We start from the raw sequence: 42,457 nt of genomic DNA, 5'->3' as shown, positions 1-42,457 counted from the left end.
CTGAAGGCCTTTTATTAAGATCAATTTACTCAAAGAATATGTAAGATTTAAAATCTGGTTCAAACGTACTATGTTAAACCTGAAAGCGGATGCCATTGGCGTATCAAGAGTATATCGTTCTCATGTCAAGGATAGGTTCAATCACAAGAATGGCTATGGAAAAATAAAGCCATTCTTGCTTGAACAAGGGGTCACAATTTATTATTTAGACTGAACTGCCCGGCGATCACAGTTGCGTGGCACTAAGCTAACGCCCTAACGAAAACTGCCTGAGTGGGCTAAACTGCGGCTGCTGCGGAAAAACAGCAGATTGTAGATCAGATTGTCTTTGAACTATAGAACTTGATAAACAGCATTTACAATAAAATTTAACCTATATATCTCAGAGGCGCCCGGTGCAGGTATCAGAACAGGATCTGGAATTATTTCCTGATCTTTATTTTCCTTTAAATTCGCTGGTAGAAGCCAGCAACACATCGAAATGTTACCTTCTGTATGAACCTTGATCAGCGCTGATGTGACCGGAAATAAACTTTGAGCGGGTTTATATATAGGTTTACTGATGCTACCGACTGCAATCACAGGTTAGTTTGGTTAGGTGATGTTTTTCTATGCTAGGAAGTCAGCGTGTCTTTGGTGTTCTGTTCAGATGCCGATTTCAAGGCTTTTGACTTTAGCACGGATTCTTTATTTCAGCTTTACACCTAATGAAATCCCAACTTGATAAGGTCTTGATTTCCAGGTTTGCTGTGCTACCTGTCGCTGCGTAAAGCTGTATTGAAGGTAGGGGCCAACATCAAGCCGGATCCCACTAGCCCCATAGATATTTTTATAAAACCCGATATTTCCCCAAACCAAATCCTGCTCTTTGCGCATCAACCGGGTATAGTCTATGCCCAAATCGACGCTATAATTTTTAAGTACATGCTTAGGCACCTGAAACCTTTGGCGTATGCCTATACCAAGTAAGTGCGAGCGCTCGTCCTCAAAATGCTTTTCACCGATGATAGTCATATCATACTGCTGATGGCCGACCCGGGTGGCTATTACCTGATTTGTTCCTATTTCATATTCATTCCAGTTTCTCAAATATGTATAGCTTAAAAGCGCTTGTGTATTTCTCTTCTCAATACCAGCTGTCAGTTTGTAAGACAAAGACTTTGAAGATAACAATGGAACAAACTGCAGGTTCTGAACCCGGTCTTCCGCGGAAGGACTCAGGCTGACCAGCTGAAAGGTTTGCATGATAGAGGCTGAGAAAACGCCTTTAAGACCAGATTTCATTGCCGGCTTTTTAACCGGCTCTTTTGTAGCGTTTAAAGTAGGTGGTATCGTCAGCAGACCAAATGAAACAGAAATGTTTACAGAGCCAATCGGGGATAAAGAATCCAGCTCTGAAGAATTACGGCTGGTATTGACAGGCCGTTTATGAGCGGTGTTCATGTATGTGTGGCCCGGGCCAGTTTTTTCTGTTTGAGCCAAAGGGGCTTTCGTAAGACCAACTATTGCCGCCGAATGCTCTAATGATGGTGGAGTGATATCTGCGTTTTCTGTCTTGCCAGCTATTTTGATGCCTGGTTTTTGAGTAGTTCGTTTATTTTTGAATGAGGTGAGATTGTTTTTCAAAGCTGGCTGTGCATATTTCAGCTGTAGATCATCGTTGTGACCCGGATTCGGCTGTGTTTCTAAGTCTGGTTTAGCCTGCTTTTTAGCGGGATTGTTCGTCTTGTTTTTGTTTAAAACTGAGGAGCCTTTTTTATCGAAACCAGTTGGCAGTTTTGTCAAATCAAAAAGGAAGAACACGGCTATCAGCAACAGTCCGCTTATCACAGCTGTCCGGTAAAGTCCGAAGCTTGATTGGCCCAGAGCTGCAAAAATAGGCGCTCGCGCGCGGTCTTCTCCAGGCACTTTATAACCTTCGAACTTTTCCCTGAGTCTTTTCCCAAGCTCGCTATCAGCTTCTTCTTCCGGTGACTTCATAAGATTCAATTCCTAATTCCTGTAATTTCCTAATTAATAATGCGCGTCCACGGTTCATCTGAGATTTGGATGTTCCCTCAGAAATAGAAAGTATCTGAGCAATTTCCGCATGTGTGTATTGATCAATCAAATACATATTGATTATCGTCTGGTAGCCATCCGGAAGGCTCCTGATTACGGATAGCAAAAGCTCAGTATCCAATTGTTCAATGATCCTGTACGAATTGCTTACGTCGATCGCACTTTCTAAAATTTCGATGGATGAATGTAATAGCTCTTTTTTCGTGGTTCGATGATAATAATTAATAGCAGTCCTAATCACAACTGATTTCACCCACTTTCCGACTAGTTCAGGTTCTTTAACCTGGCAGATATTTTCAAAAATCTTTATAAAAGCTTCCTGCATAATGTCATCGGCTTCAGCGTCTGTTTTTGTATACCTAGCACATACCACTCTCATGCTGTCCCTGTACCGATCATAAAATGCACTTTGGGCCCGCCGCTCTTGCCGCTGGCAACCTTCAACCAGTTGGGTTAAAGTATTGTAAACTCGCCATTTAAATAATCTCATCAAGGGGTACATTCAATAGGTTGGCCAATAGGCCAACCTTTCGATTAATTTTAAAGCTTATCTGTAAAGAGAGAAGAATTCACGATATAGCGGCTTTTTATCTTTATCAAAGAAGACTAACCAAACATCCAGTCCATCGGTGTTGCCAAGTTTTTTTTGACCTCTTACTTCATAAGTCGTTATGCCATCCTGTTCATTTTTTGTGATGCTGTTAATTCCTATGTCAAAATCAAAATCCTTATAATCCTGCTCAGTCGAAAGTAAATTTTTAATCTCAGAGGGCAGTGCATTTACATTTTCCAGGTAAACCGGCTGGTCTGAACCAGCCAGCAGTCTACTATCCTGGTCGAACAGGAGTTGAAAATCAATACCATTTTTGTGAAGATAGAGCTGGTAGATTTTCTTCGCTTCGGAGCCTGTCAAAACCATGGCCAGCGAAAAACGGTACCCCTTAGCTTGAATATATTGTTGCAAAGCTTCGGGCAAGTCATTGGCGCCCGTCACGCGAAACTTCTGGCTGACCGGTGCCATTTCAAGGGTATACATCGTCGGGATAAAATCAGATGTTGTCACGCGCCATTTCAATAAGTAAGGGGCGCCCTTCCATTCATATTCAGCCAGGAAAGCGGATTCGAAACTTGCCCTTTCATATGCATATTCTTCTTCCCGGAAGTTGGAGAACGTACCTCCCGCTACAAAGCTTGGGTTCATCAGGGTTTTCAGGTTGTCGGGTACATCGGCCCCCGCGAGCCTGGAGGATGAGAGCACATTTGTCTGGGTTAACACGCTATTGTACTTTTTTGCCTTCGACTCAAGGTCTACATTCCATATCTTATCTTTCAACAGTTCGGTAAAAACAATTTTCTCCGGATTGTCGTATGTTTTTTCCACCAGTTGCATCACTTCTGAAGGGATCTGCGGGCCGTTTGGTGTAGGGTCTGTAACTCGGTTACAACTCCATAAGGTTGCTGTTGCTACCAGCAGGGTAAGTAAGTTTCTCATTATTGAATATGGTTTGAGTTAATATGATCTGCGCTGATTTTTCTGGTACCGGCTGTTTGACACAGGAAACACAATAGGGGGTTGCATGAACTTAAAAATATTTTTATGCCGCATCTATGTGCAGGCTCCAAATTCAATCATGCACCCTAAGTAACGGATCATGTGTAAGAATTAAATGATAAAAGAATCAAGGATTTTTAATCTTGCAATTAGTACCTAGTACTCTGATAAAAACGAGGCGGGTGCAGAATTACCTGGTTTACATTTTCTTTTTATTCTTCTGATACCGTTTCTAGGCATGTTTTCACACATCACCCATATTTCGCAGCGGTAGACAAAGCATAAGTATGAAAATCAGGGCGCGCCTCTGTGGCGAGTATTGTATCGGGCAGAGTATAGTAGTTTGGCTTATATGTAGGACTCTATCAAAATTACACATATGGCGGGCCTGTCTGTGTATTGCTGTGCTGGCTGCACAGACAACTGTGGTGATCGCTTTGTCAGCCATCAGTTCCCAAGCATAAAGGCAGCACGGATAAGCCCGGTCAAATCGTTGGAGATAGAATAAGGCAGCCATATCGGGGACTGATGTTACCTTTCTGTAACGCTTCCCGCCGCGTAGTATAATTGTGCGATGGTTTTCTGGTAGCCGGTAATCATCTCAGCGAGTTTTATTTTCATATCAATCAGTTTGGTTTCACGGCTGTTGATCAGAAAAAGAGTGCTTTCTCCCAGATCGAATTTGGCCAGCTCGCCAGTAAGCAAAACCTGCTGATTCTCGATGCTTGTGGTCTGAACCTGGATCTGCGACACGTAGGCGACCAGTTCATTGAAGGCGTTAAGAATATTGGTGTTAATCTCCCGGCCCGTCTGGGCGGCATCATACCGGATGGCGAGTTGTTTGGCTTTGACTTCATTGAGCTTGCCACGCTGCTCCCTTAGAAAAAGCGGGAAGGCAAAGTCGACACCAAGTTTGTAATTACTCCACCCCAGATCGTAATAATCGGGTACAAATGAGGAAAAGTCGGTACGGCTGGTGATCAGAAAGGCTGTTACACTCAGCTTGGGTTTGAGCATTTCCAGCCGGTAGTTTCTCTCCAGCTGAAGCTGCAGATCCTTGTTTTTTAACATCAGTAGCTCAGGGTGCGAGGCCTGCGCGGTCCCCATCAGCGACTGCAGTTTGCTTTTGTAGAAGTCTGAATCAACCGGGCGAGTGTTTTCAGGATACAGACTGTCTGAAAGTTCCAATGGCTGCTCGCTTTGATCCCAGATATGGTTGGATAACAGTAGGCGCGAATTATTTAGTGCCACTTTCGCTTTCTGAAACTGGATACTGCGCTCCTGAAAAGTGATAGCGACTTCTACTGAATCAATAGTGGGTTTATCACCGAGCAGTGCCTGGTTTTTTACTGCCAGAAATCTTTGGAAAGCAAGATCAGCACCCTCGCGAATCAATTCATATTGCCGGTGGGCATTATACCAACTCCAGTAATCTTTCATCGCTGAAAGCCAGACCTGGTTGATCTGTTTGATCTTTTCTGCTTCAGCATAATTTACCATTACCCTGGCCTGCCGAAGCACATTTCTGCGAGCATCGATCACAAGCCCTTGTCCTATGGGTATGCTTAGTCCGATCCCTGTCAGTCCCGGCGTGCCCGTGCGGGTTTCGGGGTTGGTGTACTCGCCCACAAAGCGGTCATACCCAATTTTTAGATCTGCGCCTGCTATCCATAGCGGCACTTTGAGCTCATTTGACCAGTTGTTATAATATTCTGTGTCTCCAAAAGTTTTTCTTCCGAAATGACTTTTGATATTGGGATCAAAAGCGCCCCAGGCCTGCTGAAGCTGTGCCCGGGCCTGTTCACTGAGAAGACCCGCCTGTTTGACGATCGGGTGGTTGCTCAAAACGATCCGCTCAAAATCCTGAAGTGCGAATATTTTGCCGCTAACCTGGTTTGAATCAGCTTGCCCGTAGCTGACCGTTACGCCAGATATAGCACAAAGAAGACATACTACAGCGAAATGAAAGATATTAAAGTGTATGCTCGAGGGCATAACGTCAAAATTTGAAGTGTTTATTTAGCACCCACCTGCACGGCCGGCTCGGCCTCCAGACTCGGGGGGAATCCGTTCAGTTGCCGCCATATCTCATACCATACCATACCGGAACGGACCGCAGAATCACGCGTCCATATACACCAGATCCCTGCCGGAGCTGTTTGGGCCAGGGTTGATCCTTTGAAGGCACAGGATCTGTAGGCGTGACAAGTAGACGGTATTTGCCACCGCTACTGCTGACCAGGTCTATCACTGAAACCTTTCCGGCAAAAGTACCCACAGCGACTGAGGGCCAGCCGGAAAACTGAACAGAGGGCCATCCTTCAAACTGAAGCCTGACGTCACTGTTCATCAGGATCAGCGGAACATCCATCGCATCCACATAGATTTCAGCAGCGATCAAAGGTGCTTCTGGCTGAAGAGTAGCAATTGACTCACCTTCTTTGATGTTCTCTCCAATTCCCGCTTTCAGGGTTTTGACAACAAAGCCCGTCTGCGGAGCGCGCACCACGTACAGCCCGCGCCTTATATCTGTGTTAGAGATTTCATTTCTGAGTTTGGCAATCTCTCCCTGAGCGGTTACTTTACGGGACAGTGCCGAGCTCATCTCTGATTGTGCTTTTGCAAGCGACTGGTCATATTCGGCCCTGATATTATCAAGTTCTATACGCGCGTTGAGCAGCGACTGAACCGAATTGTTGAGCTTATTTTGCTGGCTGACCACTTTGGCATTGTCCTCCTGTAGTTTCAGCCGGCGCGACTCGATATCGGTTAGTGAAAAAAGCCCGTTCACATATCCGGCTTCATAGCGCACGAGCCTGGCCTTGCTGATCTCAAAAAACCGTGTTACTGCCACCAGATCGGCGCTGTCGATGCTGACGACGTTTTCTGCCTGTTTAACTTTATTTTTTGCTGCCGTCAGCTGGATACTGAGCCCTTTGGTCAAAGCCCGCATCTGGGCCGCAGTGGCCTGCATTTTCTGAGATGCTGCGCCCTCATTGCCTTCTTTGGCAGTAAGCTGCTCTCTGAGCCGCAGGGGAAGTTCGGGGTCAAAGTAGGATTGGCTTGTCTCGGAGATAATCAGTATAGTATCACCTTTTTCTACCTTCTCGCCCTCGCGTACCGCCCAGTGCTCTATACGTCCGCCTATCTGATTCTGTACTGTCTGTGGCCGGTCCTCGGGTCTGAGCGCTGTCACTGTTCCCCTTCCAGGTATAGTCTGTCTCCAGGGCAAAAAAAGAATAATGATGAATACCCCCAGCAATGCGAGCATTACTTTGCCAAGCATTTTGACACCTCTGGTAACCAGGATCTGCTGTTTGGATAGCACACCGATGTGCTGCCATTTTGGTTTATCTGCCGTTTTATTAGCCATTATTTGCCTCACTTTCTTCAAGTTGCAGATCTGTGACTGCTGCTATTTTCTCACTACCTGTCACCATATCGAAAATGGTGCTCAAACTGGTCATGAATTTTTCCACTGCGTAGCTGATCTGAACAATGATTACTTCTGCTGCCACAAATTGCCCCAGCGTCATCTGGCGATCTATAACATAGTAGGAGCCTACCATCAATAGTCCGCCCATCAGCAGTGTACGCAGTACGACAGAACTTGTATAAAATTTTCTCAGGATTTTAAAATGGCTGTTTCTGGCCTGAAGGTATTTTGCAGTGATCCTGTCTGTGTCTGAAAGCACTTTATCGAGCATGTGTCTATTGCTTCGGTAGTCATCCAGGTTTTCTGCTACCTTTTCAAGGTAAGCAACCACCTCGTACTTATATTCAGATTCCTCTATGCTTGTGCTGACACCTCTCTTGTGGAAAAGAGTGAGCATCATAAAGATCACCAGCACAGTAAGAAATCCGAAGGCAATGTAGACAGGATGATAGAAGGAAAGAAGAATGGCAGCGAAGGTAGTCTGCACTGCTGATGCGACCACATCTACAAGCAGTTTAGTCAACCCCTTTTGTATGGTGAGTACATCAAAAAAGCGGTTAACCAGCTCGGGAGGATACTCACCGGATAGTTCCTGCTTTTTTATACGGGGAAAGCGGTAAGCAAATTCAACAGTTGCCCTGGCGAAAATTTTCTGCTCCACCAGCTCGACAAGTGTAAGCTGACCGATCAGAAGCAGCCCGCCAACAGCGATTCCGATCAGTACGATACCTATTAATATGTACGTTGAGCTATATAATACGCCGTTTGAAAGGAAGTTAAAGACCGCTGTTGTTCCCAAAGGCAGTGTAAGGCCTAAAAGACCTATCAGAATTGCATAAAGAAATATGTAGTTGATCGTCTTTCTTTCTACATACAGCATGCCCAGGAGCCTATTCCAGGGAGTAGGCGCTTGGGCAGAGTATTCTTTCTTCATTGATTGGTTCGTTAAGATTTAATACAATATGTGTTTGCATGTACACGCTCAGTCCATGTTGGTAAACATCTACTGCCGCCCCGGAGCTTTTGTACTACCCGTCAATCAAGCATCGGTTAGGTGTCCTGATATCTTCGTATTCTCCAACCCATAACCAGAACCATTTACCTTTTATATTACAGGCTTACAGATCAGCTTCAGGTTTCTAGCTTTCACTTTGTGGTGTCACAGGGTTTATTTTCCAGCGCTTCATAATGATTTTTGACGAGTACCTTTTTAGATGATACTGCTCGGGTTCGCCTATCAGAAAACCAAATGCTTTCATCGACGGAACTGCATCGAAGACAACTTTTAAAACCGCCATGATGGGTATAGCAAGTATAAGTCCTGCAAGTCCGAAAAGCATACCTCCTAACAGAAGCCCCACCAATGCCATCAGTGGATTGATGCTCACTTTCCCGCCCACAATATTGGGCGTCAGAAAATTGCCTTCCAGAAACTGGACGATCTGAAACCATCCGATCACGCCTGCTGCGTACCAGGCGCTGTCCTTGGTTGCCAGCGCGAAAACTGCAGGCAGAATTGATCCGATTGCAATACCGATATAAGGAAGCAGCATCAGAAGCGATGCAAGTATGCCAAAGAACCATACATACTCAATGCCCATTACCAGAAGCCCTACCGTGTTTAGTATCGCAACAATTCCCATCACAGTCACAAGCCCCACAAGATAACTCTGCACGACATAGTAAATCCTGTCAAGGACTTCGCTGACAATTTCTTTGGGTGTAGAGGTAAATGCATGAAAGAAAAACTCCCTGAAAAAATCGCGATAGTACAAAAGAAAGAAGGTGAAAAGCGGCACAATTACAACGCCGGCCAATATACTTCCCACAGAACCAAGTGCTGCGCTGACAATGACGCCAGCATTGGAAACAGCCCTGTTGGTAAATGTGGTGATCTGCTCTGTGATTTGTCCCTGCTCAATTCCGAAGCGGACAGTTACCCAGTTTTGAATCGTTTGTATAATATGAATAAAGCTCGACTGCCACTCACTGCCGCCTGAGCCTATGATAACTACCTGGTGAATAATTAGCCAAATCAGAGCGCCGATCAGAATTATAGCTATCAGCACTGATAAGAGCTAGGCTGTAACTCTGCTGAATTTGAACTTTTCGATAAAGCGTGTGACAGGATAAAGAGAAATGGCCAGCAGTATTGAAAACATCAGCGGCACTACTACGCTTTGTAGCGTATAAAGAAGGCCGATGATAAGCACCAGTGAGAGCAAAGAAGCGGCCAGCCCTATGGTTTTTTGATTTTGATAAAGTTTATGCATATGTAAGTTGATGATAAGGCGGGAGCTATTGACAGCGAGCAACCCAAATACAAATGCAACAATTAAAATATCACGCCTTGATTCCACAGATTTTGATCTTACCCGAATAGATAGGTCACTAGTGACCCAAAGGCTTGTTTCAGTCATCAGAACACTGCCCATTTGGCTGTAGGTCTGTGCACTTAAATGGATGGTGAGATCAGCCTGGAAGGAGTGGAGTTGAGCACATGTAAATTTTCTTTATTTGTTCTATCTGGTTCACAGTTAATGTGATAGCGTTGATTTGGGAGTGGAACATGCAGTGGCTGTGTGTAGGCGTGGGCTGATCATGTATGCTTGATGTGTTGCAATTAAAAAGGAGTGGCAAATAAGGGTTTCACTGAAAGTTTCCGCCCGTAGAGCGTTCACAACTGTGTAATGTAGCCCGTTGCCTTGCGTGTAGAATAATCCCCAACGATTGCTGGGTAATCATATGTGTCCTATTTCAAATTCAGGCTTAATATTGTTGCATTGAGCTGACTTGTAGCGGGGTAGGGCTTATTGGGTGGCCTAGGCGTTGGAATCTGAATCTGGCAACAATACTTGAATCAAATGGGAATTGTAACCAGAATACTGTATTCACAGGCCAACTTGGCACATTAGCCAAGGATGAATGGCCAAACGGCCAATGTATTGGTTATAGCTGACTCTAGCCATGATCACTTTGATAACGGATGCGTCTATTTGAAAGATGGCTCCGAGAAGATACCGCGGTTCTAGCGGATGTCACAGAGAAGGTCCTTCTCGAAAGGCTTTCACTACGATCAGCATTTTCTGCTCGGCTGTGAACAGTGGTCTTGCTTTGCGAGGAATGTCTTACGGTCGCCCGAGCGAATATAGTTCTGCAGAGTTACATTTTTTTCCTAGTTTTCCATAGCACCGCAGTTCACATTTAGAGGGAAGAAGACAATCGCACTTTTCAGCCGCTGATGTCCACTTTTTACGGATGACTCCACCGTAAGAGTAGCTTGGAGTAACAGTTAGGGGGAAATGGTCTGATTAATCAAGATTAGGCACTCTGAGGTAAACATCAACAATTGTCCCCTCAAATTGAACACTATCCAGGTTAAGCAACCCGCCATGGCCTTTAACGATGATGTCATAACTAAGCGAAAGTCCTAATCCAGTGCCCTGTCCTGTCGGTTTAGTCGTAAAAAATGGCTGCATCACTTTTGCTTTAATTGCGTCAGCGATCCCACTCCCATTGTCTTTGATGCTGATCTTTATAAAATCATCCTGAATCTCTGTCGAAAGCTCTACGGTAGGAGTATAGCCATCATCGGATTGCCTGGCCCTTTGCTCAACGGCATCGAAGGCATTACCAATCAGGTTTAGCATGACCCGGCCGATGTCCTGGGCAAAAACCTCCAAAGGTGGCAGCTCTGCAGTCAGCCTTGTAACAAGCTTGCACTGAAACTCTTTGTTCTTTGCATGATGGCCGTGATAAGCCAGTCGGAGGTATTCTTCAACCAGCTTATTAATGTCGACTACCGACTTCTCCCCAGAACCGGCTCTGGAATGTTCCAACATGCTTTTGACTATATTATCTGCCCGCTTTCCATGCAGGTTAATCTTATCCAGATTATGTTTTAGATCTGAGGCAATTAACCTGGCTTCTTCGATCGATCCGTCATTGAGCTCCTGGCTCAATTCATCAATGAGTTCTACTCCCAATTCTGAAAAATTGTTCACAAAATTCAGTGGGTTTTTGATCTCGTGGGCAATCCCAGCGGTTAGTTCGCCCAGCGAGGCCATTTTTTCGGAGTGGATCAGCTGCTGCTGTGCAGACCTCAGATCGTCGAGCGAGGCCTGTAGCTGCTGGGTCCGCTGTATTACCTGGGCTTCTAGCTTGTCATTCTGTTCGGCAAGCAACTGCTGCTTTTCGTGCGCATGCAACAAATTTTCAGCAGACAATTTTTCAACCTGCAACAGCTTCTGCCGAAGTAGGTTGCTATCCAGGGCAAATTCGCGAGCCAGATAAAGAGATATACCCAGGGCAGGTGCAAGATAGGTCAATCCAACCGTGGCCTGGCTAATTAGCAAACTCATTTCGATCCCAAGCAAACTATGGCTTTCGGAAATCACCACAAAGAATATAGACGCAAAAAAGCCGGTGGCGATAATAGCCGCCCCTCGTTTTCTGGTGCGGAGCGCCCGAACAGCGATCCAGATATTAATTAGCTGGAAAACGCCATAGGCAATAAAAAAAGGTATTCGGAGTGGATAAAAGATCATCATTGCGGAGCTCAAAATATAAAGCGCCCACATTAGTATCATCAGCTCACGCGAACTGTATTCAAAAAGGAAACACAGTGCCCTGGCCGTCCAGATTCCGCTCATCAGAGCAATCATGAAAGCCGGCGTATAGACCAGAGGATACATCCGGGCGTCTTCGATATGGCCCTGCAGGTTTACAATCAGAAAAGCAACTGTCGATAAAATTGCATACACAGCAAAGTAAAGGTTTGCGCGCTGTGTCGGATCATAACGATAGAAAGACAGGTGCAGCATTGAAATCAGGAAAAAGACCGCCAGCAGGACCGTGAATGTTTCGTTAGACAAGTTAACCTCTTTCATAAGTTGCTGATATGATAAAAAGTCCGTAAGCGTCAGCCAGAAAAAATACCCGTTATTTCTTAAATGAAAGCCATTCTCCCAGATTGCAAACCTTACCGCCAAAACATGCTCTTTGCCAGGAACCAGAACTACAGGCTGCGCAAGCTGCCCCATACCAATCGGAACCACCCGTTCGGGAACCGAACTAATTACTCCGTAACGCCTGATCAGCTTGCCATCCAGATAAATTTCTGATGCACAATTTTGCCAGACATCAAGTGCCAGGCCTTTATCTTTGAGTGCGGAGCCAATTTTCAAATGCAGTCGCAGCCAACCGATACGCACTGGTTTCAATTCAGGAAGTTCATGCAACATCTTTTCTGTCGCAATCTGCTTCCATGCGGAATCGTCAAAGTTAGGATTGGCGAATTGTATACTGTCATTGGGGTTGAAACGCCATCCCTGAACTAGACTAATGCCCTCTTGCGGAATTTCAGTATAGGTCACAACAGCCGGATTTTGAGAGAGAACCTTTAAGCTTAATTGTAACAGGAAGAAGAACAGTGGTAAACGTCTGATCATTCGAAGGATCTATTAGGTACTATTTTTTACAAGCTAGAAAGAAGTATCGAGCAATCATCTACCTATAAATCACTGGTAAACAGTCGATAAATCTAGGTGGATGGTGAGGGCTATTTCCCGAAAATAAATTCTCTAAAATCACGGCAAACACAAAGATGCCACCACCCTGAATTTACATTACATGGCGGCCGTAATAGTATTTTTCGCAAGATCCGACCACTTTTGATTTTCACAGAAAACTTTCAGGCCACAATTCTAGCATAAGACCAATCGAGAAGGGGGCTGCTTTTGGGGATACAATTTCAAATCTACCTTCTGGTTCGACTCCGGTTGTTGAAACTAAGTGCGGCTATGCAGAAAATCTGGGAAACTCGTTCTAATATGCGATCGGTGTAAGAAGTTACTGAAGCAAAGCGAAGGTAGGACAAACAACCATTGTTCTGCCAAATCCAAGGGTGTATAGCTGTAAAAGTTGCGAATACCAGTAAAATAGAAGTACGGAATATAAAGATGGTGCAGCAAAAGAATCCTTAATGTCCCATAGATGACTGGGGTGTGCTCAGAAATTTCTTAGAAGGCACATTAGGGACCAATCAATGGCACCATTGTGGCGGTAGCGCCTTCGATCTCTGATTTAGCCCTGAATCAAATTAAAATACAGCCAAAGTCTGTATCCAAATGAATTATCTGCTTTTTTCTGCCTACGAGCGATAACCTGCACCAACAAAAACAAAAAGCCAACCATCCATGTAGAAAATAATCCTTGTCAAGGTTCGACTATTTATTGGTGGTGAGCTGTGCTGTTACTGACCGGGGCAATCAGATCTGACCTATCTAGCTGACAGACCCATTTAGAATTTGTAAGGGTTATGGTTTGCAGGGAACCGCAGTCTATATTTGAACTCGTTGCAGGCGCTTTGCCTTTGGCAAAGTGCAGTGATCAGGGGACATCTGGTTGCTAGGATTGATCTGAAAGTCAAGCGCAGATCCGCGTCTGATAGCAGAATACCTACCGCACAGTTGTCACTGAAATCTGGCAGTTTTCGGCAGGTTCACAGCCGGCGTAGTCACGGACCAAACTTGTGATGTAGCCTGGTTACAGATAATAAAGGAAAACTACGGGTCTGCAGAGTGATTATTCGGGAAAATACTAAACTGTGAAGAATATGGTAGTCACAATTGATTACGTCAATAGCTTTAAGAGAGCCTTGGTATATAACGAAAGAAAGGTAAGCAGCGGTCAGGCTGCTTTGCTTGATGCCGGAGGATTTTTGAAGGAGGTCAAGGATCTGTCCATGAAAGAAAAAATCGACCGTTTTCAGATGAGAGCGGACATGAATATCCTAGCAAAGAGGCATTGTGTTCATATGTCACTTAATTTCTCGCCAAACGATCAGCTAACGGACCGGAAACTAAAAGCAATCGCAGCTACTTATTTAAAACTGATTGGATTCAGGTATCAGCCGTATCTTTTATACCGGCATGAGGATGCGGGCCATCCGCATCTTCATTTGATCACTTCAAATATCAGGTCCGATGGCACGCAGATCAGCTTGTATTACAAGGCAAATAGCGTATTAAATCCAGCAAGACAGAAGATAGAAAAGGATTTCAGGTTGATCAGGGCGGAAGGAAGAAAACTGGTGTTGACGTCTATATCTTCTACTGCCGCGAATTACGGAAAAATACCCACGAATCAGGCGATACAAAACGTTTTGAATCAGACTTTGGACAGCTACAGTTATACCTCAGTACAGGAGCTGAACGCGGTTTTGATTTCTTACAATGTAAAGGTATATGTAAAACATCGTCCGGAGCATCAGGATAAAGTGTTGGGACTGTGGTACTATATTCTTGACAAAGAGGGCAGGTGGCGCAGTGCTCCCATATCATCGAACGATCTGGCTGAAAACGCAAGGTGGCAGTATTTGTGCCAGCGGTTTGAAGCTAACTTGATCAACAGGAATAAAGGACAGGCAAGAATCAAAAATGAAATAGATTTTTTATTGAGCACACAGACGAATACAGTTGGACAGTTTATTTGCCAGCTTGAGGAAAAAGGTATTCGGGCTGTTTTTCAAAGGAATCAGATCCGGCGCGTATATTCGCTTACGTATGTCGATTTTCAGACCAAATATGTTTTTGATGCAAAGGTTCTGGGCCCGCATTACTCGGCTGGCTATATCGCTTCTTGCTGCAGTCTGCAGACTGCAGCTGACCTAGATTTGAAAGCTTTTCAAAAGCAGGAGCAGCATTCAGCTGGAGGTGATTTTGAGAGTGTTTCAATAGCACTCAGTGGGAGTTCAGACAGGCCTAGGGACGGGAATGCAAAGAGAGAAGCTGATTTTTTATTTAATCTGTTTAACAAGGTTCATGGTTATTCAAATAATGGTTTAGTTAAGAAGAAAAAGAGCAGAAAACGCAGGAAAGTTTCTTAGCAACTCTTACTTACCATAGAATTAAGGCATTTTTAATTGCTGACTTTCCTGATTACCTCATTTTGTACGTGGATGTTAACTACTTTGATTAAAAATGAAAAGAAAAAATCAAGTAAGTGTTTACTTTAATGATCAAGATTATGCAATCATAAGCGAACAGTTCACCCAGAGCACGCACAGGAAACTATCCGGATTTCTCAGAGAAAAAGCCCTGGAAAAATCCGTTGTGGAAAGGGTTCACAACGCTTCGCTTGACAGGGTGTATGATACCCTTGCTGAGATCAAGACGGATCTGCAACTGGCCTGTGATAGCTTTGAGCGGTGCGCGAGTGAGATTAAGGAATATGTTGGCAGTGCAAAAATTGAAACCGAGCTAATGGATCTGGAGCTGAATAGAAGAAAACTGGTCGTGCAGCTGCAAAAAGCTTTTGACAGGATATCCAAACTTGCAGACCAGTGAACTGCGGGCGGACTCTGTGACCGTTTTAAGTTGCTGTGTGGCAAGGCCAGCTTCAGGCCCTTCAATAAATATATCGTGTTAGATGGTTCGGCAGCGGACGCCCGCAGCCCTGAATTGATCCAAGTTTGCTTTTACCGTCTACAACAGTAAGAATCAATATACATAGCTCACTTTTACTATGCAGAACTCTGAAAATCAGCAGGCTCTGTCAAGGATTCTTGATATGAGCCGCATGATCTCTATTGCCCTTATATTTTTACACTTTTATTACTATTGTTATGCTGCTTTCGCAGACTGGCAGTTGGTTTCGGCTTTTTCAGACAAGGTTCTGACAAACATTGAAAAGGCTGGGCTGTTTGCTTATTTCAATAAGTCCAAGTTTATAGCCCTCGGTTTCCTTTTAATATCACTAATCGGAGTTAAAGGAAAGAAGACCGAAAATCTAAGACCCAGAAAAGGGGCGATCATTTTAATGTGGGGCTTGGCTGGGTATTTCTTGCCTATAGTCATTTTTAGTCTTGGTTTTGTATCAACACTTGCTGTTTGCTGCTATATAGCTTTTGTTAGTATTGGGTTTTCGCTCGTTCTTTCAGGCGGAACACTTCTTTCCAGAGTCATTTACCAAAAATTGAACGGCGGTGATATCTTCAACAAAGAAAATGAGACTTTCCCTCAGGAGCAGAGGCTGTTGACAAACGAATACTCGGTGAATCTTCCGGCCCGTTTCCGTCTGAAAGACAAGGTGCATGGTAGCTGGATTAACATTATCAATCCTTTCCGGGGAACTTTGGTATGCGGATCTCCGGGCTCAGGTAAATCCTATTTTGTAATCCGGCACATCATATCCCAGCACATCTCAAAAGGTTTCTGCGCTTTCATCTATGATTTTAAGTTCGATGATCTATCGTTAATTGCCTACAACTGCTGGCTTGAAAATCAATCCAGCTACGCGGTAGCCCCCAAATTCTACACAATCAATTTTGATGATCTAAATAAATCCCACCGCTGCAATCCACTTGATGCGGCCAGCATGTTTGATATCACTGACGCGGGTGAATCAGCGCGCACAATTCTGTTGGGACTCAACAGAGAATGGATCAGAAAACAAGGTGACTTTTTTGTCGAATCTCCGATCAACTTTCTGACTGCTGTGATCTGGTTTCTGCGGCGTTACAATGATGGAGAGTTCTGCACGCTTCCACATGTGATTGAGCTCATGCAGCTGGATTACGAAAAGCTTTTCACGATTCTGAGAACAGAAAAACAGATTGAGGTACTGATCAATCCATTTATTACCGCTTATTTGAATGATGCCATGGAGCAGCTTGAAGGTCAGATTGCATCTGCAAAGATCGCTTTAGCCCGACTCTCATCTCCGCAGCTTTACTATGTTCTTTCCGGAAATGATTTCTCACTGGATATCAATAATCCCAAAGAGCCCAAGATTGTCTGCGTGGGAAACAACCCGCAAAAGATTCAGATCTATGGCGCGGTTCTCTCATTGTATGTAAACCGGCTTGTCAAGATTGTAAACAAGAAGGGGAAGATTAAAAGTAGCCTTGTATTCGATGAGTTTCCCACTATTTATCTCAGCGGCATTGATAGCCTTATTGCAACGGCGAGATCTAACAAGGTGGCCACCACACTAGGCATACAGGATTTTTCTCAGCTTAGAAAAGACTACGGAAAAGAGCAGGCCGATGTCATTGTTAACATTACAGGTAACATCATCAGCGGACAGGTCACAGGTGATACCGCGCGTCAGCTCTCTGAGCGTTTCGGAAAGATTATGCAGGACCGGACCAGTTTGTCTATCAACCGGACAGATACCTCTATAAGTAAATCCAAACAGCTTGATCTTGCCATTCCTGCATCTAAAATTGCCGGGTTGAGCTCAGGAGAGTTCGTAGGCATGATGGCAGATAATCCAGATCAAAAAATCGACTTAAAGACCTTTCACTGCGAAATCATTAATGATCACAAGGCTATCCAGAGCCAGCAAGACAAATACCGGCCAATTCCCCAAGTCAGAGAGATTAACGAGTCAATCGTTACGGCTAACTTTCTTCAGATCAAAGAGGAAGTCCAACTTCTAGCAGACAGCGAAATCGAAAAAATACTGGCAGATCCAGCCAGAAGACATTTGATGGTAAGAAAGAAAGCCAAATAAGAATCCCTGCACTACCAATATGTATTCTGTAATCATCAGCGCGGGTCTGAAGCAATATCCTGTGTCCTTAATTCTCTGAGGATATCGAAGCATGCGACGACAAGTTTGCTGAATGAGTTAAAAACGAAAAGTGTATCGTGACAGTAACCTGCATCCACGGGGTTATCCTTACACAGAGCAAAGAAAGTGATATGTTTGATCGTCTCTTGCCACCGCTTTAGAGGTTGGTGCTCGAAGAAATCGGCGATGTCGTTATAGCTACCGGTCTGGGTTTGGAGATTGGTGATCTTGGATTTGTTCGCGCTGGGGTTAAAAAGAGTATTCCGGCAGATCATATGAGCTGCGGTTACCAGATCAGAGAGTTTTTCCATTGTGAAAAGAACGTCTGAGGGGCTGCTTTGCCGGTAGTAATCATTTGCTGAATAGGCCTGCAGGATTATAGAAAGTTTACCAGAGAACTCAGCGGGCGTGTGTGAGTCAAAGAATTCTGAAAGCTTGTCAGCAAGCCTTCCGTTATCTGTTTTTAGTGGTGAGGCTCGAAGCAATACGTTCGAATGCGCGGGACCAAGATGCGACCAGAGAGGTTTGAAGGATTGGTTGTTTTGCAGTTTCATGAGCTACATGGGTTAGTTAAGAGATGATACTAATATCTGATTTGTAGGTTTTCTAAGATATTCTCTGTTGGAATATCTTAGGCGTAAAACTTCTTTCTAATGTGGTTTTTTAAGCTTTAAATGGCTATATTTGATTTAGGAACAAACTTTTTTCTGATGAGCACAGCCATACACCACGGTAGAAATATTAAACGATTTAGGGACATGCTCGGAATAAAGCAGGAGGGCTTAGCGTTTGAACTAGGTGAGGAGTGGAGTCAGAAGCGTGTCTCGTTGCTAGAGCAGAAGGAAGAGATTGAGCAGGATATTTTAGAACAAGTTGCACGTATTTTGAAGGTACCAGTAGACGCGATTCGAAATTTTGATGAGGATCATGCGATACATAATATCCAAAATAATTATGACAGTTCAGTTATAAATGGGGGGCCGACAGTTAATGTAAAATGCTCTTTTAATCCCATTGACAAATGGATAGAATCTTTGGAAGAAAATAAACAACTTTACGAGCGCTTACTTCAATCTGAAAAAGAAAAGGTCGAGTTGCTGCAAAAAATGTTAGAGAGGATTTGAGAAAGCATGAATCCAAAGTACTTACAGACGAACTTGAATAGGTGAGAAGCATGATGTAATAAATCAAAAACGGCATGAGAGATAAACTTTCATGCCGTTTTTGATTTATTGAGCTTGTAACTGCCGATGCTGCCTGTTCAGATAATCCTGATGGAACTGTCTCAACTTCTGATCCAGCTGATAACCTACACGGTAACGCTCACCGATACGGTAGCCACGGCTGTAGGTATATTCCCAGCGGAACTCGTCGGTAGTGCGTAAGCGCGCATGTTTGCCCTGAGCGATTTTTCCCGGTGGAATCGGTACTGCAAAATTGAATCCGAGCGTAGAGCCATTCTGGGTTTTGGTAGCATACACACCCAGTTCTATATTGGTAAACTGGCGAACGAATTCAATTCTTGCTCCTTTATCCGCCCATAGGAACTGCCCTCCTGTTAACTTCAATGTCAGATCCGGGCCTTTGAAACGGTAGGAAACGTCTGCGAGCAAAAGCAGCTGATCAGGATCTTCGTAATAAATTCCTCCCTTGGGATAATAGTAAAAACCCGTCAATCCCGCTTCCAATCCGAATGACCAGGGTTTGGAAAGATCTGCTTTGCGGTACTGAACATTTACACCATACTGGTCATTCTGGAAAAAACCGAGAGATGCACTCAGGAAGTGATTTCCCTTGTTGTAAAACTGGTTCAGGAAAGTAGGAGCGAGGCGGATATTTTTCGGCCTGCCGTCCATATCATTCACAATAGGGAAGAGGACTCCGGTTTGCAGCGTTAGCCCTGGCAGGATATAAAGCTGTGTTTGCAAAGCCACACTGGTGTTACTTTCTACAGGCTTATCAAAATTCCCGAATATGGCAGCGAAATACGGCTGTATCCAAAAATCGGCTTTGTATTTTTTATGTAGCAGAAAACCATTTGCTTTCAGATAGTCTTTTCTTTCTGCATCTGTGAGCGGAGAGTACTTTACATTTTCACCGACCTGGTATTTACCCATAGGAAAGCCGTTAAAATGCGGCGCATAACTTTGCCCATTTTCAGCTACTTTCTGTATTTCATACAATCCTATAAACGGATTGCGGTACATTCTCTGCTCATAAAAAACAGTACTGTCCTGCCATTGAATATTTTCAAAACTCGCTTTGAGTTTCTCCGGTGTGTATTTATCACTCTTCTGCTGAGCATGCACCAAGGTTACACTTCCCCACAGCAGCAGCCCGATTATCAGATTAATTTTTTTCATCAGCTTGCTGTTTAAGGCGACGGGAAGGTTTAAGCAGATTGATAGCCACAGAAGTGCCAGCCGTAAGCTGTTTACCATCAAGCAATCCCGCTTGTATGGTCCAGACTTTGAATAACCGCGCATAAGCACCCACATTCACATGTTTAGAATCCCACTCTGCCATCACACCACCTAAGTTTTTGTAGTGTAATACAGCTCCACCGAATGGGCCTTGCAGGTAGTGGTTTTTGTAGCGGTCTTCACTTTTCTTTTTCCATTTAAAGTTGGAAAGCATATTAGAATTGGTCAGGTTGCTCTCGTCCCGATACAGGTAATAGGGGCTTCCATATCCAACACTTGCTTCCAGCTTTAAGTCTTTGCCAACCTCAAAGTTTTTAGTTGCTACCAAAGCATGGGTAAGCATGGCACCATCAATGGTGAATGGTGTAGTAATTATTACTGCCAATGATGGAAATTTTGATTTTTCTTTGAGGATAAGGTAGCGCAGATCAAGCTGACGGTCTCCGATGCCTTCCTTTACCTTGTTCTGATCTGTACTGATCATTTGAAGAAGATTGGCATTAATTTCCAGACGTTTGAAAATAGTGATGTTGGCATAAATCACACGCTCAGGATTTACACCTCTTTTGCGTAGAGAATAATGTTGTGGTACATAGTTGTAGCCAAAACGAAAAAGACCTTCCTGTGTTTCTACAGCGCTGGGTGTAAATATAATACCCGGCTTGCCGGAGTTGTTGACTTGTGCTGCGGCACCCAGTGCCCAGAACAGCAAAAAGAAGGACAGCGAAATGCTGCCCTTCTTTGGATTCATTTGTTTTTTCAAAATCCAGAGATTTAGCGGTTGGGAAAAGGGGCACGGGGGGGACGGGGTGAGGACAAGTCCTCTGACTCAATACCCTCTTGCCCCCTAGTCCTGTGCGCTTACAAATTAGTTTCCGCCTCCCTGGTTGTGGCAGCTTTGGATCAATGCAGTTCTTGCCACGTTAGCAGCAGCCAATGCAGTAGCATAAGCAGCTTGTGAAGCAGCAAGGTTCGCATCTCTCGCAGCTGTAGCAGCTGCTAAGCGTTGCGTGTTAGCAGCAGTACAAGCAGCAATCTCAGCAGCTTGTACTGTATTCAAACCTGCATACGCATTCAAAGCTTGAATGTTAATAAGCGTTTTCAATACAGGGTACAAGTCACCCAATACAGCCTGAGCAGCATCAACATCTGCCAACGCCTGGTTTACTTGGGCATCCACCGCTGCACGAAGCGCAGCATATTTTGCAGTCAAAGGATCAGTACAAGCACCTACGGCCGGTACAGCCTGTACTGCAGTATTATAAGCAGTAGTAGCAGCAGCATCATTGGTTGCTTTTGTCGCGTCTAAGGCAGCTTTCTTGGTATTGTACACACCATCAGCAGCAGCGATACATGCATCAGATGCTTCCTGAATAGCTTCGATTGCATCAGAAACAGCAGCGTTAGCAGTTGTTGTAGCTACACCAGCAGGAGCAGCCACACGGCCTGTAATTGTTACGCCACCTACAGTAGGTAAAGTGAATTTAGGCAGGTAAGCCTGTACTGCAGGATTTGCAGCTGCTTTGTCCAATGCTGCCTTTACGTCTGCAGGGATAGCACCACCTGCTTTCACCGCTTCGATTGTTGCAGGAGTTACCGCGCTCAAAGTAGCAAGGTCTGCCGCTGGAACAGCAGCGGATACAGCCGCAGCTGCTTCCGATACAGATGCAGGTACGGTTCCTGAGGCAGCGATACCACCCAGTGCACCGTTTACCTCAGTCGCTTTTGCAGAAACTTCAACTGAAGCCTCAGTAGTTGCTACAGTAGCAGGAGGAGTGATGGTCACAGGAGCAATTTCGATCTTGTTCAGGTCATCTACCTTTCCCTGATCTGGCTCCGTCGGAAGCGGATCGTCCTTCTTACAGTTGTACATCACCAGTGATAGTACCAGCAAGCACAACATCATTGTGATTGATAATTTTCTCGTGTTCTTCATTTTAAGCATGTTTAGTAAGCGTTTATTCTATGTTTGATTGGGTATTGAGTAGGCTTTAATAATTGTTAGTTATTAGTGGTTAATTGTTAACGAGAGGAGCTGAATTAACTATGAGAGATTGATAATGATCAATAATGTTTTGTTTCCTAAAATGTCTTTGACAGCTAATGACAGTCGAGGTCCACCCTTGTACATTCCTCATTAACCCTTAACCCTTGATCATTAACCATTGATCATCATCTTCCTCTTCCCAGCACCATCACTTGCACTGTTTGGAAAATAAGGGCTACGTCGGTAACAAGACTGTATTTGCGGATGTATTGCAGATCGTAACGCAGGCGTTCTACGTTTTCGGCTACAGTGGAAGCGTATCCTACCTTGATCTGGCCGATAGAGGTGATACCTGGCTTAATGGTTAACAATTTGCGGAATTCATGAGGCGCTTCAGCCATCAACATATCCACGTCATACTTGTACAATGGGCGAGGGCCTACAATAGACATTTCACCTTTCAGTACATTGAAGAATTGTGGCAACTCATCCAGACGGCTACGGCGAAGGATACGACCGATAGGCGTGATCCTTGGGTCATGATCTCCCTGAGAATGCTGCATATTGAACTTCTCCGAATCCGCATACATGGTGCGGAATTTGATCACTTTAAAGATCTTACCCCATTGTCCTGAACGTTCCTGTAAAAAGAAGATCGGTCCTTTGGAAGATAAGCGTACAATTCCCATCAAAAGTAGGAATAGGGGAGCCCCCAGTATCATCACAATGGCTGAGAAGGTAACGTCAAATACACGCTTCACAGTGGCTTCTTCAGTGCTGGAGAATGGCTTAGTATTGACCTGGATCACCGGATACATGTCGTGGTATTCGATCGTCGCCAGATTGGTCATGAAGCCCCGGAAGTCAGGTACCAGGCGCACTTGTGTTTTCTGACGCTGTGCCACACGGATTACACGTTTCACCATGGTATCGTCCATTTCCGATAGGCAGCAGTAGATATAATCAGGCTGGTTGTCTTCCAGGAAAAGTTCAAGTCTTTCCGTTTCGTCCACATTCTCGCGGGCCTCAAAAGATCCAGATTTTTTAAAACCCAGTTCCTTACGGTCTGCATAGAAAGAGTCAATCATTCCGGCTAACTCACCTTTTCCTACCACAGCGTAGGTTTTGAAATTGTAACCCGCTTCACGGTAAAGCTGTATTGAATAGAGCATCACCACTCGCGCTAAAATCGCACTGATGGCAAAGAGCGCGTAGGTATAAGAAAATTGCTGGCGGGAATAACTTTCTCCCTGCTGCGTAAAATACATAAAGGCCAGCATCATACCCCCGTGGATCACGATGGCTTTAAGCACATTCAACGTCTGGCGATTAATGCTGTAAGAAAAGCGGTCGAAAGTGTACGTTTTGAAAATGTTACTGCATAGCAACCATAGGAGATTACTGACCAGAAGTAAATTGACATACCTGTTGTCAGGCATATCCGAAACGGCATCAAAACGTAAAAAGTAGGCTAACAGATAAGATGCATTGAGCAGGAGCACATCGGCCCACAAATGCACCTTCGGAAGGACTCCTGAAAGGCGATTTTTCATAAAAAATAACGTTGAGTAATTTTAGTATTAGGGTAAAAACGTTGAGTAAAGTAAATTCTTATATATGTACTGATTTAGTGAAAAATGCTGTCAATATTAAAAATGTCATTAAACTCGGATAAATGAAATCGAACAATTTCTACAACAACATTACGAAAATTATTGTAAATAAACCATACCAGTAAATTTGAATATTTTTTAATTATCTGTAAATCAGAATGATATATGTAATTCAATTTGAAAAATTATAATAATTCCTTAAAATTTCACAGTGAGAAATTCTTTGTAGAATTTTATTTGGTCAAATAAGTGATAAATTATGCTGCTTTTATTTAATTATCAGCGAGTTACTTTACGGTTTCCAATTTTGATCCAAATTACATGTCCGTAGAAGTGTGTAATCACATCTATTAAAAAATTCCAATCCTCATCACCCTTCAAGACTCCCTGACCACAAATGACCACCTCTGACTAAAAAACTACTAGTCAAAGCAAAGTGATCTAACTTCCTAACTTCTCGCGATCCATTCCTGACCACAAATGACCACCCCTGACTAAAAAACCTAATAGTCCAATCGGAGCCATCTAACTCCTTAACTTCAATAACTTCCTCTAACTCCTTTTACCAATTCTTCCATCCTCCCCTCCACCTTCCTCAAAATCTGCTCTTTCCCCAAATGCTCCACCGCATATTTTCTCGCATTCTCCCGCAGCAGCTGAGCACCCTCACCCAATCCAGTTTGAATAGCAGCTACAAGCGCGCTTGAAGACTCAGGTTCAGCCAGGATCCCCATGTTGTATTTATTGATTACATCGTACAAGGTAGTGCCTGGTAAAGCAGTAACTATGGCGCATCCACCAGAAGCAAGGATACCGGTCAATTTAGAGGGTAAGACAAGATCCGATGCCGATTTTTTTTGCAGCACCAAATGTACATCTGCCATGGCCAACAGGGCTGAAAGCTTTTCATAAGGTTGCAGAGGATGGAACTGTACATTGGTTAACCCGGCATCCTGTGCAAGGCGAACCAGCCTTTCTTTTCCGCCCCCCGTTCCGCTTATGAAAAAATGGACATCAGGCTGACTTTGAAATGTTTTGGCAGCATCGATGATGACCTCCAAACCCTGCTTTTCTCCCAAGTTACCGGAGTAGAGCACCACCTTGTCTGCATCTGTAAAACCGAACTCAGAACGTAGGGATTGTGCTTTTGATAATGGCTTGATCGTTTGCTCATCTACCCAGTTGGGAAACTGCCAGATCTTAGCCGGATTGATATCCTTCATTTCAATCTTGCGTTGCATTCCATCGCTGATGGTGGAGACAACCGTACTGTTTTTCAGGATAAAAGACTCCATACCAAACATGATATTCAGGAAGTTCTCATTTTTGATCATGCCCAGGTCTTTTGCCGCATCCACCTGCAAATCCTGTATATGGCTGATCACCTTGCTGCGATTTAGTTTGGAGAAGAGCAGCGGTAGCAATCCTAAATGAAACGGTGGATTAATAGTGAAAGTGATATCAAACTTCTTTCTGAAAAGTAACAAAAACCAGATGGGCAGGGTAGAAGCAAGGAAGGTAAATTCATGGATAATCCGTTTCAGTGAAGTCACTTCCTGAGGGACATAGAGCGGACAACGGTATACTTCTACACCCTCCATCACTTCCCTGTGCCACATTTTGCCCCGATAGTTTGGGTGCACCTGCCACTCAGGATAGTAGGGTAGAGCTGTGATCACCGTTACCTCATGTCCCTGCTTGGCCAGCCAGGCACACATTTCACCCGTGTATTTACCTATTCCGGTGAGTTCCGGGCTATAGTTGATCCCGTATACAAGTATGCGCATTGAAGTGAATTTTGCTGAAAACTTATCTCTGGTCAAAGAGTTTATGGTTGAGATGTTTTACATCTGCTTGTAATAGTTTTTGAAATTATTGCTATTGTCATTCCGGAAATCGCACCCACCATACCCCATACAATGTCCCAAAGATCAAAATGTCGTTTAGGTAAAAGTAGTTGTCCGAGTTCTGCTACAGTGACGAGTACTAAGGAGCCCGGGAATATGCGTCTCCAATGCTTCGATTCTTTATCAATCGTAATACCTAAAAACGTGGTTGCTAGAAAAAATGGAACAGCTGTTCTGAGATTACCGTAGTGATTGATCCATTTGCCTAGCCAGTGAGGAAAGATAGGTAATGACCCTATATCCGGATGAGGTAGCCAGCTGAAAAATAAGACCGAAAGTCCGAGTACAGCGACTGTTAGAATGGTCAATATACGAGACATCTAATTGCTACGATTCTTCAAAAGCTCCTTTGTTTTGAGCACAATGAAATATTCATAAATAGATTGTAGCGTTGCATAGGTGATCCCTGCTTTTCCATCTAAAAAGGCACGGCGTCCTAGGACCATGTATAGCCACTTAATCAACGGACGACCCGGAAGTTTATAGAATAGTCCTTTCTGGTGATATCTCTTTTCGGTAAAGTCTTTGCTGAACAAAGCTTTACCAAGAGAAAATTCCGTTCCTTTTCCCATATCTTCAAGACGCATAGCCGCTTCCATGTCAGCGTAACCGAGATGTCTGCTTATCCAATAGCGAAACCCTTTACTGAAAGGGTAATGATCCAAAAAGCCAGAAATTCGGCCTACGGTGCCGTCCGGAATAGAAACGGGATTAACCAATCTCTCGTAATGCATTTTGTCCGGTTTGAATAACCGTAAGTAGTAAGGAGACATCTGCGCATACTTTAACCACGTACCATCCCAGGCGAAATCACGTCTTTGAATTTCATAAGCAACATTATTACTGTTTGTAAAATCATATGATTTTATTGCCGCCAGCAGGCTTTCTGACACTCTTTCATCTGCATCTATGTAAAGAACCCAGGAATATTTAAATGGTATATTCACCAGCCCCCAATTTTGATGAGCAGACCAGTTTTCAAATTTACGTTGCGTAATTTTCGCTCCGAAGGATTCTGCAATCTGCAAAGTATTGTCATCACTAAACGAATCATACACATGAATATCGTCACACCATTGGTGAACTGATTCAAGGCATCCAGGAAGATCTTGTTGTTCGTTTTTTGTGAGTATAAGGACTGAGATCATAACGTATTCTTATCTTAGAGTATAATAGATATTGAGGGCGTTTTATTGTCATCCATAACTCGGGGTTTCAGGGGTTTGCATGGATGCCCAGCACACACCATCCAAGCTGGCATATCTTTTGTTACTACAGAGCGTGCACCAACCACACATCCCTCTCCAATTGTCACGCCTGGATGAACGAATGCTTCCGCAGCTACCCACGCCTGTGCGCCGATGTTGATCGGCATAGTCACTAACGGATGACCAGATTTTGTGTAATCGTGAGTACCAGCACATATATGTGCACCTTGGGATACAATAGCTCTGTAGCCAATAGTAATTTTTCCCTGAGAATATAGAATAGCTTCGTTGGCTACCCCACATTCATCGTGGAGTTCCAAATTCCAGGGTGCCCAAATTTTTGCATCGGGATAAACATGAACGCCTTTTCCTATTTTTGCTCCAAAGCAGCGGAGTATAAATGAGCGCCAAGAGTGGAGAGGCCTAGGAGAAATCCGAAAGGCCAGGATGTAGACAACTCCCCAAACTATTCTGCCCAATCTGTTACGTAGAGAGAAGGATGCTCCTGTATAAGTATCTTGATTATGCATATCGCGTTTCTTTGAGTAACACATCTTTTAACCTCTGAGCTGCTTGCTCTACAGCGAAATGTTTACGGTAAACAGCATAAGCATTGTCTGACATGCTTATTTTGTCTTCGTCAGTTTTATTAAACCACGCAGCGAGTAATCTCTCTATACCGTCCAAGGTGTCACTATCCACTATCCCTGCGCCACCATAGCTGATCTCTTTCCAAATATTAACTTGATCTGTGATGAGTACGGGCCTGCTACATGCTAGTGCCTCTGCGACAGATATTCCGAAGTTTTCTTGGTGACTAGGCAGTACAAAGGCTTGGCAGCCGTAAAAAGCTCCCCATTTTGCATCGCCTTGAAGCATACCCACAAAATGGATGTTCTTTGCCTTACGAGCTGAAGATCTCAGGATGTTTGCATATTCTCCTTCTACTGGACCTGCTACCACTAAGTCTGGAAAATCTTCCGTGTCTAGTCCTAATTTGATATACGAGTTTATCAATAAATCTAATCCCTTTTTTGGATGTAAACGGCTTAGGAATAATATGTAAGGTTTATCCCCTAATTTATCTGCTCTCATTCGAAATGCAGCCTTCATTTCTTGGCTAAACGAAGGGGGGGGTTGGATCCCATATCCAACGTTCAGTTCCATTCTGGGATTATAACCTGTGAAAGTTTCTCTAGCAAGTAACAATTCCTGCTCGCATGTGAACAAAAGACCATTTACACTATTTACAACCTTTTTTTCAATTAAATGCCAATAGACTTCATTGCGAAGGGCTTTTAGCTTTCTGGTTTTATCCCGTTGGAACCATGGATCCAACATTCCGTGAGGCATTATGTATACTGGAGGTATTCTTTTATTTTTTTGCTTTAGCTTCCTTAATATCTTAACTGCCATATAACTGTGATATAGCCAAAGCCCATGTACAATCACAAGGTCATATTTTTCGACATTTTGTATCAACCACTCATCAAAGGAGGAATTATACTTCCACGATCCCTTACTGGCACCTAGCGCGTGTATTTTGAACAAATCATGTTTTAGGTAGCTCTCTGAAGAATTATCGAAGCAAACAACTTCATTGGAAATGCCTATTCTCTGTAATTCAGGAATGGTGTTCCTTATCCCTTGGCAAGGTCCACCATTATCGGGGTTCATACTAGGTATAATTCTTAATATAACCATTTGAATATGATCTATTTTTAGGAAATTATTTGACTTTGAAGGTATCCGAATGTCATTATTGCTTCTCAATTTGATACCAAGGAGCTGTAGGCTTATCTACCATTAAACCTTTATCTAGAAAATCGATAATTTTTAAGAAGTACGATGCCATGGGTTTTCCAGAAATATGAGAAATTGCCCATGCTCGGTTCGCCCTTCGCTCAGTTACTCTCACCTTACCTTTTTCGATCATTACTCTTATACTCTGAGCTAGTTTTTCTACATCAAGTGAATTGATGACTTTTCCAATTTGATTATCAGTTATTAAGGAACTCGACCCGCAGTATTTACTTACTAATACTGGAGTCCCTTCCATTATACTTTCGGAAACTACCGCTCCCCAGCCGTCATGTCGACTCGGTAAAATAAAGAGATCATAGGTATTTAATTTTCGTCTAAGAGTAGCATTAGGTAAAAAATTGTGGAAATTTATGCTGCCGGATACCTGGTTGACTGTCTCAGCGCTCTTACTACTATTTATCTGGTCGGGCCTTAAACAGTAAAGGTCAGCCTTAAATGGCAAGTCAATTTTTTCGAGAGCCTTTATTAAAATGTCGTATCCCTTCCGCGGGATAAGCGAACCTGCGAACGCTATCATGTATTCACCGCTTAAAGGCGAGATATCCCCAATAATATCGCAATTGGAATTCTCAACAGTATAAGCCCACTCGAATACCTTTCGTGAATCATATCCCCATAATTTAAACTGATCGACTCCGTTTTTACCAGTTGCGAGAACAAATTCGATGTTCGAAGAATACAAATACCTGTGGTAGAACCCTCTAATTGTTCGGAACTTGCCTTTGACTCCTCTAAAATCTAAAGGTTCTGTAAAAATTCCAATTCTACACCCCTTTTTGATTGCATATAGAAATGCTTTTTGAATCACAGGAAAGGCGTTAATTCCTGAAAATATATGTACACTGTCACTACCAGAGTTGTCATCAATAATATCTGATATTTGTAGAGTATCATTCCAAAGGCTGATGTGAGTAACATTTCCTAGTTTCGGCTCAGCCCAGCCCATCTCACTTCTGTGCGATGAAATTCGATTTGTTGTTAACAATGTCACATTTCCAGTATTCATTTCGTCAAGACAGCGCAGGAAAGACGATTGATGAATACTATTGGTATTCTGCCAAAAAAACAACTTCATTTTGTCGCTAGTTTAGAGGAGTAAATTTCTTGATATAATTTGAAGTAACTTGATGCAATTAGCTGGCGTGAATATCTCTTTATATTTTTTAATCCATTACCTATTAGCTCTTCTCTTAATTGAGCATCGGATGATAGAATATCCAAATTTTTCCTGATTTGCTTTGGATCAAATGGATTTACAAATAGGGCGGAATCTCCAGCCACACTTGGCATTGAGGATATATTACTTGTTAGCACGCATCTACCTACAGAATTTGCTTCAAGAATGGGAACCCCGAAGCCTTCATACTCAGAAGCAAAAAATAGAATATCACACTTTTTGTAACAATCGTAAACTCGCTCTCTACTAATATTGGAATGCCACTCGTAAGAGATGTTTAGCTTATTGAGTAGCTCTTCTAAACTGGAGTCTTTTTTTCTAATCAAAATAAGTCTATAACTAGAATCCTTGATAGCTTCAATAAGCCTATTCAGATTTTTGTTGTTACCACCTCCGATCTGTAATATGATTGGACTACTCTCATCGAATATTTTTGGAGAGAATTTAAAGTCATCTGGAGCAGGATTTGGAATTACCTCTATCTTGGAAGCAGATATACCTGTTATTTGTACTAATTTCTGTTTGGTAAACTCGGATATTGTTGTAATTTTCGCTGCTCTTCTAAGAGGTAAATATAACCATACAAATTTTTTAACTATTTTTCTGATTCCGGTTAAATCACGTTCATATCTTCCTACATCATGGACAGTTACGATTGTCCTTTTCTTTGATAGAAAAAACGATATTTCATGTATATCTCCAGTTATATGATTTACATCACCCTGTTGAAACCTAGCTTTGAAAAATGACTTGAAACGCATCCACTCATTAGTGCAAAAATAATCAGTGGAAAGCATACTTTCGGGTAAAGCTGACTTAATGATGTCAAAAACTCCTTCGATACTGTTCGCCCCATCGTTCTTAGGTCTAAAAAAATATACGACTTTCATTATGCTCGTTTGTTTAAATTTGTTCCAGCTCTACCTAGTAGGAAGTATAGGTGCTTGTCAATTAAATTGACTAAAAGAATTAGTGCTATCCAAAATAAAATTTGTCTGGGTATAATATAAAAACTATGAGGTTGTAGTGACTTAAACGATAACGAGAGAGCCATCTTAATTAGCTGATGAATACCTAAAATAATAAGTGACTTACTACCCATATCACAAATAAGTCTCGTAGCCCAATTACTTTTGTTAAATTTATTCGTTATTTCTAAAGAAATAACAAGCAGAAAAGCAATGCCGGCCAAGGATGAGATATATGTTAGTGGTAGATAACCAAGTTTGTTGAAGCATAAGTCTATGCGTTCATAATTTGCAAAACAACATACAATGTTAATGACTAGAAAAAAAATAGCATAAATTATTAGTATTGAAGATGATTTAGGCTTTTCAGTGATATTTGATAAGTAAGACTTTGAAATAAAGCCGATCATGTAAAAAGCTAATGATGTGGGAACAACTTCAAGCTTATATGGCAGTCTAACTGCGTACTTGCTTAGAATTAGACCTACTAGCATTGAGCTAATTAATACCACATATAACATTAAATGGCTTATTCTCTGTAGTCTTAGAAGCAGGGTAAAGGTAATTTCAGTTAAGAAAAGAACCGGCAGGAACCATAAAGCTAGACCACGCCATCCATAAAGACATACATGAATAGCTTGGGTCATATTTTTTACTTCTGAATTCATTTCGAATTCAGTCGAGATCACCAGCATGAAAATGAAGTATAGTAGAGTGAAAGATATATAGGGTATTAACAAGCTTTTCGACTTCTTTAATACCAAGTCTAATACTCCCAGTTCAGTATTCTTGAACAGGTAACCTGAGATAACAAAAAATAGCGGCATGTGAAAGGACCAAATCCACCAAGCGATTTTTTGCGGTATCCCAGAATGTCCAATTACAACTAGGATAATACCAAGTCCCTTCAAGAAGTCTATCCATATAACTCTTTTACTTGCATTGGAAGAGTTACTCATATTTTAAATATTTTACTGATAAATCCTGTCAATCTAAAAAGGATAATATATACAACAACCATTTGAATCCATCCTCTGATTATGAAACCTAGAAAAGTTGAAATGCCTTCGTAGTTAAAAAAAGTCATTAGCATTGGCATGATTGTAAGTGCCGGGACTGTAATAAATTGTCGCTTGTCGTGACGAAATGATAGTAAATCCACCGCATAAAAAACCGGTATAATTACCAAGGCAAGTAAGAGAAGGTATAGATAACCAAATGCAGCGATGCCGGCCCCGTTCACCTGAGATTGTCTTTTACTTTCTAGGCCATTATAGTCACCTGTTGATAAATAGTATAGATAATCTCCGTAAGATGCTTTCATTATTTGCTTCTTATCTATGGTTATGTCAAGTATTTGCAGTAGAGGGCTTGGAAAAAGAGCTAATACAAAATTGCCTAGAAATTCCCTCATTGGAGTTGAGTCATCAATTCTTTCAGCATGGTATAGATTTAGATCCGATGCTTTCAAATTACATAATCTTGCTAGGAAAATGTTGTCTACATAATGTTCGTCCCAGAGGTAATTTGTCACAATGACTCCTTCCATTTTTTTTCTAGTCTGATTCAGAGCTTCTTCATTAAAGAAAACGTCTATAGTTTTTGATATCATATCGATGGATGATGTTTCCTTCTTTTGAGCTCTAACAGTTACCATTGCTAAGCCGAGGTTAACTAATGGGCCAGTTAAGAGGTAAACGATTATAACATAAGCTGCGATTTTTTTACCAGAAAAAATATCTGGAGATATTCGATTCATAAGAAGGCTTAAAAGATAGGTGAAGCAAAGTCCCATAACTACTTTCATGAAAGTAGCTCTGTGATTTGTCATGAAAGCCAGTAAAAGTATTATCAAAGAGTATGCTACAAAAATGTAAATATTATTTCTTCTTTTAGGTGTCCCAGAGTACAGGTTCTTAAAGAATAAAAAATAGGGGCAGTAAGCAAATGGGAAAAAGCCTTGTATTAATTTTGAGGATGATGACTCTCCTTCTTCAGTATGTATCCCCGCATAGTAAAGAACAAAAAGTGAGATGATTCCTACTAAACCCATTAGCCAAATTTGTAAGTCATCAGGACTAGTGTAAAAACCGGAATATTTAAGAAGACGACGAGCCGGACTTACCAACTTTGTGTTTGCAAAATGAATATAAATTCTGAAGGAAATTGCCACTATCGAGAGGGACATTATTCCGTGAAAAAACACGCTGTATGGTACGGTTAAATTATATGTTATTGGTTTGAGTTCGAGTAGCGTGGCCGGCATCGGAAGATAGAAATTACAAAGGCCATACCCCAAAACAACAAGCGAAGACAGGGGGTAATTATTTATAGTTTTCTCGTTAAGGACAATATTATAAACTATCAGCCAGCCTATCACTGAATACGCTATCCCTACAAGAACTGGTAATTCGGGAAATAACACCAATTCCAGTATCGAAGATAGGATCAATATTCTGATCGACCAAGATTTAAATATTGATAAGAATCTCTGTTTTGATACAGTTGTATCCAGTTTTTTGTTCAGGCTACTAGTCATTTCTATTAAAGCATTAAATCAAATAATTAACTTGTCATTGACTATTTGATACGATCTATTGGAATACATTTCCCCATTTTGACTCGAAATCTTCAAAGGCAATTTTTAAATCAAAAATCGATGATTTTGCATTTTTACTTTGTCTGACTATTTCTTCTGGGTAGCTTAAGTAAAAATGAATAGCTGAACTTAGTCCTTCCACGTTTGATTCACAAATATATCCATCAACCTTGTGTCTAACTAGTTCCGGCATGCCACCTGAGGCGAATATGATTGATGGAGTGCTGAATGACTTAGCTTCTACCAACACGTTGCCTAATGGCTCTTGTTTTATTGATGGTGTGATTAGCACATCGGTTTGCGAAAAAAAATTATCTGTGTTATTGATTGTTCCCAAGAAAACTATTCTATTAGAGAGATCGGCTGATTTAACTTTTTCTATTAATGCATCGGAATATGACTTATCGTATTGAAGACTTCCAGCTATTAGAAATTTTACATTATCAAATATTTTACATGCTTCAATAGCGGCTTCTATTAATATGTGAACGCCTTTTCCATGATTTATTTGGCCGATGTAAGAAAAGGTAACAAAATCACCTTTGGTGTAACTTACATGCGTGTCTTTAGTGTTGAATCTAATGGGCGGATAGTTGTAAATAACGGCATTATTACTTTGCAACTCACGCCCTGCTTCAACTAACTTTTTTTCTATGTACTTGGATATACAAACAAATTTGTATACTTTTTTTGATATATACTTCTTCCACGCGATCTTGAATGGAAGCCAGCCCGTAACTGGAGCGTCACCCAGTCTGTAAACGATTTTTACATTTGTAAAAAGAAAAGAAGGTATCAGATTAAAGAACATGAAGTCACTGGCAATATAAATGAAATCAGGTTTGTACCTATGTAATTCCTTTGTAAAATGAATATTGTGAATAAACACCTTATATAGGTATTTTATCGACTTTAATATAGTGTGTGGCTTCCTCATGTCATCCCAACTTGGATAAGGAATTTTTTTAGTTGAGATACAATTATTCTCCATAATTGTTTCCGCCTCTGGTGCTATGCCAAACTTGTTAGTCAAAATAAGAAGATCAAAATTTAAGTCCTTTAAAGTTTTGAAAACTTGAACATTTGACCTCTCGTGACCAAAATATAAACTGTTGCCATATATACACAAAACTTTCCTGCTCACACTTTTGCTTTTTTAGTTAATTCAATATTTGCCAAAATCTATAGAATATGTACTAGGTTTCACGACTAATGTATTTCAGAGATAATTGTGACATAACTGTTTGATTGCTTTCAATATTATTGCCAGTGATGAGTGTCCGAAATCCTACAATAACTGAATTGCCTATTTTTGAGCCCTTCAGTATACAAACCTCGCGGCCAATCCAGCAGTCATTACCTATATGAACAGGCGATGTGACTGGTTTTTCGTACTCGTAACCAAAGCTTGGAAAAAACTGTTCTGTGAGTTCGCGCCTGCGTTCGTCACTGTAGATGTTATGTGTGTTGGTATCCCAAATCATACAATTATATGATATCATACAATAACTACCTATATTAATCATTTCATCAGCTCTTAACTCACTACCCTCGTTAATATTGGTATACGCACCAATATTAATATTGCTTCCAAATCTTTGCCAAACCTTTGATCTTATTCTACAATTTTTTCCGATCGATAAATTGGCCCCTTTGGGAACCGTTATAGGCACTTTTTTGGGGCTATCTCCAGATTCTAAGATGCAGTTGTCCTCTATGTTTATTGAGCCTGCTGAGTTTATATTGACGCGATGAAATTTACAGAAATTCCCTACACGCATCTTTGACCCTGTTACCAATGTAATCTTGCTCTTTACAATTCTGATATTAGCAGGGATTTCAAGTTTTGCACCTCTTTGAATTCGAACAATTGAACCCTCTAGGAGGTAGCGATACCGCAACTCGTAGAATATTAAATTATAAAAGTTTTTAAATTTTTTAGCTATATCCATCTTAAACGTAATTTACTAAAGGCACTGTTTATCATTGAAGATATAGTTGTTTTCTCGTCTTTGCTTAATCCCCAAAAGTATATGCTAGCGAAGAAAATTATTATAGATATCGGGAAACTATAAAAAAATCGATACGGATGGTTAAAGAACGATGTCATAATGATCAGAGAACATACCATCAGCAGAGAGGGTATGAAGCATTTTCCGATGACTAAGATTAAATACTCTTTGATATTCAGCCCTCCGATTCTCTTTAGAATTATTATTCTACCGATTCCGGCCAAACCCTCAAAAACTGCGTAGCCAATAATTACTGATGTTGATGAGTGTCCGGAACTGAGTAGAAGGTAGCCGGTTGGGACAATCATAAGTTTGATTGTCCCTGCTACTAGCATGTAACTCTTGATATTACCTATTGCCTGTGCCGCAGAATCCAAGCCAACGGTAAGCTGATTTGCCATTACACCTAATATGATTAGTCGGCAGAAGGTTGTCGTATGATCTGGCACTTTTATAAGCCAGAGCTTTAGAATTTCTTCCATTTCGAAAATACAAGGAATAGCGATAAATGCTAACAGATAGTAACTAAATTTGCTAGCTATATTCGATAGTTTTAGCATACTTTGCCTGTTTCCGGCTCCTTCATTTTTCATAATTCGCGGATTGAGGGCTTTTAGCATTGTAGCCGAAAAAAAGTTAACCTGTGAGGCTACTTGACTTGCAATGCCGTAACTCGCATTTATAGTTGAACCCAAGAAAACGTTTAGTAGAATTGCTACACCTTGCGTTTTTCCAATTCCTGTCAAAGCTCCAAACAAGTTCCACCCTGCAAAGGCTGTTAAATTCTTTACAAGTTTAGAGTCATAATACTTGGTTACAGTTAATGTACACTCGTCATATTTTCTTAAACAGTATATGAAATAGCTGGAGAAGGTAATTAGGCTGACAAAAGTCATTAATAGCCCGTATACCAAGAGAGTGTCTCCTTCAATATAGGGTAGTACTAATACAATTGTTAGTTTCACTAAAACTTCGATAATATTAATAATTGACAACCACAGCATATCTTCGTTCGCATTTATCGAAGCTGTAAATGGAACGGAAAGTACTGTGAATAAAACAGATATACCCATTGCATGATAAATCCACTTTGCGGTATTCTCTCGACCTAAGGGAACATTTAAAAATCCATTGAAAATGAATATACCGATAAGTTCAATAAAGCATATTAGTGCAAGAGCAATGACAAAATGTAAGACTACACTAGTAGAAAATATTCGTTTTTGAAAATTGCTGTCCTTCTTTCCCTGGTGAAAAGAGAGAAAGCGTTGAGTTGACGTTGACATCGCAGCATTCAAAAAAGATAGCATTGATATCACTCCAGCGATTAGATTGTAAATCCCGTAATCTACAACGCCCAAAGCTCCAAGGGCTTCACGAGTAGTATAAAAGGTTACTCCAATTGTCACCAGCATTCTGCCATAAAGAATGCTGGTGTTAAGTATTACTTTGTTCGCTGCGTTCATATATATTACAGCAGATTTAACACGGAAAAATGATATTATTCGAAGTGATTAAGAATTCCGAAACCTTCATTTAGAAGTAACTGATCCTTTTGGAACAATCTCAGATCCGACTTTGCCATATCTTCAATCAATGTATCCAAAGTATGCTTAGGTTTCCATCCTAATTTTTCCTGAGATTTGGTTGGGTCTCCTATCAAAAGTTCTACTTCGGTAGGGCGATAGTATCTAGGATCAATTTTTAGTACCACAGTGCCCGCTTTCAAATGCTCTCCATTCTGGATACCTAATTCGCTAAGGCGGTCTATATTGACAGATGCAATTGTTCCGATTTCATTTTCTTCGATGCCGGTAAATGCTACCTCTACGCCAAGGAATGCGAATGTCTTACGTATAAATTCGCGTACACGGGTCGTTACACCTGTTGCTATCACAAAGTCTTCGGAGGTTTCCTGTTGCAGGATCAGATACATCGCTTCCACATAATCCTTGGCATGTCCCCAGTCGCGTTGGGCGTCAATGTTACCCATATACAAAGTATCTTGTAACCCCAGGACGATCTTCGCAGCTGCACGTGTAATCTTACGCGTTACAAAGGTCTCACCGCGTAACGGAGATTCGTGGTTGAAAAGAATTCCGTTAGATGCAAACATACCATAAGCTTCTCGGTAGTTTACTGTAATCCAGTAGGCATACATTTTCGCTACTGCGTAAGGAGAACGAGGGTAGAAGGGGGTTGTTTCTGATTGTGGAACTGCCTGCACCAATCCATAAAGCTCTGAGGTGGATGCCTGGTATATTTTTGTTTTTTTAGTCAAACCTAAAAGGCGAACCGCTTCCAGAATACGAAGTGTACCGATACCATCTGCATTCGCTGTATATTCCGGCATCTCAAAACTTACCTGTACGTGGCTCATCGCAGCCAGGTTGTAGATTTCGTCTGGTTGTACTTCCTGAATGATACGGGTCAGGTTCATAGAGTCGGTCAGATCACCGTAGTGCAGGATGAACTTGGCGTTATCTACGTGCGGATCCTGGTACAAATGGTCGATACGATCCGTGTTGAACAAGGAGCTACGACGTTTGATACCGTGTACGGTGTATCCTTTTCCTAATAGAAGTTCGGTGAGATATGCACCATCCTGGCCGGTTACACCGGTAATAAGAGCGACTTTGTTTGACATCTTTATTTTAGCTATCGGCTTTCGGCTTGGTCCATCATTACGGGCGGCCGTCGGCGGGTGTTATTTGAATTTTATGTTATTCTTTTTTTGAAACGAGTTACACAGTGTTTGACGCTGAGTTTATTGTCACATTGAGCGGAGTCGAAATGCCTTATACAATTAGGCTTCGACCGCAGGCTCAGCCTGACAAAAACTTTGCGTTTAACTTTTTAGCTAATCGCTATAAGCTAACAGCTCATTGCTAGTTCACCAGTTCCGGTTTTTCCACTTCCAATCTCTCATATATCTTCTTGACATCCTGACTATTGTTTTTCGATAGTACCAGGATGGCGTCTTCGGTTTCTACGAGTACCAGGTTGTCTACTCCCAGGAACTCGACGTGTTTTTTGGAACCTACTACACAATTGTTGTTTTTAAAATGTTGTGTTTCTCCTTGTCCTTCCCAGTGCTCCCAGATGGACTCAAAGGATCCCAGGTCTGACCAACCAAAGCGGGCCTGTACTACACGGATCTTAGAAGAACGTTCCATCACAGCATAGTCAATACTTTTGGACGGGATCTGGCTGGTTTCTAATTCCGGCAGGAAACTCTCCGCACGACATGCAAAACAAGTTTTTGATTTTTCCAGAATTTCCGGTTCGAATGCTTCCAGTTCTGCCAGGAAGGTACCTGCCTGAAAACAGAACATACCGCTGTTCCAAAGAAAATTACCTGCATCCAGGAATGATTGCGCGGTAGTTGCATCAGGCTTTTCACGGAATGAAATTACTTCATTGCCGTTGTATTCGATATAGCCGTAACCCGTTTCCGGTTTAATAGGGGTGATGCCAAAAGTTACCAGGTATCCTTGTTTAGCCAGCTCAATGGATTCGGTCAATGCCGCCTCGTAGGCCTTTTCATCTGTGATGATATGGTCTGACGGAGTCACCAATAAAATATCATCCGGTTGAACAGCCAGTGCCGCAAAGGCAATGGCCGCTGCTGTGTTGCGTGGTGCAGCTTCAATGATTTCCGTAAAGTTGCCTACTCCGGCACGAAGCAAGTCTGCTTGCGACAACAGGTAGTTGTCTTTATTGCCAACAATCAGGGTTTGATCTACAAGGCTTTTGCTTCTTTCTGCAGTCAGTTGAAACAAGGACTTCTCCCCAAACATGGGGATGTACTGCTTCGGCATGGACTTCCGTGAGACCGGCCACAGACGGCTTCCCACTCCTCCGGATAATATGACGTGAACGATGCGCATGTTTTTGGGCTATTAGCTTTTAGCTATCAGCTTTTTAAGGTTAAAATAACGTTGAGTAAAATCTATTATCTTTTTTATATTTTCTGTCACAGTACTGCCGTCACCCTGAGCCGCGGTCCGCCGATGCGGTCGAAGGGTGACGGCTAAAACATTTCGACAAGCTCAATGTGACATACTTTCTGCCTGACATTTGTCTTTAAATTTTTACCGCAAAGACGCAATGGGTTTCGCAAAGCACACAAAGACGAATTTGCTTTGTCACCCTGAGCCTGTCGAAGGGCGTTAATGGGCAACCATATTGGACTGACTTCGACTCCGCTCATTCTGACATCCATTAACCCTTAACTCCGAGTTATTTGCGTAAAAACTTCGCGACTTTGGGTGAAACCTTAGAACCTTTTACGCCAGTACAACTGGATTCACAGCCTCACGTCCAATACTGTAATAAGTAAATCCCTGGTCCTTCATCGTATCCAATTCATACAGGTTACGGCCGTCGAAGATTACTTTTTCTTTCAGCAGCTTACCCATTTTTTCAAAGTCAGGTGTACGAAATTGAGGCCATTCTGTAAAGATCATCAGGGCATCAGCATCATCCAAAGCTGCGTAGGCAGTGTGACAATACGTGATACCAGGGATAAGTTTCTTTACATTGTCCATCGCTTCAGGATCATATACAGTGATGTTTGCACCAGCATCCAGCAAAGCTTTGATGTTTTCCAAAGCCGGTGCTTCGCGGATGTCGTCTGTGTACGGTTTGAAAGCCAGTCCCCATACGGCAATCGTTTTGCCTTTCAGGTCTCCTGAGAAGTAGTCGTTCACGATCGGCAGGAGTTTCTTTTTCTGATCGTCATTTACTGCCATCACCGAACGAAGGGTACGGAAATCGTATCCATAGTCTGCCGAAGTTTTGGCCAAGGCCTGGACGTCCTTCGGGAAACAGCTTCCACCGTATCCAATACCGGCAAAAAGGAAACGTTTACCAATACGACTGTCTGTTCCAATACCACGACGTATATCATCTACGTTAGCACCTACTTTTTCGCACAGGTTTGCGATCTCGTTCATGAAAGTAATTTTCAGTGCGAGGAACGAGTTGGCAGCGTATTTGGTCATTTCTGCCGAACGCTCATCCATAAAGATCACCGGATTGCCCTGGCGAACCAGTGGCGCGTAGAGTTTCTCCATCACCTTTTTAGCCCGATCGGAATTGGTACCGACTACCACGCGGTCAGGCTTCATAAAGTCTTCTACTGCCACACCTTCACGAAGGAATTCAGGGTTAGACACAACATCGAAATCAACAGTAGCATTTGCTGCAATCGCAGTGTGTACTTTTTCAGCAGTGCCGACAGGTACAGTACTTTTATCGATGATCACAGCATAGCTTTTCAGGATAGGACCCAGGTCATTGGCTACGCCCAGTATATATTTCAAATCAGCCGATCCGTCTTCACCCGGAGGGGTAGGGAGTGCAAGGAAGATTACCTCTGCATCCTGGATACCTTCTTCCAGATTTGTGGTGAACTTAAGACGGTCTTCAGCAATGTTACGGTCAAAAAGAACATCCAGACCTGGCTCATAAATAGGTATTTCGCCATTTTGCATACGAGCAACCTTGTTGGCGTCAATGTCCACACAAGTTACCTGGTTGCCGGTTTCGGCAAAACATGTTCCGGTTACTAGGCCCACATAGCCGGTTCCAACTACAGCAATTTTCATAGGTTAAATATTTTGTGGTGTTTGTTTTCTTGGATTACACAGAGAACCACTGAGATCGGGAGAGTTCCACAGAGAAAGAAAACGCGCAGGTTCTCCTGAATAACTCTGTGAATCTCCGTGTAGAAGAATCGGCTGCGACGATGTAAGCCGCCAACTCTGAGGAGAAAGGCATTTTGAATTTATAGTCATAACGTTGAGTAAAGGGTATATCGTGTGGTTAAATAAAAATAATTCAAGCTCGCGTAATACTATCTCGCTGATTATCTGTTATAAAACCTACTCGAAACTAATACTATTTTTATAATACTCCAAGCCATTTTTGTGGAATATGAGAAATGTCATATTAATACTTTTATTAGCTTAACTGTGAAGTATTTCTATATTATGGCACTGTTAAGTTATAGTGTTATGTGTCAAATGGTTTTAAACGCAGAGTAATAATAAGTCGTCGCTGAGTTACGCGGAGAGGATCAGATTATTACTGTAATTCTCTGTGAAACTCTGCGTATTAACTCTTCTCTCTCTGCGTTTAAACTCCATTAACAATTAACCCTTAACAACTAATCATCACGATTATCCTTTCCCCACCAACTTCTTCAACTTCCCTCCAAACTCCATTCCCTTCGGCTTCTTATCATCTGTATAGTAGCCATATCCATAACCACCATATCCATAACCATATCCATAACCGGCACCGTAATTTACACCGTTGAAAATCACAGAAAGATTTGCAAAACGTTTGGTACGTTTCAGCTCACCGATTCTTGTCAGGTGATCCAGAACGGTATAGTTAAATCTTACTACATACAATGTGGCATCCACCTGCTCTGCGATTAGTGCTGCATCTGTGACCAGACCATAAGGTGGAGAGTCAATCAGGATATAGTCATAACGTTCTTTCAATTCAGCAATCAGTTTAGGCAGACGGCCGTTGCTGATCAGCTCGGATGGGTTAGGAGGGATAGGTCCACTCACCATTACATCAAATTTCGGGTGAACACCAGTGCTGTGGATCAGAGTATCCAGAGTGCCTTGCCCCACCAGATAGTTAGAAACTCCTTTTGCATTAGATAATTGAAGGCGTTCATGCAGAGAAGGTTTACGTAAATCAAGACCTAAAAGGATCACACGTTTGTCAGAGAAGGCTAAACTGGCAGCCAGATTGATACTGATAAAACTTTTTCCTTCTCCACCGATGCTTGAAGTAAACATGATGGTACGGCAGTTTCCATCTCCAAGGTATTGCAGGTTGGTACGTAGCGCCCGAAACTGTTCAGCTACTGCTGAGCGGCTTGTCATTTTAATGATGGATTCTGAAGCAGGTTCGCCTTTGACAGTTTTCATTAAACCAATCTCACCTAATACAGACGACCCCGAACGTTTTTCAATTTCATCACGTGTCTGAACTGTATTGTTCAGCATGAAAATTAGGTTTATCAGTAGTATAGGTAGTATTACTCCAGCAGCTAAGGAGCCTAACCAGATGGTCGAACGTTTTGG

At 42.3% G+C, this 42,457-nt stretch carries 34 protein-coding genes (1 of these 34 cut by a window edge); 4 read left to right on the top strand and 30 right to left on the bottom strand.

The window, feature by feature from the left end; genetic code table 11:
- Window positions 1-687: 687 nt before the first annotated feature.
- The 9 genes from DSL64_RS02860 to DSL64_RS02825 all read right to left on the bottom strand — a co-directional run bounded on the left by DSL64_RS02860 (window position 688) and on the right by DSL64_RS02825 (window position 12,499).
- Window positions 688-1,980, bottom strand: a complete 1,293-nt coding sequence (locus tag DSL64_RS02860) for a hypothetical protein (RefSeq protein WP_115829112.1) — start codon at window positions 1,978-1,980, stop codon at window positions 688-690.
- Entirely contained in the window at window positions 1,955-2,551 is a 597-nt protein-coding gene (locus DSL64_RS02855; RefSeq protein WP_115829111.1) for an RNA polymerase sigma factor, read from the bottom strand. The genes DSL64_RS02860 and DSL64_RS02855 overlap by 26 nt, the downstream gene beginning before the upstream one ends.
- Before the next feature lie 57 nt (window positions 2,552-2,608).
- On the bottom strand, window positions 2,609-3,553 hold the full coding sequence (locus tag DSL64_RS02850; RefSeq protein WP_115829110.1) for a hypothetical protein: 945 nt from the start codon (window positions 3,551-3,553) through the stop codon (window positions 2,609-2,611).
- Between the two features lie 591 nt (window positions 3,554-4,144).
- The gene (locus DSL64_RS02845; protein WP_115829109.1) at window positions 4,145-5,608 is read right to left on the bottom strand and encodes a TolC family protein; all 1,464 of its coding nucleotides are present in this window, start codon (window positions 5,606-5,608) and stop codon (window positions 4,145-4,147) included.
- Between the two features lie 76 nt (window positions 5,609-5,684).
- Entirely contained in the window at window positions 5,685-6,986 is a 1,302-nt protein-coding gene (locus DSL64_RS02840; protein WP_310587819.1) for an HlyD family secretion protein, read from the bottom strand.
- Window positions 6,979-7,983, bottom strand: coding sequence for an ATP-binding cassette domain-containing protein (locus tag DSL64_RS02835; protein ID WP_115829108.1), 1,005 nt, complete (start codon window positions 7,981-7,983; stop codon window positions 6,979-6,981). Before DSL64_RS02835 ends, DSL64_RS02840 begins: the two co-directional genes overlap by 8 nt.
- 205 nt (window positions 7,984-8,188) lie before the next feature.
- The gene (locus DSL64_RS02830; protein WP_229216928.1) at window positions 8,189-9,118 is read right to left on the bottom strand and encodes an AI-2E family transporter; all 930 of its coding nucleotides are present in this window, start codon (window positions 9,116-9,118) and stop codon (window positions 8,189-8,191) included.
- 9 nt (window positions 9,119-9,127) lie between these two features.
- Window positions 9,128-9,322 (bottom strand): hypothetical protein, encoded by a 195-nt coding sequence (locus DSL64_RS29245; protein WP_229216927.1) that lies wholly within the window; start codon window positions 9,320-9,322, stop codon window positions 9,128-9,130.
- A gap of 1,038 nt (window positions 9,323-10,360) precedes the next feature.
- Window positions 10,361-12,499 carry an ATP-binding protein gene (locus DSL64_RS02825; RefSeq protein ID WP_115829107.1) on the bottom strand — a complete coding sequence of 713 codons (2,139 nt, stop codon included), beginning with the start codon at window positions 12,497-12,499 and terminating at the stop codon, window positions 10,361-10,363.
- A gap of 1,166 nt (window positions 12,500-13,665) precedes the next feature.
- On the opposite strand from DSL64_RS02825, the gene DSL64_RS02820 reads away from it, so the two are divergent.
- From DSL64_RS02820 to mobC, 3 genes are all read left to right on the top strand, one after another.
- Complete coding sequence (locus DSL64_RS02820) at window positions 13,666-14,937, top strand: relaxase/mobilization nuclease domain-containing protein (protein WP_115829106.1); 1,272 nt, start codon at window positions 13,666-13,668, stop codon at window positions 14,935-14,937.
- Window positions 14,938-15,031: 94 nt separating this feature from the next.
- Window positions 15,032-15,397, top strand: coding sequence for a plasmid mobilization protein (locus DSL64_RS02815; protein ID WP_115829105.1), 366 nt, complete (start codon window positions 15,032-15,034; stop codon window positions 15,395-15,397).
- A gap of 178 nt (window positions 15,398-15,575) precedes the next feature.
- Window positions 15,576-17,567 carry a conjugal transfer protein MobC gene (gene mobC, locus DSL64_RS02810; protein WP_115829104.1) on the top strand — a complete coding sequence of 664 codons (1,992 nt, stop codon included), beginning with the start codon at window positions 15,576-15,578 and terminating at the stop codon, window positions 17,565-17,567.
- A 35-nt stretch (window positions 17,568-17,602) separates the two neighbouring features.
- Here the strand turns inward: mobC and DSL64_RS02805 are convergent, their stop codons facing one another.
- Window positions 17,603-18,181 carry a hypothetical protein gene (locus tag DSL64_RS02805; protein ID WP_115829103.1) on the bottom strand — a complete coding sequence of 193 codons (579 nt, stop codon included), beginning with the start codon at window positions 18,179-18,181 and terminating at the stop codon, window positions 17,603-17,605.
- 156 nt (window positions 18,182-18,337) lie between these two features.
- Here DSL64_RS02805 and DSL64_RS02800 point away from each other — a divergent pair, with 156 nt between their 5' ends.
- Window positions 18,338-18,751 (top strand): helix-turn-helix domain-containing protein, encoded by a 414-nt coding sequence (locus DSL64_RS02800; protein ID WP_115829152.1) that lies wholly within the window; start codon window positions 18,338-18,340, stop codon window positions 18,749-18,751.
- A 105-nt stretch (window positions 18,752-18,856) separates the two neighbouring features.
- Here DSL64_RS02800 and DSL64_RS02795 read toward each other — a convergent pair whose 3' ends face one another.
- From DSL64_RS02795 to DSL64_RS02700, 20 genes are all read right to left on the bottom strand, one after another.
- The gene (locus DSL64_RS02795; RefSeq protein WP_158547856.1) at window positions 18,857-19,990 is read right to left on the bottom strand and encodes a YjbH domain-containing protein; all 1,134 of its coding nucleotides are present in this window, start codon (window positions 19,988-19,990) and stop codon (window positions 18,857-18,859) included.
- Window positions 19,977-20,801, bottom strand: coding sequence for a YjbH domain-containing protein (locus DSL64_RS02790; protein ID WP_115829101.1), 825 nt, complete (start codon window positions 20,799-20,801; stop codon window positions 19,977-19,979). Before DSL64_RS02790 ends, DSL64_RS02795 begins: the two co-directional genes overlap by 14 nt.
- A gap of 117 nt (window positions 20,802-20,918) precedes the next feature.
- On the bottom strand, window positions 20,919-21,986 hold the full coding sequence (locus tag DSL64_RS02785; protein ID WP_147300317.1) for a hypothetical protein: 1,068 nt from the start codon (window positions 21,984-21,986) through the stop codon (window positions 20,919-20,921).
- Window positions 21,987-22,222: 236 nt separating this feature from the next.
- On the bottom strand, window positions 22,223-23,590 hold the full coding sequence (locus tag DSL64_RS02780; RefSeq protein WP_115829099.1) for a sugar transferase: 1,368 nt from the start codon (window positions 23,588-23,590) through the stop codon (window positions 22,223-22,225).
- 599 nt (window positions 23,591-24,189) lie between these two features.
- Complete coding sequence (locus DSL64_RS02775) at window positions 24,190-25,437, bottom strand: WcaI family glycosyltransferase (protein ID WP_115829098.1); 1,248 nt, start codon at window positions 25,435-25,437, stop codon at window positions 24,190-24,192.
- 41 nt (window positions 25,438-25,478) lie between these two features.
- Window positions 25,479-25,877, bottom strand: coding sequence for a VanZ family protein (locus DSL64_RS02770; protein ID WP_115829097.1), 399 nt, complete (start codon window positions 25,875-25,877; stop codon window positions 25,479-25,481).
- On the bottom strand, window positions 25,878-26,705 hold the full coding sequence (locus tag DSL64_RS02765; protein ID WP_115829096.1) for a glycosyltransferase family 2 protein: 828 nt from the start codon (window positions 26,703-26,705) through the stop codon (window positions 25,878-25,880).
- 14 nt (window positions 26,706-26,719) lie between these two features.
- Window positions 26,720-27,295 carry an LbetaH domain-containing protein gene (locus DSL64_RS02760; protein WP_115829095.1) on the bottom strand — a complete coding sequence of 192 codons (576 nt, stop codon included), beginning with the start codon at window positions 27,293-27,295 and terminating at the stop codon, window positions 26,720-26,722.
- Complete coding sequence (locus tag DSL64_RS02755; protein WP_115829151.1) at window positions 27,288-28,442, bottom strand: glycosyltransferase; 1,155 nt, start codon at window positions 28,440-28,442, stop codon at window positions 27,288-27,290. Before DSL64_RS02755 ends, DSL64_RS02760 begins: the two co-directional genes overlap by 8 nt.
- A gap of 82 nt (window positions 28,443-28,524) precedes the next feature.
- Window positions 28,525-29,664 (bottom strand): glycosyltransferase family 4 protein, encoded by a 1,140-nt coding sequence (locus DSL64_RS02750; RefSeq protein ID WP_115829094.1) that lies wholly within the window; start codon window positions 29,662-29,664, stop codon window positions 28,525-28,527.
- On the bottom strand, window positions 29,661-30,656 hold the full coding sequence (locus tag DSL64_RS02745; RefSeq protein ID WP_115829093.1) for a glycosyltransferase family 4 protein: 996 nt from the start codon (window positions 30,654-30,656) through the stop codon (window positions 29,661-29,663). The genes DSL64_RS02750 and DSL64_RS02745 overlap by 4 nt, the downstream gene beginning before the upstream one ends.
- Window positions 30,656-31,693 (bottom strand): acyltransferase family protein, encoded by a 1,038-nt coding sequence (locus DSL64_RS02740; protein ID WP_115829092.1) that lies wholly within the window; start codon window positions 31,691-31,693, stop codon window positions 30,656-30,658. Before DSL64_RS02740 ends, DSL64_RS02745 begins: the two co-directional genes overlap by 1 nt.
- Window positions 31,690-33,273, bottom strand: a complete 1,584-nt coding sequence (locus DSL64_RS02735; protein WP_115829091.1) for a hypothetical protein — start codon at window positions 33,271-33,273, stop codon at window positions 31,690-31,692. The genes DSL64_RS02740 and DSL64_RS02735 overlap by 4 nt, the downstream gene beginning before the upstream one ends.
- Window positions 33,274-33,328: 55 nt before the next feature.
- On the bottom strand, window positions 33,329-34,477 hold the full coding sequence (locus tag DSL64_RS02730) for a glycosyltransferase family 4 protein (RefSeq protein WP_115829090.1): 1,149 nt from the start codon (window positions 34,475-34,477) through the stop codon (window positions 33,329-33,331).
- 52 nt (window positions 34,478-34,529) lie between these two features.
- Window positions 34,530-35,285 carry an acyltransferase gene (locus tag DSL64_RS02725; protein ID WP_115829089.1) on the bottom strand — a complete coding sequence of 252 codons (756 nt, stop codon included), beginning with the start codon at window positions 35,283-35,285 and terminating at the stop codon, window positions 34,530-34,532.
- Complete coding sequence (locus DSL64_RS02720; RefSeq protein WP_115829088.1) at window positions 35,276-36,811, bottom strand: MATE family efflux transporter; 1,536 nt, start codon at window positions 36,809-36,811, stop codon at window positions 35,276-35,278. Before DSL64_RS02720 ends, DSL64_RS02725 begins: the two co-directional genes overlap by 10 nt.
- A 35-nt stretch (window positions 36,812-36,846) precedes the next feature.
- The gene (gene gmd, locus DSL64_RS02715) at window positions 36,847-37,992 is read right to left on the bottom strand and encodes a GDP-mannose 4,6-dehydratase (protein ID WP_115829087.1); all 1,146 of its coding nucleotides are present in this window, start codon (window positions 37,990-37,992) and stop codon (window positions 36,847-36,849) included.
- 241 nt (window positions 37,993-38,233) lie between these two features.
- A complete protein-coding gene (locus DSL64_RS02710; RefSeq protein WP_115829086.1) occupies window positions 38,234-39,235 on the bottom strand; it encodes a mannose-1-phosphate guanylyltransferase in 1,002 nt (333 codons plus the stop codon).
- A gap of 399 nt (window positions 39,236-39,634) precedes the next feature.
- Entirely contained in the window at window positions 39,635-40,957 is a 1,323-nt protein-coding gene (locus DSL64_RS02705; protein WP_115829085.1) for a UDP-glucose dehydrogenase family protein, read from the bottom strand.
- Window positions 40,958-41,530: 573 nt separating this feature from the next.
- Window positions 41,531-42,457 carry the 3' portion of a GumC family protein gene (locus DSL64_RS02700; RefSeq protein ID WP_115829084.1) on the bottom strand. The gene runs 1,455 nt beyond the window's last position, so 927 of the gene's 2,382 nt are visible here — the last part of the coding sequence; its start codon lies off the right edge, out of view — the gene reads right to left on this strand; the stop codon is at window positions 41,531-41,533.

Source organism: Dyadobacter luteus (assembly GCF_003383615.1).
Classification (GTDB): Bacteria; Bacteroidota; Bacteroidia; order Cytophagales; family Spirosomataceae; genus Dyadobacter; species Dyadobacter luteus.
The sequence above is the reverse complement of the archived record's forward strand: the minus strand, read 5'-3'. Positions and strand labels throughout refer to the sequence as shown.

Bases quoted from the DNA above. Each gene is read 5' to 3' on its own strand.
- DSL64_RS02860 (WP_115829112.1), bottom strand. From the start codon at position 1,980: ATGAAGTCACCGGAAGAAGAAGCTGATAGCGAGCTTGGGAAAAGACTC.
- DSL64_RS02855 (WP_115829111.1), bottom strand. From the start codon at position 2,551: ATGAGATTATTTAAATGGCGAGTTTACAATACTTTAACCCAACTGGTT.
- DSL64_RS02850 (WP_115829110.1), bottom strand. From the start codon at position 3,553: ATGAGAAACTTACTTACCCTGCTGGTAGCAACAGCAACCTTATGGAGT.
- DSL64_RS02845 (WP_115829109.1), bottom strand. From the start codon at position 5,608: ATGCCCTCGAGCATACACTTTAATATCTTTCATTTCGCTGTAGTATGT.
- DSL64_RS02840 (WP_310587819.1), bottom strand. From the start codon at position 6,986: ATGGCTAATAAAACGGCAGATAAACCAAAATGGCAGCACATCGGTGTG.
- DSL64_RS02835 (WP_115829108.1), bottom strand. From the start codon at position 7,983: ATGAAGAAAGAATACTCTGCCCAAGCGCCTACTCCCTGGAATAGGCTC.
- DSL64_RS29245 (WP_229216927.1), bottom strand. From the start codon at position 9,322: ATGCATAAACTTTATCAAAATCAAAAAACCATAGGGCTGGCCGCTTCT.
- DSL64_RS02825 (WP_115829107.1), bottom strand. From the start codon at position 12,499: ATGATCAGACGTTTACCACTGTTCTTCTTCCTGTTACAATTAAGCTTA.
- DSL64_RS02820 (WP_115829106.1), top strand. From the start codon at position 13,666: ATGGTAGTCACAATTGATTACGTCAATAGCTTTAAGAGAGCCTTGGTA.
- DSL64_RS02815 (WP_115829105.1), top strand. From the start codon at position 15,032: ATGAAAAGAAAAAATCAAGTAAGTGTTTACTTTAATGATCAAGATTAT.
- mobC (WP_115829104.1), top strand. From the start codon at position 15,576: ATGCAGAACTCTGAAAATCAGCAGGCTCTGTCAAGGATTCTTGATATG.
- DSL64_RS02805 (WP_115829103.1), bottom strand. From the start codon at position 18,181: ATGAAACTGCAAAACAACCAATCCTTCAAACCTCTCTGGTCGCATCTT.
- DSL64_RS02800 (WP_115829152.1), top strand. From the start codon at position 18,338: ATGAGCACAGCCATACACCACGGTAGAAATATTAAACGATTTAGGGAC.
- DSL64_RS02795 (WP_158547856.1), bottom strand. From the start codon at position 19,990: ATGAAAAAAATTAATCTGATAATCGGGCTGCTGCTGTGGGGAAGTGTA.
- DSL64_RS02790 (WP_115829101.1), bottom strand. From the start codon at position 20,801: ATGAATCCAAAGAAGGGCAGCATTTCGCTGTCCTTCTTTTTGCTGTTC.
- DSL64_RS02785 (WP_147300317.1), bottom strand. From the start codon at position 21,986: ATGAAGAACACGAGAAAATTATCAATCACAATGATGTTGTGCTTGCTG.
- DSL64_RS02780 (WP_115829099.1), bottom strand. From the start codon at position 23,590: ATGAAAAATCGCCTTTCAGGAGTCCTTCCGAAGGTGCATTTGTGGGCC.
- DSL64_RS02775 (WP_115829098.1), bottom strand. From the start codon at position 25,437: ATGCGCATACTTGTATACGGGATCAACTATAGCCCGGAACTCACCGGA.
- DSL64_RS02770 (WP_115829097.1), bottom strand. From the start codon at position 25,877: ATGTCTCGTATATTGACCATTCTAACAGTCGCTGTACTCGGACTTTCG.
- DSL64_RS02765 (WP_115829096.1), bottom strand. From the start codon at position 26,705: ATGATCTCAGTCCTTATACTCACAAAAAACGAACAACAAGATCTTCCT.
- DSL64_RS02760 (WP_115829095.1), bottom strand. From the start codon at position 27,295: ATGCATAATCAAGATACTTATACAGGAGCATCCTTCTCTCTACGTAAC.
- DSL64_RS02755 (WP_115829151.1), bottom strand. From the start codon at position 28,442: ATGAACCCCGATAATGGTGGACCTTGCCAAGGGATAAGGAACACCATT.
- DSL64_RS02750 (WP_115829094.1), bottom strand. From the start codon at position 29,664: ATGAAGTTGTTTTTTTGGCAGAATACCAATAGTATTCATCAATCGTCT.
- DSL64_RS02745 (WP_115829093.1), bottom strand. From the start codon at position 30,656: ATGAAAGTCGTATATTTTTTTAGACCTAAGAACGATGGGGCGAACAGT.
- DSL64_RS02740 (WP_115829092.1), bottom strand. From the start codon at position 31,693: ATGAGTAACTCTTCCAATGCAAGTAAAAGAGTTATATGGATAGACTTC.
- DSL64_RS02735 (WP_115829091.1), bottom strand. From the start codon at position 33,273: ATGACTAGTAGCCTGAACAAAAAACTGGATACAACTGTATCAAAACAG.
- DSL64_RS02725 (WP_115829089.1), bottom strand. From the start codon at position 35,285: ATGGATATAGCTAAAAAATTTAAAAACTTTTATAATTTAATATTCTAC.
- DSL64_RS02720 (WP_115829088.1), bottom strand. From the start codon at position 36,811: ATGAACGCAGCGAACAAAGTAATACTTAACACCAGCATTCTTTATGGC.
- gmd (WP_115829087.1), bottom strand. From the start codon at position 37,992: ATGTCAAACAAAGTCGCTCTTATTACCGGTGTAACCGGCCAGGATGGT.
- DSL64_RS02710 (WP_115829086.1), bottom strand. From the start codon at position 39,235: ATGCGCATCGTTCACGTCATATTATCCGGAGGAGTGGGAAGCCGTCTG.
- DSL64_RS02705 (WP_115829085.1), bottom strand. From the start codon at position 40,957: ATGAAAATTGCTGTAGTTGGAACCGGCTATGTGGGCCTAGTAACCGGA.